We start from the raw sequence: 57,217 nt of genomic DNA, 5'->3' as shown, positions 1-57,217 counted from the left end.
GTCGGGAGTCCCCCACAGCGAGCGCATAGTGTGTGGTGCCGTTCCAGGAAGCCGTGAAGGCACGTGGGATCACCTGCTTCGAGCGTGGGTTCACGGCCGCGGCACCCGATTTGTTCAGTTCATCCCAGGGGGAGTCAGCGCATGCGATCCATGAGGCCGTCCGTCACCGTTCGCCGGGAGAGGGGTGGCCGCCGTAGAACCTCCCCCGTTCTGGCCGCCGTTGCCCTCGCATCGGCGCTGGCACTCACCGCCACCGCCTGCAACTCGGGCGACGACAAGGCCGGCGGCCAGGCCTCTGCCTCCGCCTCCGCGAGTGACACCGGCAGCGGCGACGGCAAGATCAAGATCCCGGACGACATCAAGAACAAGCTCAAAGAGCACGGTTTCGACATCGACAAGTGGAAGCACGGCGCCTGGAAGAACTGGAACAAGGACGACTGGCTGCGCGAGGCCGACGAGTTCATCAACCCGATCATCAAGGGGCTGTGGAACCCGGACCGGATGCGGAAGGCCAACGACCCGGACAAGGGCGTCGACGAGAACGACCTCTCCGGTGACCAGGGCGTGACCGACCCCACGCCGGCGCCCGTGGACGCGAAGGCCGTGGCGCCTACGTACCACGCCAACGCGGCGGCGTCCGGAAAGGTGTTCTTCGACTCCCCCGAGGGCACGATGGTCTGCTCGGCGACGGTCGTGGAGGACCCGGCCCACCCCGGCAAGTCGAACCTCGTGTGGACGGCGGGCCACTGCGTGCATGCCGGCAGGAAGGGCGGCTGGTACCGCAACATCGCGTTCGTGCCGTCGTACAACAACGCGGGCAGGTCGGCCGCCCAGCTGCAGAACGCCACCAGGGAGGAGGCGGCTCCGTACGGCGTCTGGTGGGGCGACTGGGCGCAGACCTCTCAGCAGTGGATCGAGAAGGGCGGCGAGACGGGCGGTGACGGTGCCTCTTACGACTACGCCGTCATCCATGTGACGCCGGAGAAGGGTGGCAACGGCAAGTCACTGGAGGAGACGGTCGGTTCGGCACTGCCTGTCGACTTCAACGCTCCGGCCGTGCCGAAGGTTTCCAGCATCACCGCGACCGGTTACCCGGCAGCCCCGCCGTTCGACGGCCAGAGGATGTTCCAGTGCACCGACAGGCCGGGACGGCTGTCGATCAACGCCTCGGACCCGACGATGTACCGCATCGGCTGCACCATGACGGGCGGTTCGTCCGGCGGCGGCTGGGTCGCGACGGGCTCGGACGGCAAGCCGGCGCTGGTGTCCAACACCTCGATCGGCCCGGTGACTTCGGGCTGGCTGGCCGGACCTCGGCTGGGTGCTGTGGCCAAGGGTGTCTACGACTCGGTGAGCAAGAAGTTCGCCGGTCAGTAGAGCTGCTCGTGCTGAAGGCCCGCCCCCTCGGTGAGGGGGCGGGCCTTTGGTGACGCTCGATTCGGCGGTGATCCGGCCTGCGGCTCAGACCGCCGGGGCCGGGACATACGGCGCGAGGTCCGCCGCCAGCTCCTCGTGCACCCGCACCTTGAGGAGCGTGCCCTCCGGGGTGTGCTCCTCGGAGATCACCTCGCCCTCGTCGTGCGCGCGGGCGACCAGCTTGCCGTGGGTGTACGGCACCAGCGCCTCGATCTCGACGGACGGCCTGGGCAGCTCGTTGTCGATGAGCGCGAGCAGTTCCTGGATGCCCTTCCCGGTGCGGGCCGACACGGCGATGGAGCGCTTCTCGATCCGCAGGAGCCGCTGAAGGGTCAGCGGGTCGGCCGCGTCCGCCTTGTTGATCACGACGATCTCGGGAACGTCGGTGGCGCCGACGTCCCTGATCACCTCGCGCACCGCGGCCAGCTGCTCCTCCGGCGCCGGGTGCGAGCCGTCGACCACGTGCAGGATCAGGTCGGACTCGCCGACCTCCTCCATGGTGGAGCGGAACGCCTCGACCAGGTGGTGCGGCAGGTGCCGGACAAAGCCGACCGTGTCGGCCAGCGTGTACAGGCGACCGCTCGGGGTCTCGGCCCGGCGGACGGTCGGGTCCAGGGTCGCGAACAGGGCGTTCTCGACCAGGACACCGGCTCCGGTCAGGCGGTTGAGCAGCGAGGACTTGCCGGCGTTGGTGTAGCCCGCGATGGCGACGGACGGCACCTTGTTGCGCTTGCGCTCCTGGCGCTTGATCTCGCGGCCGGTCTTCATCTCCGCGATCTCCCGGCGCATCTTCGCCATCTTCTCGCGGATCCGTCGCCGGTCCGTCTCGATCTTGGTCTCACCGGGACCACGGGTGGCGAGGCCGCCGCCCTTGCCGCCGCCCATCTGCCGGGACAGCGACTGACCCCAGCCGCGCAGCCTCGGCAGCATGTACTGCATCTGCGCGAGCGCGACCTGCGCCTTGCCCTCTCGGGACTTGGCGTGCTGGGCGAAGATGTCGAGGATCAGGGCCGTACGGTCGATGACCTTGACCTTGACGACGTCTTCGAGGTGGATGAGCTGGCCGGGGCTGAGCTCACCGTCGCAGATGACGGTGTCGGCTCCGGTTTCGAGGACGATGTCGCGCAGCTCGTAGGCCTTGCCGGAGCCGATGTAGGTGGCCGCGTCGGGCTTGTCGCGGCGCTGGATCACGCCGTCGAGCACGAGCGCGCCCGCTGTCTCCGCGAGGGCGGCGAGCTCCGCGAGGGAGTTCTCCGAGTCCTGCACGGTCCCCGTGGTCCAGACGCCGACGAGCACGACACGCTCCAGGCGGAGCTGGCGGTACTCGACCTCGGTGACGTCCTCGAGCTCGGTGGAGAGGCCCGCCACACGGCGCAGGGCCGCGCGCTCGGAGCGGTCGAACTGGTCGCCGTCCCGCTCTCCGTCGATCTCGTGGCTCCAGGCGACGTCCTCTTCCATCAGGGCATCGGCCCGAAGACGCTCGGGGTAGGTGTGCGCGAAGCGCTCAGTGTCCTGGGAAGGGGATGAAGAGGAGGTCATTGGATCCTTACGTCGATGGAGATTCCGTTACGGCGATCGCGTGAGCGGTCACTGTGGTCAACGTACGAGTACCCCGGGAGATTCCCCGCGACCCGTGCCGCCGACCCGAAGATGGTCGCACGGCACGGCCCGTCCGGTCATCGCCTTATTTCGCGGCCTTCACGGCCTGGGCGCCGGGTGCGGCGGGCTTCCAGTCCGGGTGGCCGGGCATCGGCGGGGTCTTCTTGCCGTACAGCCAGCCTTCGAAGAAGCCGCTCAGGTCGCGCCCGGAGATCCGGGAGGCGAGCCGTTCGAAGTCGGCGGTGGTGGCCGTGCCGTCGCGGTGGAGGCTCACCCAGGACCTTTCCAGACGCTCGAAGGCGGGCCGGCCGATCTCCTGGCGCAGGGCGTAGAGCACGAGCGCGGCACCGTCGTAGACGTTGGGCCGGAAGATGCTGATCTTCTGGCCGGGGTCGGGCGCCTTGGGGGCGGCTGGCGGGCCACCGGCGGCTCGCCAGCCGTCGGAGGCGGCGTACGCGGCCTTCATGCGCTTCTCCATGGGCTTGTGTCCCACCTCCTCCGCGTACAGCGCCTCGTACCACGTGGCGTGCCCTTCGTTGAGCCACAGGTCGGACCAGGTCCGCGGGCTGACGCTGTCGCCGAACCACTGGTGGGACAGCTCGTGCACCATGATCGACTCGACGTACCACTGGGGGTAGGTGTGGCCGGTGAACAGCTCGCTCTCGAAGAGAGAGAGCGTCTGGGTCTCGAGTTCGAAGCCGGTGGACGCCTGTGCCATGAGCAGGCCGTACGTCTCGAAGGGGTAGTGGCCGACCTTGCCCTCCATCCAGGCGATCTGGTCGGGGGTCTTGGCGAGCCACGGTTCGAGATCCTTGACGTCCTTGGTGGGCACGACGTCGCGCATGGGCAGGTGGTGCGGCCCGGTGCGGTGCAGCACGGTGGAGCGGCCGACGGACACCTGGGTGAGCTCGGTGGCCATGGGGTGCCGGGTGCGATACGTCCAGGTGGTCGACTTGGGGCCGCGCTCCACGCCGGTCGGCATGCCGTTGGCCACGGCTGTGTAGTCGTTGGGGGCGGTGATCCGGATGGTGAACAGCGCCTTGTCGGAGGGGTGGTCGTTGCAGGGGAACACCAGGTGCGCGGCGTCGGCCTGGTTGGCCATGGCGAGCCCGTCCTCGGTGCGCACCCAGCCGCCGTCCTGGTCCTTGGCGGCCACGGGGTCGCTGGTGTGCCGCACGGTGATCCGCGTCCAGGTGCCCCGGGGCAGCGGCCTGGCGGGCGTGATCACGAGATCGTCGCCCGCACTGGCGAAGCCGGCCGGCTCACCGTTGACCTGGACCGATTCGACCTTGCCGTGTGCGAAGTCGAGGTTCAGCCGGTCCAGGTCCGCGGTCGTCGACGCGTTGATCGTGGTGACGGCCTGGAGGGGCTTGCTGTTGGTGCCGGGATAGGTGAACGAGAGGTCGTAGGACTGCACGTCGTAGCCGGGGTTGCCGAGGTCCGGGTAGAGGCGGTCGCCGATGCCCAGGGGAGTCGGGGGCGAGCTCGCGGCCAGGAGGCAGACGGAGACGGCGGAGGCGAGCAGTGCGGTCGCCTTCAGGCGGCCGGCGGGGCGGCGGAACCGAGCCGCGGTGCCGGGACGCGGGCCGTCGGGTCGTGGGGCCTGGGAGCGCGGGGTGAGCAGCATGGATCACGGCTATCAGCGCACACGTGCCGGACGGCGACGACTCGCGTTCGGCCCACCCGAACGGGTAGGTCGGGTGCAGGTGTGCGGCTCAGGCGCCGTGGGGCGCGCGCCCCGGGCGCTCACCCGCCCGGCGTCTGCGCCCGGCTCACGTCGTAGACCCCCGGCACATTGCGCATCGCCCGCATCAGGGCGGGCAGGTGAGCCGCGTCCGGAAGTTGGAGGGTGTACGTGTGGCGGACGCGCTGCTGGGTGGGAGGTTCGACCGTCGCGGACACGATCTCGGCGCCTTCGAGGGCCATGGCCTCCGTCAGATCCGCCAGCAGATGGGGGCGGACGAACGATTCGGCGAGCAGCGTGACCCGGCACTCGGTGGTGTCCCCCCAGCGCACGTCGACCTCCGCACGCCCCCCACTCTTCATGCGCTCCACGGCGGCGCACTCGACACGGTGGACGGTGACCACACCGCCCCGCACGGCGAAGCCGGTGACCTCGTCGGGCGGTACGGGTGTGCAGCAGCCGGCGAGGCGTACGGTCGCGCCGGGCTGGTCGACCGTGATGTCGGCGGTGGTGGGACGTGAGTTCAGTCCCTCCGCCGCGGGCCGGAGGGCGACCGAGGGCTCCTCGTCGGTCTCCTGTGCCCTCTCCTGTGCTGCCTCCTGCGCCTCCTCGTGCGTCGGATGGGCCGCCAGCCAGCGCTGGATGGCGATACGGGCGGCAGGCGTGTGGGCGTGCTCCAGCCACTCCCTGGAGGGCTCGGAGGCCGGGTCCTGGCCCATGAGGAGCTGGACGGTGTCGCCGTCCCGCAGAACGGTGCTCAGCGTCGCCAGGCGCCCGTTGACGCGGGCGCCGATGCACGCGTGCGCGTCCTCGCCGTACTGGGCGTACGCGGCGTCCACGCAGGTGGCGCCCTCGGGCAGCCCGAGTGTGCCGCCGTCGGGCCGGAAGACGGTGATCTCACGGTCCTGGGCGAGGTCCTCGCGGAGGGTGGACCAGAACGTGTCCGGGTCGGGGGCGGCCTCCTGCCAGTCGAGGAGGCGGGAGAGCCAGCCCGGGCGGGTGGGGTCGACGCGCTCGCCGTCGGCCGGAGCGTTCTCCTCAGGAGGCGGGGCGTAGGGATTGCCGAGCGCGACGACGCCGGCCTCGGCGACCTTGTGCATCTGGTGGGTGCGGATGAGGACTTCGGCGACCTGGCCGTCCGCGCGGGCGACCGCGGTGTGCAGGGACTGGTACAGGTTGAACTTGGGGACGGCGATGAAGTCCTTGAACTCCGAGACCACGGGCGTCATACAGGTGTGCAGTTCGCCGAGGACGCCGTAACAGTCCGCGTCCTCGTTCACCAGCACCAGCAGCCGGCCGAAGTCGCAGCCGCGCAGCTGGCCGCGCTTGCGGGCGACGCGGTGCACGGAGACGAAGTGCCGTGGCCGGATGACGACTTCGGCCGGGATGTCGGCCTCGCGCAGCACACTTCGTACCTCGTCGGCGATCTCGGCGAGCGGGTCGTCGGCGCGGGAGGCGTTGTCGACGATCAACTCCCGTGTGTGCTCGTACTCTTCGGGATGGAGGATCGCGAAGACCAGGTCCTCCAGTTCGGTCTTCAGCGCCTGGACGCCGAGCCGCTCGGCGAGCGGGATGAGGACGTCGCGGGTGACCTTGGCGATGCGGGCCTGTTTCTCGGGGCGCATGACGCCGAGGGTGCGCATGTTGTGCAGCCGGTCGGCGAGTTTGATCGACATCACGCGGACGTCACTGCCGGTGGCGACGAGCATCTTGCGGAAGGTCTCGGGCTCGGCGGCGGCGCCGTAGTCGACCTTCTCCAGTTTCGTCACGCCGTCGACGAGATAGCGGACCTCCGAACCGAACTCCTCGCCGACCTGATCGAGGGTCACGTCCGTGTCCTCGACGGTGTCGTGGAGCAGAGAGGCCGTCAAGGTCGTGGTCTCCGCGCCGAGTTCGGCGAGGATCAGCGTCACCGCGAGCGGGTGCGTGATGTACGGCTCGCCGCTCTTGCGCATCTGGCCGCGGTGCGAGGACTCGGCCAGCACGTAGGCGCGGCGCAGGGGTTCGAGGTCGGCGCTCGGGTAGTGGGCGCGGTGGGCGTCGACGACATGGCTGATGGCGCTGGGCAGCCGGTCACGGGTGGCGGGGCCGAGCAGGGCGGCACGGCCGAGGCGGCGCAGGTCGATCCGCGCCCGCCAGCGCGCCGCCGGGCCCGTCATCGGACCTGGCGTCGCGGGATTCGTCGCCTCCGCACTCATGGGCACCTCCGGCTGCGTGGACCGGCGGACGGGGTGCCCCATGGCGGACACGGCTCAGGGGATGGCAACGGTCCCCCGTCCGGGCCGGTGCTTGATGCTACCGAGCCCATCACGTGCGGCTGACCGCCTCTCGCCGAGCGTGAAACGGATCACCCATTCGAGCGAAGGTCTGTAGGTTTACGGTTTCGCGCCACGCGACAGGGGACGGCCCGTGATTTCGAACGCGCGGTCGTCGCCCCGGGGCAACTCCCGTGCACCACCTGGCACACAGGCCTCGGATCCCAAGCCGCCATCCCGTTCAGCGAACGAATGTTTCCAGCCACTCGGAGTCGATCTCGCCCTCGGCGACGATCACTGCGGGGCCGGTCATCTCGATCTCGCCGTCGGGCTGTTCGGTGATGACCAGGGTCCCGCCGGGCACGTCGACGGTGTAGGTCACCGGGCTCCCGGTGACGGCAGGGTCGGCGCCGTCGCGGCGGGCGGCGGCCACGGCGACGGCGCACGCGCCCGTGCCGCACGAGCGGGTCTCGCCGGCGCCGCGCTCGTACACGCGCAGCGCGACGTGCCGGGGGCCGCGGTCGACCACGAACTCCACGTTCACGCCGTCCGGGTACGCGGAGGCCGGGCTGAAGGGCGGCGGCTCGTACAGGTTTCCGGCGTGCGCGAGGTCGTCGACGAACGCGACCGCATGGGGGTTGCCCATGTTCACGTTCCGCGCGGGCCAGCTGCGCTCACCCACGGTCACCGTGACGTCCCCTTCGGGGAGGCGCGCCCTGCCCATGCCGACCGTGATGTCGCCCGCGGCGGAGCCGCTGTCGGATGCGGTCTTTGCGATGTGCACGCTCTTCACGCCCCCGCGTGTGGCCACCGCGAGGTCGCCCTCGGCGACGTGCCCGGCGCGCTGGAGGTAGTGCGCGAACACCCGCACGCCGTTGCCGCACATCTCCGCGATCGAGCCGTCGCCGTTGCGGTAGTCCATGAACCACTCGGCCTCGGCCGCCATGTGCTGCGCCTCGGGGTGCGCGGCGGACCGCACCACGTGCAGCAGGCCGTCACCACCGATGCCCGCCCGGCGGTCGCACAGGGCGGCGACGGCGGCCGGGGGCAGGTCGATGGAGTTCTCGGGGTCCGGCACGATCACGAAGTCGTTCTCCGTGCCGTGGCCCTTGAGGAAGGCGATCCGCGTGCGCGTGCTCATTCCTCGATCGTAAGGGACCCCTCCGCTGGGAGTGACAGACGGATGGGGTGGTGAGTGCGTGCGGGCCGGCGGGCTGGTCTCGCCCACGCGGCGGAGCCGCACAGCGACACAGCCCCGCGCCCCTCACAGGGGACGCTTCAGCGGAGCCTTGCCACGCGCCAGACTGCCAGCACGACCACCGCGGCCACTACGACCACGTACGCCAGGACGACCCGCCAGTCGGGTCTGCGCCCGGAGCCCCTCGGTGGGAGCCCGGGGCCCGTGTAGCCCACCCGTCGGGCGGCCATCATGCCCCAGCCGGCCGCGCAGGAGCAGATCAGCAGTCCCAGCATGGCGATGACGGCGCCGCTGTCGCCGAAGTCGAAGGCGAGCGGGAAGGCGAACATCAGGGAGCCGACCGCGGCGAGGGCGACGATGGGGGCGAGCTGCCAGATGCGCAGTCGGCGCTGCGGGCGCAGTTCGACCTCGACCTCGGGGCCACCGGCGAACATCTCGTCCGGCTCGGGGCCGTCGGCCGTCACTCCGCCCTGCGTGTCGTCGGGCCCGTCGGGGCTCAGACGGTTCTCGTCCTGCTCCGATTCACCGCTCTCGACGGTGAGGGGCTCGGTGCCTTGTGCAGTGTCGCGAGGGCCGGCCTCCATCGCCACGCGCCCTCCCAACTAGGACTCCACTTGGTCGATCGAAGCTCGATGATGGCACGGCGCCGGATGCCGGAACGGCGGCCGGAGCGTCCCGATGCCATGACGTGATCAGGCTGTAACCGGTCGTTCGACCAACGCCAGTGCGCGCTGCGGAAGTTCTGTGAGATCCGCCGCAGCCCCGCTCAGCCAGTGCACACGGGGGTCGCGCCGGAACCAGGAATCCTGTCGGCGCGCGAAGCGCTTGGTGGCGCGCACGGTCTCGGCCCGCGCCTCCTCCTCGGTGCACTCCCCGGCCAGCGCCGCGAGCACCTGCTGATAGCCGAGAGCACGGGCTGCCGTACGGCCCTCGCGCAGGCCCTGCGCCTCCAGCGCACGCACCTCGTCCACGAGCCCGGCCTCCCACATCCGGTCGACCCTGCGTGCGATGCGCTCGTCGAGTTCGGGACGGGCCACGTCGACGCCGATCTGGACGGTGTCGTAGACCGAGTCATGACCGGGCAGATTGGCGGTGAAGGGCTGACCGGTGATCTCGATCACTTCGAGGGCCCGGACGATACGGCGGCCGTTACTGGGCAGGATCGCCTGCGCCGCCTCCGGGTCCGCGGCGGCGAGTCTGGCGTGCAGCGCGCCCGAGCCGCGCAGTGCGAGCTCCTCCTCCAGCCGGGCTCTGACCTCGGGGTCGGTGCCGGGGAACTCCAGGTTGTCGACGGCACCGCGGACGTACAGGCCGGAGCCGCCGACCAGGATCGGCCAGCGGCCTTCGGCGAGCAGGCCGTCGATCTTGTCGCGGGCGAGCTTCTGGTACTCGGCGACCGACGCCGTGACCGTCACGTCCCAGATGTCGAGGAGGTGGTGCGGAATGCCGCCGCGCTCCTCGGGCGTCAGTTTGGCGGTGCCGATGTCCATCCCACGGTAGAGCTGCATGGAGTCGGCGTTGACGACCTCGCCTCCGAGCTGCCGGGCGAGGAAAACGCCCAGATCGGACTTTCCGGCCGCGGTCGGTCCGACGACGGCGATGACTCGGGGGGCGGGGGGTGCGCTGCTCACCGCACCAGTCTCGCAAACCCCGAGGGCACTCCTCGAACGAGTTACGTGACGGCACGGGAGCCGGGTCGTTGCCCGTTGCGAGGCTCTCGCCGCCGGTTTCGGGGGGCGGCGACCCGGGCGGCGCAAACGGACGCACCGGACGACGCGGGATTTCGCCCGCACGAGTAACGTATGGAGTGGATATGGGCGTTTTCGCACGACTTCTGCGGAGGTCGAAGGCTACGGAGGAGGCGTCAACCGCCGAGGCTCAGGCCGACACACCGACGGCCGAGCCCACGACGGAGGAGGCGGCAGAGGCGAAGGGGCCGGCCGAGGCCGAGGAGCCGACCGAGGGCGAACCGGAGGCGACGGAGGCCGCCGAGTCCGCTTCCGGCGAGGCCGTCGAGATCCCCAAGCAGCAGTCCGCCGAGGAAGCGGCCGACAGGGACGCCGGCGAGGACGCCCGCACGTAACCGCCCCTGGCCCGAGTGAGCCGCGGGGGCGCGCCGAGCCCGGGAACGACAGAAGGTGGACGATGGGTCTCCTGAACAACCTCAGGGCCAAGCTCAACCCGGCCAAGGACAAGGTCTCCGGCCTCGCGCAGCAGCACGGGGACAAGATCACGCACGGTCTCGACAAGGCCGCGAAGGTCGTCGACGAGAAGACCAAGGGCAAGTACAGCGACAAGATCCATACCGGGACGGGCAAGGCCAAGGGCGCCATGGACCGACTCGCGCACAGGAACGGCGCGGGGGCAGGTGGTGGCACGACCGCACCGCCCTCCCCGCCGCCCACTTCCTGAACGGCACGGCACACCGACGGACGGCCGCGGAGCCCGAGGGCTCCCGGCCGTCCGCCGTTTGCTCCCGCGCCTCTACGACCAGGTCGCGACCATGTAGCCCACGCCGTACGGCGCGTCCTCGTACAGCAGCGCGCCCGCGAGGTCCGTGCCCTCGGCCGCGCCCGCAAGGACCTGCCAGGGGGCCCGGCCCGATGCCTTCAGCTCGGATGCCAGCTCGATGTCCAGGGCCTTGAGGGCCGCCACGTCCGCCGCTCCCAGCGCACGCGCGACCTCCGCGTCGAAGGGCCCCGCGCGCTCGTCGAGGTAACCGGGGGCCTTGAGCGTGCGGCAGGCACTGGCGTCGCCCATGACCAGCAGCGCCACCCGCTCGGCCCCGGCGGCGATGTCCCTCCCGGTTTGAATACACCGCTCGGCCGCCAGAGGTTCCCCCACAGCGAGTCCCTCGATCGGGGCAGCGGACCAGCCGGTGCGCTGCAGCAGCCATGCGGCCACCGCCAACGAGGGCGGAAGCAACCGCTCCGAGGCCGCTGAAGCCGGGACTTCGGCCTCGGCGTGCCCGGCCCTGCCGAGCCGTACGTCCACGTCGACGCCGAACCCGCGGAAGGAGCCATGCGTGCCTTCGGGATAGGTGACTTGGCCGCTCTGCTCTGTGGGGCCGACGACGACGAGCCGGTCGGGACGAGCGGCGGCGAGCACACCGACCGCGTCCGTGCACGCGGCACGCGCGACGTCCATCTCGGTGGCGGCACCCGCGGCAACCTCGGGCACGAGCAGTGGCGGACAGGGACAGACCGCGGCGGCGACAAGCATGATCGGCAGGGTAGCCCCGCCGCCCGGCGGCGGACACCGCGCCGAGCGGAGCGGTCAGTCGCAGCCGCAGCCGCTCCCCGTCGCCACCGGCAGCGGCTCCGGGACGCCGATCTTCGGCAGACCCAGCAGGACCCCCGTTGGCTTCGCCGCCTCTGCCGCGTTGCGCTTCTCCCAGGCGTCGCCCGCGCGGGTGCGGCGCACGTCGAGGACGGCTCCCTCGGCGAGCAGGTGGTGCGGGGCGGCGTACGTTATCTCGACCGTGACCACGTCGCCGGGCCGCACCTCCTGCTCGGGCTTGGTGAAGTGGACCAGGCGGTTGTCCGGGGCGCGGCCGGAGAGGCGGTGGGTGGCGCCGTCCTTGCGGCCCTCGCCCTCGGCGACCATCAGCTCCAGGGTGCGGCCGACCTGCTTCTTGTTCTCCTCCCAGGAGATCTCCTCCTGGAGGGCGACGAGACGCTCGTAACGCGCCTGGACGACCTCCTTCGGGATCTGGTTCTCCATGGTCGCGGCCGGGGTGCCGGGGCGCTTGGAGTACTGGAAGGTGAAGGCCTGCGCGAACCGCGCCTCACGGACCACGTGCAGGGTCTGCTCGAAGTCGTCCTCCGTCTCGCCGGGGAAGCCCACAATGATGTCGGTGGTGATCGCCGCGTGCGGGATGGCGGCCCGTACCTTCTCGATGATCCCGAGGTAGCGCTCCTGCCGGTACGAGCGGCGCATCGCCTTCAGGACCGTGTCCGAGCCGGACTGCAGCGGCATGTGCAGCTGCGGCATCACGTTCGGGGTCTCGGCCATCGCCGCGATCACGTCGTCGGTGAAGTCGCGCGGGTGCGGGGAGGTGAAGCGGACGCGCTCCAGGCCCTCGATCTGCCCGCAGGCCCGCAGCAGCTTGCTGAAGGCCTCGCGGTCGCCGATGTCGGAGCCGTACGCGTTGACGTTCTGCCCGAGCAGGGTGATCTCGGAGACGCCCTCGGCGACCAGAGCCTCGATCTCGGCGAGGATGTCGCCGGTACGCCGGTCCTTCTCCTTGCCGCGCAGGGCCGGGACGATGCAGAAGGTGCAGGTGTTGTTGCAGCCGACGGAGATCGACACCCACGCCGCGTACGCGCTCTCGCGGCGCGTCGGCAGCGTGGAGGGGAACGCCTCAAGGGACTCGGCGATCTCGACCTGGGCCTCTTCCTGGACGCGCGCGCGTTCCAGCAGCACCGGGAGCTTGCCGATGTTGTGCGTGCCGAAGACGACGTCCACCCAGGGCGCCTTCTTCACGATGGTGTCCTGGTCCTTCTGCGCGAGACAGCCGCCGACCGCGATCTGCATGCCGGGCCGCGAGGCCTTCTTCGGCGCGAGGCGGCCGAGGTTGCCGTACAGCCGGTTGTCGGCGTTCTCGCGGACGGCGCAGGTGTTGAAGACGACGACGTCGGCGTCGCCGTCGGAGCCCTCGGGCGCGCGCACGTACCCGGCCTCTTCGAGCAGCCCGGACAATCGCTCGGAATCGTGGACGTTCATCTGGCACCCGTAGGTGCGCACTTCGTAGGTCTTCACGCCCACTGCCTGGCTCCGGTCGATGCTGCTCATGTGACAAGGGTAGGCGGTGCCGGGAGTGCCTCCCGCCGTCCTGTGGACAACCGGGGGCTCAGGGCTCGATGAGGCCCGCGCGGATCGCGTGGCGGGTGAGTTCCAGGCGGTCGCGCACGCCCAGCTTGTGCAGGAGGTTCGCGCGGTGGCGCTCGACCGTCTGCGTGCTGATGAAGAGCAGTTCGCCGATCTCCTTCGAGGTGTGGCCCTCGGCGACCGGTTTGAGGATCTCCTCCTCGCGCTCGGTGACCGGCCGCGCGGGCAGGTCGTCGCCCCGGCTCAGGCGGTCCATGTAGGAGCGCACGAGGGCCCGCTCCGCTCCCGGGTACACGAACGGCTCGTCGCGCACCGCCGCCCGGCAGGCGCCGACCGGGTCGCGGTCGGCGGCGGACTTGAGGACGTAGCCGCCGGCTCCGGCCCTGAGGGCCTCGAAGAAGTACTCCTCGTTGTCGTACATGGTGAGCATGAGGATGCGCAGGCCGGGCAGGCGGCGGGAGAGTTCACGGGCCGCCTGGAGGCCCGTCATCCGGGGCATGGCGGTGTCCAGGACGGCCAGATCGACGTCACGCGCGCGTGCCGGCTCGGCCTCCTCCGCCCCGTCCCCGGCCTCGGCGACCACGGTCAGATCGGGCTCGCCGTCCAGGATGAGCCGCACGCCCTGGCGTACGAGCGCATGGTCGTCGGCACAGGACCTTCGGCCGTACTGCCGCGAGGCCTCATGTGCCGTCCGGCGCCCACCCCTGTCGGCGCAGTACCGCTGAGACGTCCGGGGCCTCGTAGTGGTCGCCCTTGAGGACCTTGCCGTCGGCGCGGCGGGTGACCAGGCCGTCGGGGCCCAGCTTGGTCATGTTGGAGCGGTGGATCTCCGCGATCACCGCGTCCAGGTCGATGCCGTGGACGAGGGCGGTGCCGTAGGCCACGTAGACGACGTCGGCCAGTTCGTGGGCGAGCTTGTCGAGCGGGCCCGTGACCGAGACCTCGGCGACCTCCGCGGCCTCCTCCGCGAGCAGTTCTCCGCGGTGGGCGGCCAGCGAGGGCGCGACCTCGGTGGGCGTACTGCGGACCTCGAGCCCGACGGCGAGGTGGAATTGGCGAACCAGGTCGGCGGGCGATGAACTCATACGGCGACTGTATCGACCGCCACTGACAACGCCCGGTCGTGATCCCGTTGTGACCCCGCCCCGGTCAGCAGCCCTGGTCAGCACCGCGTTCCGGCTGGCAGGATCCCTGCCATGTCCAAGATGTTCCCCCGGATCGGCAGACGCCGGGCCCTGCAGGGCGCGGCTGCCGGCTTCGTCGCCTTCGGGTTGCTGCTGTGGTGGCTGCTGCCCCTGGGCGAGGCCCCTCCGAGCGGAACGATCACGATCAGCACGGGTACGCCGGCCGGCGTGTACCAGCAGTACGGCAAGCTGCTGCGCACCGCGCTCGACAAGGACATGCCGGACCTGAAGGTGAAGCTGCTGACCAGCGACGGCTCCCAGGAGAACGTCAGACGCGTGGCGACCGGCAAGGCCGACTTCACCATCGCCGCGGCCGACGCGGTGGAGACGTACGAGCTCGCCCGCCACAACCCCGGCGCGGACCAGCTGCGCGGTGTCGCCCGCCTGTACGACGACTACGTACAGCTGGTCGTCCCGCGGGACTCGGCCATCGAGTCCGTCGAGGACCTCAAGGGCAAGCGGGTGGCCATCGGGCCGCCCAGCTCAGGTGTGCGGCTGATCGCCGACCGGGTGCTCAACGCGGCCGGCATCGACGCGGCGAAGGACATCACGCCGTTCGCCGACGGCATCGACACCGGGCCGGACCGGCTGAAGCACGGCAAGATCGATGCGTTCTTCTGGTCGGGCGGGCTGCCCACGGAGGGGCTGCAGAAGCTCGCCCACACCTTCACCTTCCGGTTCGTGCCGATCACGCCCCGCCTCGTCGCCGACCTGCACGGCCAGGACCGTGCCACCCGCTACTACCGCGCCACGAACATGCCGGAGTCCGCCTACCCCAGCATCCAGGGAGGGGTCGCCGTGCCCACGCTGGCCGTTTCCAACCTGCTGATGACGCGCAAGGACATGGACCCGCGGCTCACCGAGTGGATGACTCGCACCGTGATCAGGAGCCGCGACGGCATCGGCACGAGGGTCCACTCCGCTCAGCTCGTCGACCTGCGCACCGCGATCTACACCGACCCGCTGGCCCTGCACGAGGGCGCCCGGCGCTACTACCGCTCCGTCAAGCCGTAGTACCGCCGTCAGACCGCGGGGCTGTTCCTCGGCACGGACACCGTCACCGTCAGCCCGTGCGGCTGGTGATGGCCGTACGAGATCGAGCCGCCGCCCGCGGCGAGCAGCGTGCGCGAGATGGACAGGCCTAGACCGGAGCCCTTGATGTTCTGGTGGCGGCCGCTGCGCCAGAAGCGGTCGCCGACTCGGGCGAGTTCCTCGTCGGTCAGACCAGGACCGTTGTCGGTGACCACGACCGACGAGGTGTCACCGTCGGCCGCGACCGTGACCTCGACGCACTCGTCCTTGGGCGTGAACTTGACCGCGTTGTCGATCACCGCGTCCAGCGCGCTGGAGAGCGTGACCGGATCGGCCCAGGCGGTGGTCGGCGGGCAATTCCCCACCAGCCGTACCCCCTTGGCCTGGGCGGTCGGCGTCCAGGCCGCGACGCGCTCGGCGGTCAGCGCCCCGATGTCGGTGATCCGCAGGTCGGCCTCGGTGTGCTCGGCCAGGGCCAGGTCGAGCAGGTCGTCGAGGACCTCCGCGAGGCGCTTGCCCTCGGTGCGGACCGATGCGATCTCCTCATTGTCCTCCGGCAGTTCGAGAGCGAGCAGTTCGATACGCAGCAGCAGCGCCGCAAGGGGGTTGCGCAACTGGTGCGAGGCGTCGGCGACGAAGGCGCGCTGCTGCTCCAGCACGTCCTCGACATTGTCCGCCATCTCGTTGAACGAGCGGGCCAGGCGCCGGAGTTCCGGAGGACCGCCGGCAGCCGCCACCCGGGACTTCAGACGGCCGCTCGCGATCGCGTGCGTGGTGGCGTCCAGCACCCGTACCGGCCTGAGCACCCAGCCGGTCAGCCGCAAAGCGGCGCCGACGGCCAGCAGCATCGCAGCGATCTCGCCCGCACCAATGACCAGCCAGCCGTGCAGGATCCGCGAACGCAGCGCCCCGGTGGGCGAGTCGGTGACCACGACCGCCACGACATCGCCGTCCCGGATGACCGGTGAGGCGACGACCAGACGGTTGCGCTGCCAGGGCCACACCTGCTTGGGGTCGTGGCTGCGGCGGCTGAGCAGCGCCTCGGCAAAGGCATCGCGCACCTCGCCCTGGTCGGGGAGGTAGAAGTCCTGCGGCGCCTGGGCCATGGGGATGTCGGTGCGGCAGAACACCCCTGCCCGGATGCCGTAGACGCCGTAATAGCTCGCGAGTTCACTGCTCAGAGTCTTGAGCCGCTCGTCCATGGACGTGCGCGTGGGACTGCACGCGTCGGTGACGAACTGAGCGAGGGACGCGAAGCGCGCCGTGTCGTCGATCCGGTCGACGACGACCTTCTGCTGCTGGGCGGAGGCCACGCTCACGGCGAGCGGGACGCCGAGCGCGAGCAGCACGGCCGCCATCAGGACGATCAGCAGCGGAAGAAGACGAGTACGCACCCGTGCACGCTACGAGGACGGGGCGACAAGCCGGTAACCGACGCCGCGTACGGTCTCGATCAGGGCAGGCATGCGCAGCTTGGCGCGCAGGGACGCGACGTGCACCTCCAGGGTGCGTCCGGTCCCCTCCCAGCTGGTGCGCCACACCTCGCTGATGATCTGCTCCCGGCGGAAGACGACCCCGGGGCGCTGCGCGAGGAGGGCGAGGAGATCGAACTCCTTGCGGGTCAGTTGGACGACCGAACCGTCCACGCTGACCTGCCGGGTGGGCAGCTCGATGAGCATGGACCCGAGGCGCAGCTGGTGGTCGCCGCCCGCCCCGGCGTCCTCGTGGACGCTGCGCCGGCTGACGGCGTGGATACGGGCGAGCAGTTCCCCGGTGTCGTACGGCTTCACCACGTAGTCGTCGGCGCCGAGGTTGAGGCCGTGGATGCGGGAGCGGACGTCGGAGCGCGCGGTGACCATGATCACCGGAGTGCTGGTGCGCTTGCGGATCTTGCCGCAGACCTCGTAGCCGTCCTGGTCGGGCAGGCCCAGGTCGAGCAGGACGACGCCGAAGCCGTCGCCCTCCGGAACGAGCGCCTGGAGAGCTTCCTCGCCGCTACGCGCGTGCGTGACGTCGAAACCGTGCCGCGCCAGAACCGCAGAAAGAGCGGCGGCGACATGGTTGTCGTCCTCGACGAGGAGCAGTCTCATCCGGGCCTCCTTCGGTTCATCGGCCGTACGATCAGGATGGGTACAAAACGCCTGGCACGCGCGCGCGTGCACCAAGCGTGCACCAAGGCAGTCACGCTGATGGACGAGTACGCCGTCAAGTGGGTTCCGGTTGCGGACCGCTTTAGTTACCCGGCCGATACGCGGCCCGCGGGCAAGTACCGCGAAGTGCTACGACACGTGTCCGATTGCTATCGGATCGTGATGCTCAGATTCCCCTCAGATGTAATGACGCTGGTGGAACGGGGTTACTACTGTCCTCCGAAACCGAGGAGGACGGAGCCCGATAGCGATGACCGAAGTATCGGTGGCCAAGGAAGATGTGGCCGCGACCGGCGAACTGGTCGTCCTGAAGAGCGTCAACAAGCACTTCGGCGCGTTGCACGTACTCCAGGACATCGACCTGACGATCGCCCGCGGCGAGGTCGTCGTGGTCATCGGGCCCTCCGGGTCCGGTAAGTCCACCCTGTGCCGCACCATCAACCGCCTGGAGACAGTCGACTCGGGCTCGATCACGATCGACGGCAAGGCGCTGCCCCAGGAGGGCAAGGAGCTGGCCCGGCTGCGCGCCGACGTGGGGATGGTCTTCCAGTCCTTCAACCTCTTCGCGCACAAGACCGTGCTCGAGAACGTGATGCTGGGCCAGATCAAGGTCCGCAAGGCCGACAAGAAGAAGGCCGAGGAGAAGGCCCGGGCTCTGCTCGACCGGGTGGGCGTGGCCACTCAGGCGGACAAGTACCCCGCACAGCTCTCCGGCGGCCAGCAGCAGCGCGTCGCCATCGCGCGGGCGCTGGCCATGGACCCGAAGGTCATGCTCTTCGACGAGCCGACGTCGGCCCTCGACCCGGAGATGATCAACGAGGTCCTCGAGGTCATGCAGCAGCTCGCCCGCGACGGCATGACCATGATCGTCGTCACCCATGAGATGGGCTTCGCACGATCGGCTGCAAACCGTGTGGTCTTCATGGCGGACGGCCGGATCGTCGAGGAGGCTGCGCCCGACCAGTTCTTCAGCAATCCGCGCAGCGACCGCGCCAAGGACTTCCTGTCGAAGATCCTCCACCACTGACGGTCCGCCCCGCCTCGCCCTCGCCGGCTCTCCTCATCTCTGCCGGCGCTCCTCTCTTCACCAGCCAAAGGATGTTCACCATGAAGCTCCGCAAGGTCACCGCCGCTTCGGCCGCCGTGCTCGCCCTCGCCGTGGCGGCTACGGCTTGTGGTTCCAGCAACAACGACAGCGGTTCCTCCGGTGGCGGCAAGAAGATCAAGATCGGCATCAAGTACGACCAGCCCGGCCTGGGCCTGAAGGAGCCGAACGGTTCCTTCTCCGGCTTCGACGTGGACGTGGCAACGTACGTGGCGGGCAAGCTCGGCTACAAGCCCAGCCAGATCCAGTTCGTCGAGACCAAGAGTGCCGACCGTGAGAACGCACTGTCCCGCGGCGACGTGAAGTTCATCGTGGCCTCGTACTCGATCACCGACGAGCGCAAGCAGAAGGTCGACTTCGCCGGCCCCTACTTCCTGGCCCACCAGGACCTGCTGGTCAAGAAGGACTCGACGATCAGCAAGGGCACGGACCTCAACGGCAAGAAGCTGTGCTCCGTGACCGGCTCCACCTCGGCGCAGAACGTCCAGAAGAAGATCGCCCCCAAGGCCAACCTCAAGGAGAACAGCGGCTACTCGGAGTGCGTCGCCAGCCTCCAGAGCGGTGCGGTGGACGCGCTGACCACGGACGACTCGATCCTCGCGGGCTACGCCGCGCAGGCCCAGTACAAGGGCCAGTTCAAGCTCCTCGGGCTCAAGCTCAGCAACGAGAACTACGGCATCGGTGTGAAGAAGGGTGACACCGCGACCGTCAACAAGATCAACGACGCTCTGAAGAGCATGGTCAGCGACGGCACCTGGAAGAAGGACGTCGAGAAGAACTTCGGCCCGGCCAACTACAAGTACGAGCCCGCGCCGCAGATCGGCCAGATCGTCAAGTAAGGCAAGGGCTGCAGCCCAGGGTTCCTCGGGCGCGCCGCCGCCAACCGCGATCACGGCGGCGGCGCGCCAACGCCCCCTCGTACGCCACACACCCGGAAGCGCGGGAGATCGTGTTCGACTTTCTTCATGGTTATGACGTCCTGGGGGCGTTCTGGATGACGGTGAAACTCACCGCCCTCTCCGCCCTCGGCTCCCTGATCTGGGGCACCCTGCTGGCCGCGATGCGGGTCAGCCCGGTCCCGCTGATGCGCGGGTTCGGCACCGCCTACGTCAACATCGTCCGGAACATCCCCCTGACGGTCATCATCGTCTTCAACTCGCTCGGCCTCGCCGACATCTTCGGCGTGACGCTGGGCGCTTCCGACTTCAAGGTGCAGGGCTTCAGGCTGGCGGTCCTCGGTTTCGTCGCCTACACCTCGGCCTTCGTCTGCGAGGCGCTGCGCTCCGGCATCAACACTGTCCCGCTGGGACAGGCGGAGGCGGCCCGCGCCATCGGGCTGAGCTTTGGCCAGACCCTCCGCCTGATCGTGCTGCCACAGGCGTTCCGTGCGGTCATCGGTCCGCTGGCCAACGTGCTGATCGCTTTGACCAAGAACACCACCGTGGCGGCCGCGATCGGCGTGGCCGAGGCCGCCGCTCTCATGAAGACGATGATCGAGAACGAGGCCCAGACGCTGCTCATCGGCGCGGTCTTCGCCTTCGGCTTCGTGGTTCTGACCCTTCCCACCGGCCTCATCCTCGGCTGGCTGGGCAAGCGACTGGCGGTGAAGCGATGACCTCCGTCCTCTACGACGCCCCCGGCCCCCGGGCCAAGCGGCGCAACGTCCTTCTGTCGGTGGTCTTCGTCCTCCTGCTCGCCCTGCTGGTGTGGTGGGTCTGGCGGACGCTGGACGACAAGGGCCAGCTGAAGTGGGCACTGTGGCAGCCGTTCACCACGTCCGAGGCGTGGACGACGTATCTCCTGCCGGGCCTCGGCGACACCCTGAAGGCCGCCGCCCTCTCCATGGTCATCGCCCTCCCGCTGGGCGCCTTCTTCGGCATCGCGCGCATGTCGGACCACCGGTGGGTGCGGGTGCCCGCCGCAGTCGTGGTCGAGTTCTTCCGCTCGATCCCTGTGCTCCTGCTGATGCTGTTCGCGAATGAGTTCTTCGCACGCTCCACGAACGTGACCACCGAGGACCGGCCCCTGTACGCGGTCGTCACCGGCCTGGTGCTCTACAACGCCTCGGTCCTCGCCGAAATCGTCCGGGCCGGCATCCTGGCGCTCCCCAAGGGGCAGACGGAAGCCGCGTACGCGATCGGTCTGCGCAAGGGCCAGACGATGACCAGCATCCTGCTCCCGCAGGCGGTGACGGCCATGCTGCCCGCCATCGTCAGCCAGCTGGTGGTCATCGTGAAGGACACCGCGCTGGGCGGCGTGATGATCGGCTACTCGGAGCTGCTCAGCGCACGCAGCACGTTCGCGGCCAACTACGCCAACGTCATCCAGAGCTTCATCGGAGTGGCAGTCATCTTCATCGTGGTCAACTTCCTCCTCACCAGCTTCGCGAGCTGGCTGGAAGGCAGGCTCCGGCGCAGCAAGAAGAGCACGGGCGCGGTCCTCGGCGAGGACGCGGTGGAGGTCAATCCGGCCGCGGTGGGCGGCAGCTTCGGTACCGGTGCCTCCGACGGAGGCGGCATCTTCTGACGAGCAGTCACGTCGCCTGCGTGACAGAGGGAGGCAGTGGCATGATCGCCACTGCCTCCGTCGCTTGACGCAAACCCCGCCAATGGGTTGCATACGTTCTGTGATCGTGCACCCTGCTCCAACTTCCTGTTCACATACGTCCGTCAGGACGCCGCCACGAGCAGGGGGCGCCGCGCCGTGGACCCGGTGATCATCGTCGGCGCGGGACCCGTCGGGCTCACGCTCGCCCTGGCACTGGCCCGCCAGGAAGTGCCCTGCGTCGTGCTGGACGAGGGCCCGGGCAAGGAGGAGCCGCGCCCCGCGCGGACCGTCGTCCTGCGCGAGGACACCGCCACCCTGATGGAGCGGCTGAGCGGACAGCCGCTCGCGCAGGAGGGAGCCCATTGGGCCGGATGGCGGTCGATGCGGCGCAAGCAGGTGATGCGCGAGGTCACGTTCGGCGGCGACGAACCCGCCCCGCTGCACATCGCCCAGCACGTCCTGACCGGCGCCCTGCGCGCCGCCCTGGCCACCGAGCCGCTCGTCGAGGTCGCCGTGGACAGCCGCCTCGACACCGTCGAACAGGAGGCCTCCGGGGTCACCGCCCACACCCGCGGCCCCAGGGGCACCTGGTGGCGCGGCAGTTACCTGGTCGGCTGCGACGGCCCGCGCTCCACCGTGCGCAAGCTCCAGGACATCCGCTTCCCGGGCCGTACGGCGGTGGAGCGACACGCCGTGGCCGCGCTGCGCACGGAACTTCCGTGGGCGGACGAAGCGTTGCTCCACCGGATGCCGCCGTGGCGGACGTCCGGGCCCTCGGCCGGGGAGGTGACCGCCCGCCCCCTCCCGGACGGCGTGTGGCGCCTGGACTGGCTGCTGCCGCCGGGCAAGGACCTGGTCACACCCGAGCTGCTGCTGGCCCGCATCCGGGAGACCCTGGCCGGCTGGACCGGGGGCCCGACACCGCCGTACGAACTCCTCGACACCGGAGTCCACACGGTCCACCACCGGCTCGCCCGCCGCTGGCGGGTCCGCCGGGTCTTCCTCGCCGGGGACGCGGCGCACCTGCTCGGCGCGCTGGGCGCGCAGGGACTCGACGAGGGGCTCAGGGACGCCGACAACCTGGCCTGGAAGCTGGCGCTCGCCTGGCACCACGGGCCGCACGAGGCTCTGCTCGACAGCTACCAGGCGGAACGACGCGCGGTCGTCGCGGGTCGGCTGCGCGCAGCCGACCAGGCCCTGCCGCTGCTGCGCGGCGGCGGAGGGCTGCGCGCCTACGTGCCCGGCTCGGCCCGCGGCCACGACGCGCTGCTCACGGACGGTCACCTGGGGCGCGGAACATTCGGCGCGGTGGGGGCGTACGCCGCCTCCCCGCTCGCTCCCCGGAACCTCGAAGCCGAGGTCCCCGTGGCCACGGCGCCGGGCGAGCCGGTCACCGATGTGCGGGTCACCGCGGAGGACGGCACTTTCGTACAGCTGCGGGACCGGCTCGGGCGCGGAGTCCTGCTGGTGGTGCTGATCGCACCGGGCACGGCGGTGTGGGACCGCAAGCACTGGATGACCGCGGGGATCATGCCCCGACTGGCGGCCGCGGTGGCCGCGCTGCCGCACCCCGCCGAACTGCTGGTCGCGGAGAGCTACCCCGGCGCGGCGGCCCACACCGTATTGCTGGTACGCCCGGACGGCCACCTGGTCGCGGCCCTGGGCGGAGTACGGCCGGCCGAGCTGTACTCGGCGGCGGAGGCGACGCTGGGAGGACCGGCGAAGGCGGAGGCCACGGCCGGCTCACCCTCGAAGTGACCGTACTCACCGTCACCCTGTGGTCCACATTGTGACGGTGAGTTGACCGCTCTGGACCGTCAATGGTGTACTCCGGTACGTGACCGACACCTATGTGCGCCTGTGGCGGAGGGTCCATATGGACCTCGTCCGCTATGCGGGCTGCGTGTGTCGTCCGTCCTGCTGAATTCGCATTCCCTCTCCCCGCGCGCGCCTTCCAGTGCTGCTGCGCGCCCCCGCGAACGCTTCTTCAGGACGGTGCCACGTGTCTGTCTCCCCTTCTGCCCCTCCCTCTGCCGTCGCAGCCGCCCAGGTTCCGACACAGGCGGACCTCCTCGACTTCGTACGGCGTACGGCCGCCGACGCGGAGCTGATCGCCTCCCTCCCGCTCGACCCCGAGGGCCGCACCTGGGTGCGTCTGGAGGGGCCCGGCGGCAGCGAGGCCTGGCTGATCGGCTGGCCGCCCGGCACAGGCACCGGCTGGCACGACCACGCCGAGTCCGTCGGCGCCTTCGTGACGGCGTCCGGGGAGCTCAAGGAGAACTCGCTCGCCGCCCGGCTGCCCGCCGACGGCTGGAAGACCCTGGAACTCACCGACGGCGTGGACCGGGAGCGGCAGCTACCGGCCGGCAAGGGGCGCGCTTTCGGTCGCCACCATGTCCACGAGGTGCTCAACGAGTCCACCGACCAACACGCGGTCTCCGTCCACGCCTACTACCCGCCCCTGCCGCAGATCCGCCGCTACAGCCGCGTGGGCCAGGTCCTGCGCCTGGAGCAGGTCGAGCGCCCGGAGGACTGGCAGTGAGCGGCGACGGGCCGGTCGGCGGGCAAGCGGGCGGCGCGGGTGAACAGCCCGTCGGCATCGACGAGTTGCTGGAGCGGGTGCGCGGTGGCTACGAGCGGATCGAGCCGAAGGAGGCTTACGACGCTGCTCGCGCCGGCGACGCACTCCTGGTCGACATCCGATACGCCGCCCTGCGCGAGCGGGACGGTCTGATCCCGGGCGCCCTCGTCGTCGAGCGCAACGAGCTGGAGTGGCGCCTCGACCCGCAGGGCAGCCACCGCGTGCCCGAGGCCACGAGTCACGAGGTGCGGGTCGTGGTGATCTGCAACGAGGGTTATGCGTCGAGCCTCGCGGCAGCCTCTCTGCACGGTTTGGGGCTGGGACGGGCCACGGACCTGGTCGGCGGGTTCCAGGCGTGGAAGGCGGCGGGGCTGCCGGTGACGTCGTAGGCGGTCGGCGATGGCGCTGCTCCGACGCCGGTACTCCGAAGCCGTGCGGCATGGCTTCGATGCGGACGACGACAGCACCGGCAAGGAGTCACCGAACCGCCGGGTTCGACGGTCACGCCGTACTGAGCGCGGTCCGCATCCCTGCGGCCGCACCTCTTTGACTCCTGCCCCGTCAGAACCCCTCGTCCCCGAGGAACTCCGTGTCCTCCCCCTCCTCCTCCAGCGCCTGCCGGACCACCCGCAGCGCCATGCCCTCGGAGTAGCCCTTGCGGGCGAGCATGCCCGCGAGGCGGCGCAGGCGCTTGTCGCGGTCGAGGCCGCGTGTGGAGCGCAGCTTGCGGGCGACGAGTTCGCGCGCGGTCTTCTCTTCCTGCTCCGAGTCGAGCTGGGAGACGGCCGCGTCGATCAGCGTGGAGTCGACGCCCTTGGTCCGCAGCTCCTGGGCCAGTGCCCGCCGGGCGAGCCCCCGGCCGTGGTGCCGGGACTCCACCCAGGCGTCCGCGAACGCGCTGTCGTTGATCAGCCCGACTTCCTCGAACCGCGACAGCACCTCCTCGGCGGCCTCGTCCGGGATCTCCCGCTTGCGCAGGGCGTCGGCGAGTTGCTTGCGGGTGCGCGGGGTCCCGGTGAGCAGGCGCAGGCAGATCGCCCGTGCCCGCTCCACCGGGTCCCCTGAGGACTCTTCCTGCTCGGCCCTCGACGAGGAGGCGGAGCCCCCGTCCTCATCGGACGGCTCGCCGCGGCGCCGCTGTGGGCGCCCGCGGGAGCCGCCCGCCCCACGGGCCCGGCCGCCACGGCGCGAACCGCCACCGGACGAGCCGAAGTCGTCCGGTCCCCCGTGGTCCGGCCGCTCGCTGCCGCCCGGCTCGTCGCCGTACGACCCCCCGGTGCCGTACGCCGTCGTGCCGCGTGACCTCGCGCGGTCGTGTCCTCCCTGCGCGCCGTGCCCCGCATCGGCCCCGTACGCATCGCCGTCCGGCTCGGCAAGAGCCGCGTCGCCTCTCCCGTCCCGCCCTCGCGGAAGGTTCGGGTAGGCGTCGTACTCGGCCCAGTCCGTTCGCCGTGTCATACGTCAGCTCTTGGCAGCCGGAGCCTTGGTCTTGGCTGTCTTGGCCGCAGGAGCAGGCACCGCCTTCGCGGCCTCGTCGGCGGTGGCGGAGACGGCGGCGTCCGCGCCCGGCTCAGCGGTGGGCTCCTCCGGACGCACGCCGACGCCCAGCTTCTCCTTGATCTTCTTCTCGATCTCGTTGGCCAGGTCGGGGTTGTCCTTCAGGAAGTTGCGCGCGTTCTCCTTGCCCTGGCCGAGCTGGTCGCCCTCGTACGTGTACCAGGCGCCGGCCTTGCGGACGAAGCCGTGCTCCACGCCCATGTCGATCAGGCCGCCCTCGCGGCTGATGCCCTGGCCGTAGAGGATGTCGAACTCGGCCTGCTTGAAGGGCGGGGCGACCTTGTTCTTGACGACCTTGCAGCGGGTGCGGTTGCCGACCGCCTCGGTGCCGTCCTTCAGGGTCTCGATGCGGCGGATGTCGATGCGCACCGAGGCGTAGAACTTCAGCGCCCGGCCACCGGTCGTGGTCTCCGGGGAGCCGAACATCACGCCGATCTTCTCGCGGAGCTGGTTGATGAAGATCGCGGTGGTCTTGGACTGGTTGAGCGCGCTGGTGATCTTCCGCAGGGCCTGGCTCATCAGACGGGCCTGGAGACCGACGTGGCTGTCGCCCATCTCGCCCTCGATCTCCGCGCGTGGGACGAGCGCGGCGACGGAGTCGATGACGATGAGGTCGAGGGCGCCGGAGCGGACCAGCATGTCCACGATCTCCAGCGCCTGCTCGCCGTTGTCCGGCTGGGAGAGGATCAGGTTGTCGATGTCGACGCCGAGCTTCTTCGCGTACTCGGGGTCGAGGGCGTGCTCCGCGTCCACGAAGGCGACCTGGCCGCCGGCCTTCTGCGCGTTCGCCACCGCGTGCAGGGTCAGGGTCGTCTTGCCGGAGGACTCCGGGCCGTACACCTCCACGACACGGCCACGCGGCAGGCCGCCGACGCCGAGGGCGACGTCGAGTGCGGTCGACCCGGTGGGGATGACCTCGATGGGCTCGTTCGGCCGCTCGCCGAGGCGCATCACGGCGCCCTTGCCGAACTGCCGTTCAATCTGTGCGAGCGCGGCGTCGAGCGCCTTCTCGCGGTCGGTTCCTGCCATGGGTTCCACCCGGTTTGCTTGAGTCGATCGCTTCACGTCAAAGACGCTAACGCCTGCCACTGACAATGCGCCCCGACGCCCGTCCGGCCTGTGGATAACTCGGGTGCATCTCCGTCAAAACCACGGCGAATCACCCGCCGAGAGCCTCGCCGGAGCCTCCATAAGAATGGATGTTCGATTTTTGTGTCAAGCGCACCATGCGACACCTCCGACCCTACGTCCGCGGTCCGACAGCGGGCCGGACTGCGAGCCGTACGGCCGCTGTTCGTGCCTGCGTCCGGTCCGGCTACTCCGCGGGGCGTACGGCGGGTGTCTTCGGCGGGACGACGACCGGAGGCGGCGCTCTCGCGAGGCTGACGGCATGGAGACCACGAAGCTCACCCGGGAGGGCGGCGGGGTGGAACGTCCCCCTGTCGTCGCGGCCATGGCGGGGGACCGCCCGGCGGAGCGCCTCTGCCACACCGTCGGACTTCTTCTGATCGTCGCCGGACTCGTGCACCTGGTGGTGTTCGCCGTCGATGGCGGCCCCTGGGACGGCCCCGTCTCCTGGCGCAAGCCCGTCACCTTCGGGCTGTCCTTCGGGGCGACGCTGATCGCGGTGACCTGGGTGACGTCGTATCTGCACATCGGTTCGCGGCTGCGCGCTCTGCTGCTCGTCGTGTTCGCCGCCGACTGCGTCCTGGAGGTCGGCGGTATCACTCTTCAGGCCTGGCGCAGGGTGCCCTCGCACCTCGACATGGAGACACCGTTCGACACCGCGGTGTCAATGACGCTCGCGGTGGGCGGTGGTGTCCTCGTGGTACTGCTCACCGTTTTCGCCGTCGCGTCGTTCCGGCACCGGCCCGCAGGTCCCGCGGGGATGGCACTCGCGGTGCGTTCCGGCTTCGCGATCCTGCTCGTCGCGCTCGCTTCGGGTGCCGCGATGATCGCGCGCGGTGTGGTGCTCACCCGGACCGGTCACCAGGAGGCGGCCTACCACTCGACGGCGCCGCTCAAGCCGCTGCACGGGGTCAGCCTGCATGCGGTGCTCGTCCTGCCGGTGCTGGCGCGGCTGCTGTCCGCCACGTCCTGGAGCGAGCCGGTCCGGCGGCGGATCGTGGCGGCGGCGACCGGTTGCTACGGGGCTGCCGTCATCGGCGCCGGGATGTGGGCCGTCCTCACGTATTGAGCCGTGTGTGCCCGCCCATCGGGCCGTGCCTCAGGAGGACCCCTCTCCGGCTTCCACCGCTTCGTCCTGTGCCACCCCCGGCCGCCGTATCCACAACTGCCTCGCGCGCGTGAGCAGACCCGGCCCCGATCCCCCTCTCCGGTGGCCGTGGACACGAGGGTCGTCGGTGACGGCGTACCGCTTCACGTACGCCCCCAGGAACGCCTGCAGCGTGGCGACCGCGGGGATGGCGATCAGCGCGCCGACGGCGCCGAGGAGCGCGGTGCCGGCGATGACCGAACCGAAGGCGACGGCGGGGTGGATGTCGACGGTCTTCGCGGTCAGCTTGGGCTGCAGCATGTAGTTCTCGAACTGCTGGTAGACCACGACGAAGATCAGCACCCACAGCGCGTACCAGGGATCGACGGTGAAGGCGATCAGCATGGGCAGGGCGCCCGCGAGGTAGGTGCCGATGGTCGGGATGAACTGGGAGACCAGGCCCACCCAGACGCCGAGCACGGGCGCGTAGGGCACACCCAGGATCTGCAGCAGGATGTAGTGCGCTATGCCGGAGATGAGCGCCATCAGGCCGCGCGAGTAGATGTAGCCGCCGGTCTTGTCGACGGCGATCTCCCATGCACGCAGCACCTCGGCCTGACGCGCGGGCGGCAGGACGGAGCAGATCGCGCGGCGCAGCCGCGGGCCGTCCGCGGCGAAGTAGAACGAGAACAGCGCGATCGTCAGCAGCTGGAAGAGACCGCCGAGGACCTGGGCGGACACGTCCAGCACACCGGTGGCGCTGTTCTGCACGTAGTTGCGCAGCCAGTTGGAGCGGAGCAGGCCCTCCTGGACGTCGACGCGTCTGAGCTCGGTGTGGAAGTGCGTGTTGACCCAGTTGATGACGGAGTCGAGGTAGTTCGGGAACTCCTCGACGATCTTGATGATCTGGCCCGCGAGCATGGAGCCGAGCAGGGTGACGAAGCCCGCCGCCATGATCATTACGGCGAGGAAGACGAAGCCCGTGGCCAGCCCCCTGCGTATGCCGCGCGAGGCCATCCAGCTCACCGCGGGCTCGATGGCCAGAGCCAGGAAGAACGCGATGAGGATGTTGATCAGCAGGCCGGTGAGCTGATGGAAGGCCCAAGTGCCCAGCTGGAAGGCCGCATAGAGGGCGAGGACGAGCACCACGGCGCGCGGCAGCCAGCGCGGCATGCGGACGTTCGGCCCGGCGGCGTCGGCGGGGGGCCTGCCGGGCGGCGTCGTGCCGAGCGGGGATGCGTGCTGGGCCGTCTGCCCGGCCTCGTCAGTGGGTGCCACGGATCAAGTCTCGCCCACTGGTCTGACAATCAACTACAGTCCTGCGATCTTCGTGACCGATCAGTGCTTCTCCCTCGGCACGTCCATGACGGTGCAGACCACGCGCCACACGTCCTTGGCATCCCAGCCGGCGTCCAGCGCCCCGTGCACCGTGCGACCGCCGAGCTCCGTCATCACATGGTCGCGTGCGAAGGTGTCGGCGTATCCCGGACCGAAGTGATCCGCCATCCGCTGCCAGAAGACCGTCAACCGCATGACTCCAGTATCCCGCCCCTGAGGGTGGGCCTGAGCCGGGACCCCTTGCCGAGACCGCTTTCCGCCCTACGGTCTGACGCATGTCCGAAACAGGAGCTTCCCCACTCCCTGCCTCGCCCCCGGCTCGCTCCCCGCTCTTCCGCGCGGAGCAGTTCGTCTGGCTCACCGCGCGCGTGCTGGAACAGCACCTCTTCGCGTACCACTTCCTGAACGGGGGCGCCGACCCGGTGGAGACCGCGCTGGACGCGTACCGCAACGAGGACGGCGGGTACGGGCACGCGCTGGAGCCCGATCTGCGCGGCCCGGTCAGCCAGCCGCTGCACACTGTGCACGCGCTGCGTGTTCTGGATGCCATCGGGCGCTGTGGCGGTCAGCGGGTGGAGCGCGTGTGCCGCTATCTGACAGCCGTGTCCACGGCGGACGGTGCCCTGCCGTCGATCAGTCCCAGCCAGCGCGGCTATCCGGCGGCCCCTTTCATGCCGATCGTGGACGACCCGCCCAGCGAGCTCCTCACCACGGGCCCGGTGGTGGGCCTGCTGCACCGCAACGAGGTGTGGCACGCCTGGCTGTTCAGGGCCACGGACTTCTGCTGGCATGCGGTCGAGTCGCTGGAGAAGTCCCACCCTCACGAGATCGAGGCCGCCGTGGCCTTCCTGGACTCCGCTCCCGATCGCCCGCGCGCGGAGGCGGCTGCCGACCGCCTCGGCCGCCTGGTGCGCGAACACCGGCTCGCGGCTCTGGAGCCCGACCGCCTCGACGCATACCCGGTCGCCCTCGGCTACGCGCCTGGTGAGCACCACTTCCCGCACGACTACGCGAAGACGCCGAGCTCTCTGGCGCGCGCGTGGTTCACGGATGCGGAGATGACGCGCTCCCTCGACTTCCTCGCGGACGCGCAGCACGAGGACGGGGGCTGGCCCGTCCGCCGGCACCGGTGGGCACCGGGCACCGCCCTGGAGGCTCGCCCCATGGCGACGATCGAGGCGCTGCACACCCTCAGGGCGCACGGGCGTCCCATCGGCTGACCCGGACGCCGTCACCCGCCCATGGCGCGCACTCCGGCGGTCACGACGACGGCCGCCGCCACGACGAGCAGGAACGGCGCGCGCAGGATCAGCGCCACGGCGGCTGCGGCGAGCCCTGCCACCCGCGCGTCGAGGACCAGGGCGTGCCCGTCGGCGAAGGTCTGCTGGGCCGTGAGGGCGGCGAGCAGGGCCACCGGCAACAGTGCGGCCAGACGCCTGACGAGCGGCTTCTCGAGCACCCCCGCGGGTACGAGCAGTCCGGCGAGCTTGACGGCGTAACAGCCGAGGGCGGTCGCGCCGATCGCGATCCAGGTGTTCAACGGTCTTCCTCTGGTACGTCGTTCTCGTGTGCTTCCTTGGGTGTCGCGCCCCGGCGGCGGCCCTCCAGGCAGAGAACAGTGGGCGCTGCCAGCGCGGCCACCAGGACGGGCACTCCGGCGGGCAGCACCGGCAGCAGACCGAGCCCCAGAAGGACGGCGAGGCCGGCCACCGCCCGCTCGGTGGTGGTCTTGAGCATCGGCGCGAGCAGAGCGAGGAAGACGGCCGGCCCGGCGGCGTCCAGACCCCATGCGTCGGTGTCCCCGATGGCGTCGGCACCAAGTGCGCCGAGGAAAGTGGTGAGGTTCCACAGCAGGTACAGACTGAGCCCGGTGACGGCGAACCCGATGCGTGTGCCCCGCCGCGTGGGCTGTGCCAGCGCGACCGCGGTGGTCTCGTCGATGACCCAGTGGGCGGCGAACGGGCGCACCGCGCGCGGGAGAGCAAGCAACTGGGACAGACGGAGCCCGTAGAAGGCGTTGCGCACCCCCAGGAAGAAGGCGCCCGCCGCTGCCGTGAGCGGGTTGCCGCCGGCCGCGAGCGCCCCCACGAGGGCGAACTGGGATGCACCGGTGAACACCAGGAGGCTGAGGGCGCAGGTCTGCAGCAGCGTGAGCCCGCTGCCGGCCGAGGTCACCCCGAAGGCGAAGCCGGACAGTCCTACGGCGACGCCGACTCCGAGCGCATCCCGAACGACGGCGGAGTCCGCCTTCCCTCCGCCTTCCGGACGTATACCTGCGAGAGCTGTCTCTTCTGCCACGCGCCCGACGGTAGAAGCAGTCACGCTCGCGCGTCTTGTACGTTCTTGCGCTCACGCCGGTACGCCCCAGGGGGCACACCGACGATCCGTGTGAAGTGCCGGTTCAGGTGCGGCTGATCGGTGAACCCGACGGCGACGGCAGCTTCCGCGGGCGTCGTACCGGCGTCCAGCAGCCGCCGCGCCCGCCGTACCCGCGCGTCCGTGAGCCAGGTATGCGGCGGCATCCCGTAGGCGTCCCGGAAGGCCCGCAACAGAGCGAACGGACCGGTGCCGAGATCGGCCGCAAGTCTCTCCAGGCTCGGAGGCTCGGCCAGCCGCTCCTCCAGCACGGCACGCGCGCGTGCCGCGATCCGGGCACCCGCCGTCCGCACCTCCCGCTGCGGCAACGGCCCGCCGTTGAGCCGCAGCAGCCTCGTCACCGCGACCCGCAGCAGCGTGTCGGCGGCCAGGGCATTGCCTTCCTCCGCGGCACGCAGCACCTGATGCACGAGTCCCACGGTGTACGGATCGTCGAGCACCGGACTGACGAACCCGGGCGTCCCCCGAATGAACGCGGTCTCGGCCGCGATCTCGGCCACCACCTCCGGCGACGGATACACGGCCCCGTACCGCCACCCCTCGGGCACACCGGCCCGCCCCGTGTGCGGGGTGTCCGGATTGACCAGCGCGAGCGCCCCCGCCCCCGCGTACTGATCGGCCCCACGATGGTGAAAGACCTCGACCCCGTCGGCGATGCCGGCGATGACGAAGTTCTCGTGCGTATGCCGCACGAACTCCTTGCGGATGTACCGGGCCCGCAGCAGATCGACCCCGGGCAACTCGGCGTACTGCCAGTGCCGAGCCAATTCCTTCCCCGACCCCGCCATACCCCCATTCTCCGCCGACCCGACAAAAACAGCCCCCACGCCCGCACTCCCACCCAACCCCCACCCCACGCACCCGCAGCCGCCGACGCACGGGAGCGGGTCGCGGCGGTGGGGCGCAGCCCGCCGCTTACGTGGCACCACCACCGGCCCGCTCAGGCACCAGGCGGACGAACAGCGGGCGGCGGGCCGGCCGCACCGCCGCGACCCCGACCCACCACGGACAGAATCGCGCCCGGCCCCAGCCCAGCGCACGCGAACCCGCAGGCCAGAGCCATTGTCAGTGGCCGGGTGCAGGATGGACGCATGGTCAGCTCCGCACACCGAGCCCTGGACGGCTTCTCCCCCGCGACCCGCGGCTGGTTCACGGGGGCCTTCTCCGCGCCCACCGCGGCCCAGGCGGGCGCGTGGCAGGCCATCAGAGAGGGCTCGGACGTGCTGGTGGTCGCCCCCACCGGCTCCGGCAAGACCCTGGCCGCGTTCCTCGCCGCCCTGGACCAGCTGGCCTCGACACCGCCGCCCGCAGACCCCAGGAAACGCTGCCGCGTCCTGTACGTGTCGCCGCTCAAGGCCCTCGCGGTCGACGTCGAACGCAACCTCCGCAGCCCTCTGACCGGTATCCGCCAGGAATCCGTGCGCCGGGGCCTGCCCGAGCCCGAGGTGAAGGTGGGCATCCGCTCGGGCGACACCCCGGCCGCCGAGCGGCGCGCCCTGTCCACCCGCCCCCCGGACATCCTGATCACCACTCCGGAGTCCCTGTTCCTGATGCTGACGTCGGCCACGCGCGACGCGCTGACCGGCATCGAGACGGTGATCCTCGACGAGGTGCACGCGGTGGCGGGCACCAAGCGCGGCGCGCATCTCGCGCTCTCCCTGGAGCGACTGGACGAGATCCTGCCGAAGCCGGCCCGCCGCATCGGCCTCTCGGCCACGGTCCGCCCGGTCGACGAGGTCGCGCGGTACCTCTCGCCGCGCCGCAAGGTGGAGATCGTCCAGCCGAAGTCGGGCAAGGAGTTCGACCTCTCGGTCGTCGTCCCGGTCGAGGACCTGGGAGAGCTGGGCGGCTCCCCGGTCGCCGACGGGTCGGAGGGCACGGAGCGCCCGTCGATCTGGCCGCATGTCGAGGAGCGGATCGCCGACCTCGTCCAGGCCCACCGCTCCACGATCGTGTTCGCCAACTCCCGTCGCCTCGCGGAGCGCCTGTGCAACAGGCTCAATGAGATCGCGTACGAGCGGGCCACGGGCGAGCCCCTGGACGAGCACCACGCCCCGGCCGAGCTCATGGGCGGCTCCGGAGCGGCGCAGGGTGCACCGCCCGTCATCGCGCGTGCCCATCACGGCTCGGTCTCCAAGGAGCAGCGCGCCCTGGTAGAGGAGGACCTCAAGGCGGGCCGCCTGCCCGCCGTGGTCGCCACCTCCAGCCTCGAACTCGGCATCGACATGGGCGCGGTGGACCTCGTCGTCCAAGTGGAGTCCCCGCCGTCCGTCGCCTCCGGCCTGCAGCGGGTGGGCCGCGCGGGACACCAGGTGGGCGCGGTCTCCACCGGCGTGGTCTTCCCCAAGTACCGCGGCGACCTCGTCCAGGCGGCGGTGGTCACCGAGCGCATGCGCACCGGCTCCATCGAATCCCTCAAGGTCCCCGCCAACCCCCTGGACGTCCTGGCACAGCAGCTGGTGGCGATGACCGCCCTGGACACCTGGCAGGTCGACGACCTGCTCGCCACGGTTCGCCGGGCCGCACCCTTCGCCTCGCTCCCGGAGTCGGCGTTCACGGCGGTCCTCGACATGCTCGCGGGCCGCTATCCGTCCGACGCGTTCGCCGAGCTGCGCCCGCGCGTGGTGTGGGACCGCGTCACCGGCACGGTCACCGGCCGCCCCGGCGCTCAGCGCCTCGCCGTCACCTCCGGCGGCACCATCCCCGACCGCGGGCTGTTCGGGGTCTTCCTCGCCGGAGCCGACCCCAAGAAGGGCGGCGGCCGGGTCGGCGAGCTCGACGAGGAGATGGTCTACGAGTCACGCGTGGGCGATGTCTTCACGCTCGGCACCAGCTCCTGGCGCATCGAGGACATCACCCGTGACCGCGTCCTGGTCTCCCCCGCTCCGGGCGTACCGGGCCGGCTCCCCTTCTGGAAGGGCGACCAGCTCGGCCGCCCGCTCGAACTGGGCCGCGCGGTCGGTCAGTTCCTGCGCGAGGTCGGCTCGCTGCCCAAGGAGGACGCCCGGCTGCGTCTCCTCGCGGCAGGCCTGGACGCCTGGGCCGCGGACAACGTGCTGTCCTACCTGGACGAGCAACGCGAGGCCTGCGGCCATGTCCCGGACGACCGCACCATCGTCGTGGAGCGCTTCCGCGACGAGCTCGGCGACTGGCGGGTCGTCGTCCACTCCCCGTTCGGCGCCCAGGTGCACGCGCCGTGGGCACTCGCCCTCGGCGCCAAGCTCTCCGAGCGGTACGGCATGGACGCCCAGGTCATGCACGCCGACGACGGCATCGTGCTGCGCCTCCCGGACGCCGACCTCATGGGCCTGGACCTGCTCGACCAGGAGCCGATGAAGGCGGGCACGGAGTACGACGCAGACCAGGCACCCGTCGGCGCCGCGGACGTCGTCTTCGACAAGGGCGAGGTCGACCAGGTGGTCACCGACCAGGTGGGCAGCTCCGCCCTGTTCGCGTCCCGTTTCCGCGAGTGCGCGGCCCGCGCGCTGCTGCTGCCGCGCCGCAACCCGGGCAAGCGCACCCCGTTGTGGCAGCAGCGCCAGCGCGCCTCCCAACTGCTCCAGGTGGCCAGCGAGTTCGGCTCGTTCCCGATCGTCCTGGAAGCAGTCCGCGAGTGCCTCCAGGACGTCTTCGACGTCCCCGGCCTCGTCGAGCTGATGGGCGACCTGGAGTCCCGCAAGGTACGCCTGGTCGAGGTCACCACCTCCGAGCCCTCCCCCTTCGCCCGCTCCCTCCTCTTCGGATACGTCGCCCAGTTCCTCTACGAGGGGGACTCGCCGCTCGCCGAGCGTCGCGCCGCCGCGCTCTCCCTGGACTCGCGGCTGCTGGCCGAGCTGCTGGGCCAGGCGGAGCTGCGCGAGCTGCTCGACGCCGAGGTGCTGACCGAGCTGGAGCGGGAGCTCCAGTGGCTCACCGAGGACCGGCGCGTCAAGGACGCCGAGGGTGTCGCCGACCTGCTGCGCCTGCTCGGCCCGTTGACCGACGCGGAGCTGGCCGAGCGCGGCGCCGAGCCGCAGTGGGCGCAGGAGCTGGCCCGCGCCCGCCGCGCGATCAAGGTCCGCATCGCGGGCGCGGACCACTGGGCGGCGATCGAGGACGCGGGCCGCCTGCGCGACGCCCTCGGCACTGCCCTGCCGGTCGGCGTCCCGGAGGCTTTCACGGAGCCGGTGAAGGACCCTCTCGGCGACCTCCTCGCCCGCTACGCCCGCACTCACGGCCCCTTCACATCGGCCACCGCGGCGGCCCGCTTCGGCCTGGGCGCGGCCGTCACGGAAGGCGCCCTGCAGCGCCTCGCGGCGAACGGCCGTGTCGTGCAGGGCGAGTTCCATCCGGCGGGCATCGGCCAGGAGTGGTGCGACGCGGCAGTGCTGCGCCGACTGCGCCGCCGTTCCCTGGCCGCGCTGCGGCACGAGCTGGAACCGGTGGCACCGGCCGCGCTCGCCCAGTTCCTGCCGCAGTGGCAGCACATCGGCAAGGGGCACGGCCTGCGCGGTGTCGACGGACTGGTGCGTGCCGTAGAGCAGCTGCAGGGCGCGTCCGTGCCTGCCTCGGCCCTGGAGAAGCTGGTGCTGCCGTCGCGCGTCGTCAACTACACGCCCGCGATGCTCGACGAGCTCACCGCCGCCGGAGAGGTCGTCTGGGCCGGCGCAGGCGCACTTCCCGGCAAGGACGGCTGGGTCTCCCTCTATCTGGCGGACGCTGCTCCCCTGCTCCAGCCCCCGCCACATCCGCTGGAACTGACCGCGCTCCACCAGTCCGTGCTGGACGCCCTCTCCGGGGGCTACGGCCTGTTCTTCCGCCAGATCGCCGACCAGGTCCGAGCGACCACCCACCCCGACGTCACCGATCCCCAACTCGCCGACACCGTCTGGGACCTGGCCTGGTCCGGACGCCTCACGAACGACACACTGGCCCCCATGCGCTCCCTGCTGGGCTCGGGCCGCACCGCGGGCTCCACGGCCCACCGCGCCAAGCGCAGCGTCCCCCGGGGGCGTTACGGCTCCCTGACGGCCGCGGCCCGCCCCGCCTCCCGCAGCGGCCCACCGACCGTCGCCGGCCGCTGGTCCCTGCTCCCGGCACGTGAGGCCGACCCGACGGTGCGCGCGCACGCCGTCGCCCGCACCCTCCTCGACCGGCACGGCGTGGTCACCCGGGGCGCCGTCTCCGCGGAAGGCATCGAGGGCGGCTTCTCGGCGACGTACCGCATCCTGTCCGCCTTCGAGGAGAGCGGCCAGGCACGGCGCGGCTATGTGGTCGAGGGGCTCGGCGCGGCCCAGTTCGCGATGGACGGCGCGGTGGACCGCCTGCGCGCGGTGTCCAACGCCCGCGACCGCGGTGAAGCCCTGCCGCAGCCGTCGGCCGAGGCCACGCCGAGCGGCTACTCCGCCGGTCCCTTCGGCTCGTCCCACGCCTTCACCGCGCCCGGCGACCCGAGCGCCGGAACGCCCCACGGCCACACATCCCACAGCTCCGACGATCCCGACACCTTCGACTGGACGGCCGGCTTCGACTCGGGGGGCGGCGCCGCCCGGAGCGGGGGCCGGCCCGAGTTCGACATCACCGGCTTCGAGGACGACTTCGGTCTCCCGCCCGCCCGCGCCTCACGGGACGAATACGTCTCGCCCCGCGACTTCGCGTCCCCAGGCGCAGGCGGCCCCCGAAGCGGTCCCGGAGCGCCAGCCGTCTCGTACGGCTCCGCTTTCCCCGATCGGCGCCCCCGTCCCACTCCCGACTCCCGAGCCGTCGTCCTCGCCGCAGCCGATCCGGCGAACGCGTACGGCGCGGCGCTGCCCTGGCCGGAGCCCCCGACCGGCGCGGGGCACAAGCCGGGGCGAAAGGCGGGTTCGCTGGTGGTCCTCGTCGACGGTGAGCTGACGCTCTACATGGAGCGCGGCGGCAAGACGCTGCTGGCCTGGCCCGCCGACCCGGAAGGCACGGCCACCGAGGATCCCCGTCTGCAGGCAGCGGCGCAGGCTCTGGCCGCAGCCGCCCGGGCGGGCTCCCTCGGCACGGTCACGGTGGAGCGGGTCAACGGCGCCTCGGCCCTGACGTCCCCCATCGGCACTCTCCTGGAAGGAGCAGGCTTCATCGCGACCCCGCGGGGCCTGCGGCTGCGGGCATGACCGCGAGGCCCCCGCTCTCCGGGCCCGCGAGCGCCCGCCCGTGACACCCTTGACCCATGCCCGAAGGAGACACGGTCTGGCAGACGGCGAGGCGCCTGCACGACGCCCTCGCCGGCAAGGTGCTGACCCGTAGCGACTTCCGGGTGCCCAAGTACGCCACGACCGACCTCACGGGCCGCATCGTCCTGGACGTCACCCCGCGCGGCAAACACCTCCTGACGCGTATCGAGGGCGGCCTGACGCTCCACTCCCATCTGAGGATGGACGGCTCCTGGAAGGTGTACGCGAACGGCATGCGCTGGACCGGCGGCGGCCCGTCCCACCAGATCCGCGTGATCCTGGGCAACGCCGACCGCACAGCAGTCGGCTACCGCCTCCCCGTCCTCGACCTCCTGCGCACCGCCGACGAACAGCGCGCCGTCGGGCATCTCGGCCCCGACCTCCTCGGCCCGGACTGGGACCCGCAGCAGGCGCTGGCCAATCTGCTGGCCGACCCCGCCCGCCCCCTCGGCGAAGCCCTTCTGGACCAGCGCAACCTCGCCGGCATCGGCAATGTCTACAAGAGCGAGCTCTGCTTCCTGCTCGGCGCCACCCCCTGGCTCCCCATCGGCGCGCTGCCCGCCGACCGCGCGGCGAAGCTGCCCGCGCTCGCCAAGAAGCTCCTGGAGGCCAACCGCGACCGGCCGGTCCGCACCACGACGGGCCGCCGCGGCCAGGACCTGTTCGTGTACGGCCGTGCACCCCGCCCCTGTCTGCGCTGTCACACCTCCGTCCGCGTGGCCGACCAGGGCGACGGCTCCCGCGAACGCCCCACCTACTGGTGCCCGAACTGCCAGACGGGACCTGCACCGAGTACCGCACCGCCCCGCGGAACTCCACGCCGTACGACTAATTGACGACCCGTCAGAAACCCTCGTACCGTCCCTTCATGCCCGTCAAGGCGTACGAACTCACCGGACGCACCGCATTCGTCACCGGAGCGGCCGGCGGCATCGGCCGCGCCTCGGCCGTGCTGCTCGCCGAGGCCGGCGCCACGGTCCACTGCGCCGACCGCGACGCGCAGGGCCTGCACGAGACGGCGACCCTGATCAAGGACGGCGGCGGCACCGCCCGCGTCCACCACCTCGACGTCACCGACCGGGGGCAGCTCAGACAGGCCGTCGAGGCCTGCGAGCGCCTGGACGTGATGGCCGCGATCGCCGGGATCATGCACAGCAGCCCGGTCCTGGAGACCCGGGACGAGGACCTCGACCGGGTGCTGAGCGTGAACTTCAAGGGCGTGCTGTACGCCTGCCAGGAGGCCGCCCGTCTGATGCTGGACCGGCAGACCGGCGGCAGCATCATCACCATGGCCTCCAGCGCCGTCGACACCGGCCGTCCCGGCCTGCTCTGCTACGGCGCGGCCAAAGCTGCCGTCGTCCAGCTGACGAAGACCCTGGCGAACGAGGTCGGCCGGCACGGCATCCGGGTCAACGCGGTCGCCCCCGGCTGGATCCGCACCCCCATGACCGACCGCCATGAAGCCGGGGCACAGGCGCAGACCGAGGCGCTGATGGCCCGGATGTCACCGCTGGGCCGGGTCGGCGAACCGGATGACGTCGCTCACACCGTGCTGTATCTGGCGTCCGACGCCTCGTCGTTCACGACGGGCCAGATCCTGCGTCCGAACGGCGGGGTGGCGATGCCGTGGTGACGCGGGCCGTCCGCCAGGCCACCCGCCACCGCCCTGCTCCCACGGCGCCCGTCGCCCCCGTCTTCGGCACACAGTGCACCGGCAGCAGACCCAGCCCCCAGCCCCCGGCGGCGACCGCCCCCTCCAGCACGCCGGCCCCGGGCGCAAACGCAAGCCGCAGCACCGCCCACCACCACAGCACCCCGAGCCCGAGAAACGCCCCCCAGCGGACTGTCGGCCGTGCCATGGACGCCACCTCCGGCCCCGAAGCTAGACCGCCGCCTTCACCCCCGGAAAGGGCGCACCGACGGCACATGGGCGCAACGCATCGCAGGCATCCACCATGACCGCCCCGGACCACACCGGCAAACGGACCGTACAGCCGTTCGACCCTCCGACAACACGAAAACCCCGACCGCACCTCCCCAGTTCTCCCTGGAGAAGCCCCGGCCGGGGCCTTGCACGTGCACGTCGGCTCAAGCCACGCGCGTGAACGTCACGCGGCGACCACGTCCACCGCCTCGGCGGGCGCCTTGATGGTCACCCGTTCCGGTGGCACACCGGTCACCGACACGGAACCCAGCATCGGACGAACCGGTGCGGGCACAGGCTCGGTGGCCGCAGCAGACTGGGCCAGCTCGGCGAGGGCGAGCTCGTCGCTCACTTCTCGCATGAGCTCGGACATCCGTACGTCCAGCGCGTCGCAGATGGCGGAGAGCAGTTCGGAGGAAGCCTCCTTCTGCCCCCGCTCCACCTCGGAGAGATAGCCGAGTGAGACTCGGGCGGACGAGGAGACTTCGCGCAGAGTACGGCCCTGGCGCTGGCGCTGCCGACGCAGCACGTCACCCAGCAGGCGACGGAGCAGAATCATCGGTGGCTCCCTCCTCGGACCGCGTAGCCGCATCCTTCACGCCCCACCGTACCGCCTCGCGCTGCGGCCGTGCGGGGAGCGATGTCGTGTTCACTCAGGGCTGCAAACATCAAAACCCCCCGTTCTGTTCCGTATCCTGTGCCAGCTCATTCCCGGACTGTTCGTTCGCAAGCTCCTTCAGGAGCAGTGCGAGTACGCTCCGTACACTCTCCATACGAATTTCCGCGCGGTCGCCGTTCAACCGCAGGGCCTCGACTTTTCCGCCACCGGCGGAACCGGAATCCGCTCCGAAGGGGCCGTCCACGGCCACGAAAACCGTCCCGACGGGCTTCCCGTCCTGCGGTTCCGGGCCCGCGACACCGGTCGTCGCGATGCCCCAGTCGGCGCCCAGCGCCTTGCGTACGCCGGCCGCCATCTGGGCCGCGACCTGCGGGTCCACCGCTCCGCGCTGTGCCAGCAGGGTGTCGTCGACGCCCAGGATCTCGTGCTTCAACTCGGTGGCGTAGGCGGTCACCGAACCGCGGAACGCCTTGGACGCTCCTGGGGCAGCTGTGATTTCCGCCGCAACCAGCCCGCCCGTGAGCGACTCGGCGACCGCGAGGGTCTCGCCCCTCACCGTCAGTAGTCGTACGACGTCGGCGGCCGGAGAATTCACGCTTCCGTCTCCTCCAACGCGGCCTTGCGCTCGGCGATTCCCTGCCTGCGCAGCACAATGGCCTGTCTTACATAGTCGAGTCCGGTCACCACGGTCAGCACGACCGCCGCCGCCATCACCCAGAACCGCAGGGTGGCCAGCCAGCCCGTGAGCGCCAGGACATACATCCCCACGGCCACGCCCTGGATGAGCGTCTTCAGCTTGCCGCCCCGGCTCGCCGGGATGACGCCGTACCGGATGACGATGAAACGCAGCAGCGTGATCCCCAGTTCCCGGCCCAGGATGACGATCGTCACCCACCACGGCAGGTCGCCCAGCGAGGAGAGACAGATCAGCGCCGCCCCCATGATCGCCTTGTCGGCGATGGGATCGGCGATCTTACCGAAGTCGGTGACGAGGTCGTACGTGCGCGCCAGATGACCGTCGAAGAGGTCGGTGATCATGGCGATGGCGAAGGCGGCCCAGGCGAAAGAGCGCCACGCCGGGTCGTATCCGCCGTTGGCCAGCATCAGGGCGACGAAGCCGGGCACGAGGAGCAGCCGGAGCATGGTCAGCAGGTTGGCGACGTTCCAGACGCTGGCCTGGTTGACTGCCGCGGCGGCCAGCTTTCCGCCCCTCGGGGACTTCGCCCCGGTCTGCCGGTCGGAGGCGGCGGGGCCGGCCGGCGAGGAATCCGCCGGGGAGGAGCCGTTGGCCGCCGATGCCGGTACTCCGGTCATCTGCCCGCCTCCTCACTACACCCGAGCGAGCCCGTCAGCGGCTCGGCCACCAGGTCGACACCTTCCGTACCGACCACCTTCGCCTCGACCATACGGCCGACGCTCAGACCTTCGCCGCTCGTGAGCAGCACCTGGCCGTCCGTCTCCGGCGCCTGGTGCGCCCCGCGGCCGTACACGCCGTCCTCGTCCACGGACTCCACGAGCACGTGCACGGTCTCACCCACGCGCTCCTCGGCCCGCTGCGAGACCAGTTCCTCGGCCAGCCGGGAGACACGGGCCAGCCGCTCCGCGACGACGTCCTCGGGCAGCTTGTTCTCGTACGTCGCCGCCTCCGTGCCCTCCTCGTCGGAGTAGCCGAAGACGCCGATGGCATCCAGCCGCGCGCCGTTCAGGAACCGCTCCAGCTCGGCCAGGTCGTCCGCGCTCTCGCCCGGGAAGCCCACGATGAAGTTGGAGCGCACGCCCGCCTGGGGGGCCTTGCTCCGGATGGTGTCGAGCAGCTCCAGGAAGCGGTCGGTGTCGCCGAAGCGGCGCATCGCCCGCAGCACGCCGGGGGCGGAGTGCTGGAAGGACAGGTCGAAGTACGGGGCGACCTTCGGCGTCGAGGTCAGGACGTCGATCAGCCCGGGACGCATCTCGGCCGGCTGGAGATAGCTCACACGCACGCGCTCCAGGCCGTCGACCTCGGCGAGCTCCGGCAGAAGTGACTCCAGCAGGCGGATGTCGCCGAGGTCCTTGCCGTACGAGGTGTTGTTCTCGGAGACCAGCATGATCTCCTTGACGCCCTGCTCGGCCAGCCACCGGGTCTCGTTCAGCACGTCGCTCGGGCGGCGGGAGATGAACGAGCCTCGGAAGGACGGGATGGCGCAGAAGGAGCAACGGCGGTCGCAGCCGGAGGCGAGCTTCACCGAGGCGACCGGTGCGCCGTCCAGCCGGCGGCGCAGGGGCGCACGGGGGCCGGAGGCGGGCGCCAGTCCGTCCGGGAGATCCGCCGGGCCGTGCCCGGGCAGCGCGACCTCGGCTGCGGACTCCTGGCGCTCCGCGGGGCTGATCGGCAGCAGCTTGCGCCGGTCCCGCGGGGTGTGGGAGGCGTGGATGCCGCCGTTCAGGATGGTCTGCAGTCGGTCGGAGATGTCCGCGTAGTCGTCGAAGCCGAGTACGCCGTCGGCCTCGGGGAGGGCCTCGGCGAGCTCCTTGCCGTACCGCTCGGCCATGCAGCCCACCGCCACGACGGCCTGGGTTCTGCTGTGGCCCTTGAGGTCGTTGGCTTCCAGGAGGGCGTCGACGGAGTCCTTCTTGGCGGCCTCGACGAAGCCACAGGTGTTGACGACGGCGACGTCCGCTTCCGCGGCGTCCTCCACGAGGTCCCAGCCGTCCGCCTCCAAGCGGCCTGCGAGCTCCTCCGAGTCCACCTCGTTACGGGCGCAGCCAAGGGTGACGAGTGCGACGGTACGGCGTTCAGGCATGCGCTCAAGACTACTTCGTCTCACTGACAGCCCACGTCGACGGGGTTGGCCGATCTTGGCCAACCCCGTATGTGCCCTGCCCCGCCGTCGGCCGACCGTCAGCCGGCCTGTGGGTCACCCTTCGTGTACGTGAGGCGCTCCACCGCGCCGGACTGGAAGTTGTCGTCGATCTTCTTGCCGTTGACGTAGAGCTGGATCGCGCCCGCGTCGCCGAGGACGAGGTTGATCTTCTCGCTGTCCTGGAAGGTCTTGGAGTCGCCCTGCTTGAGGAGCCCGTCGAAGAGCAGCCGGCCGTTGTGGTCCTTGGCCGAGATCCAGCTGCGGCCGTTGGCGGCGCTGACCTGGACGGTCACCTTGTCCTGGGGCGCGGCCGCGATGGCGCTGTCCGAGGGGTTGGACTTCGGGATGTCGGACTTGCTGCTCTTGGGCGTGGGCGAGGCCGACTTGCTCGTCGAGGGCGTGGATCCCTCGGCGACCTGGGTCTTCGCGCCGCTGTCGTCGCCGCCCTTGAACGCGGTGAAGCCGACGAAGCCGACCACGGCGACGATCGCGGCGACCATGGCAGCGGTCCAGTTCGGTCCGCGCCGCTCGGGGCGGATGCGTTCCGCTTCGAAGAGGGGGGCCGCGGGGGTCGGCGCGGGGCGGCCGCCGTGCTGGGCGTCGTACTGCGCGAGCAGCGGGGCCGGATCGAGGTGGACAGCCTTGGCCAGGGTCCGGATGTGGCCCCGGGCGTAGACGTCGCCGCCGCAGGGGGCGAAGTCGTCGGCCTCGATGGCGTGCACGATGGCGATGCGGACCCGGGTGGCGTTGGTGACGTCGTCGACGGTCAACCCGGCCGCGATTCGCGCCTGCCGGAGGGCATGGCCGATGGAGCGGTGGGCTTCCGCGCGATCGTCTTCGAACGGACGCTCGTCTTCAGGGGAGTTGCCGATGGACACGGGGGCGCCTTTCGAGCGTTTAAGCCACCTGTGCTGGAGGTTCAGTCTATGGGGGGTGCGAAAGGGTGGGGCAACCGGGCGGTCGGACTTTGTAGCCCATCGGAATGGCCGGACACGCCGATGGTGGGGTGCGCGATTGTCGCTTCCCTCAACTTGACGTACGTGGACGGGAAACGGTTGCTCAATGATCCCTTACGGGTGAGTCACGATCGGACATCGGTGGCCCTCCCGCGCGAGCCTCTTTCTCAAGCCTCCCCGCGGATCACCGCGAGCACGCCGTCCAGCTCGTCAGCCTTCACAAGAACGTCACGAGCTTTCGACCCTTCGCTCGGTCCGACGATGCCCCTGGACTCCATGAGGTCCATGAGCCGCCCGGCCTTGGCGAAGCCGACACGCAGTTTGCGCTGGAGCATGGACGTCGACCCGAACTGCGTGGAGACCACCAGCTCGGCGGCCTGGCACAGCAGGTCGAGGTCGTCGCCGATCTCCTCGTCGATCTCCTTCTTCTGCTTGGTGCCCACGGTGACGTCGTCCCGGAAGACGGGCGCCATCTGGTCCTTGCAGTGCTGGACGATCGCCGCGACCTCCTCCTCGGTCACGAAGGCGCCCTGCATACGGGTCGGCTTGCTCGCACCCATCGGCAGGAACAGCCCGTCGCCCTTGCCGATCAGCTTCTCGGCACCGGGCTGGTCGAGGATGACGCGGCTGTCGGCGAGCGAGGAGGTGGCGAACGCGAGCCGCGAGGGCACGTTCGCCTTGATCAGGCCGGTGACGACGTCGACCGAGGGCCGCTGCGTGGCGAGCACCAGGTGGATGCCCGCCGCGCGCGCGAGCTGTGTGATGCGCACGATCGCGTCCTCGACGTCCCGCGGCGCGACCATCATCAGGTCGGCGAGCTCGTCGACGATCACCAGCAGATACGGATACGGCTGCAGCTCCCGCTCGCTGCCCTCGGGCAGCTTGACCTTGCCGTTGCGGACGGCCTCGTTGAAGTCGTCGATGTGCCGGAATCCGTACGCGGCCAGGTCGTCGTACCTGAGGTCCATCTCCCGTACGACCCACTGGAGCGCCTCGGCGGCCCGCTTCGGGTTGGTGATGATCGGCGTGATCAGGTGCGGGATGCCCTCGTAAGCGGTGAGCTCGACCCGCTTGGGGTCGACGAGGACCATACGGACGTCCTCGGGAGTCGCGCGGACCATGATCGACGTGATCAGGCAGTTGATGCACGACGATTTACCGGAACCGGTGGCTCCGGCCACGAGGACGTGCGGCATCTTCGCAAGGTTGGCCATCACATAGCCGCCCTCGACGTCCTTGCCGAGCGCGACCAGCATCGGATGGTCGTCCTCGGCCGCCGCCGCCAGGCGCAGCACGTCTCCGAGGTTGACCATCTCGCGGTCGGTGTTCGGGATTTCGATGCCGACCGCGGACTTCCCGGGGATCGGGCTGATGATCCGCACGTCCGGACTGGCGACGGCGTACGCGATGTTCTTGGTCAGCGCGGTGATCCGCTCGACCTTCACCGCGGGGCCGAGCTCGACCTCGTAGCGCGTGACCGTCGGCCCGCGGGTGAAACCGGTGACGGCGGCGTCCACCTTGAACTCGGTGAAGACGTTGGTGAGCGACGCGACCACGGCGTCGTTGGCGGCGCTGCGCGCCTTGCCGGGGCCGCCGCGCGTGAGGAGGTCGAGGGAGGGCAGCGAGTAGGTGATGTCACCGGAGAGCTGAAGCTGCTCGGCGCGCGCGGGCAGGTCGCTCGGCGCCTCCGGGGCGGGCTTGGTGAGGTCGGCGACCTCGACCTTCAGCTTCTCCTGCTTGGGGCGCGCGGCCGGCACGGCCTTCGCTGCCGGCGCGGGCGTCGGTGTGCTCTCCTCGCGGTCCCCGACGCTCACCCCCTGGGTGAGGTCGGCGACGATCGGCGAGGGCGGCATACCGTGCAGGACGGCGCCGTCGAGCGCGGCGGCCGCGGCCGCCGCGACGTCCACGGCGTCCATGGGGCGCTGCATGTCGGGCTGTGGGACCGCCGACCTGCGCGGGCGGCCACGGCGCCGCGAGAGGGCCTCCTGCTCCGCTCCGTCGGGGTCGTACGACTCGGGGGCCGGACCACGCCTGCGCGTGCGTGCGGGCAGCGCCTCGCGCCACTGGTCGTCGTAACGCTGATCGTCATCGGTGAACTCGTCCTCCTCCGGATCGTGGAGGACGCCGAGCTTCACTCCGAGCAGCCGCAGCCGCTGCGGAATGGCGTTGACGGGAGTCGCCGTGACGACGAGCAGACCGAAGATCGTCAGCAGCACGAGCAGAGGTACGGCGAGGACGTCGCCCATCGTGTACGTCAGCGGGGTCGCCGCCGCCCAGCCGATGAGGCCGCCGGCGTCCCTTATCGCCTGCATGCCGTCGCTGCGGGCGGGCGCCCCACAGGCGATGTGGACCTGGCCGAGCACACCGATGGCGAGCGCGGACAGGCCGATCACGATGCGGCCGTTGGCCTCGGGCTGCTCGGGGTGGCGGATGAAGCGCACGGCGATGACCGCGAGCAGTATCGGCACGAGCAGGTCGAGGCGGCCGAAGGAGCCGGTCACCAGGATCTCGACCAGGTCGCCGACGGGCCCGCGCAGATCGGCCCAGGTGCCCGCGGCCACGATGAGCGCGATGGCGAGCAGCAGCAGGGCGACACCGTCCTTGCGGTGGGCCGGGTCGAGGTTCTTGGCGCCGTTCCCTATGCCGCGGAAGACGGCGCCGACGGCGTGCGCGACGCCGAGCCAGAGGGCGCGGACGAGCTTGTAGACACCCCCGGTCGGATTCGGCGCAGGCTTCGGCGGCGGCGCCGACTTCTTCGCCGCGGCTTTCCTGGCCGGGGCCTTCTTCGCCGGGGCCTTTTTCACAGCGGCCTTCTTCGCCGGAGCCGCCGCCTTCTTCGCAGGCTGCTTCTTGGCAGCGGAGGGACGTGAGGCCATAGAGGTGAGGTTACCGGTGGAGGCGACAGCGGACACGTGTGCCCACTGCTTCACCCGTTCGTGTCGCCCTGAGGCGGGCGCGGAACTGACGCGTCCTCATGGACAACTGGTCCGCGCCCGGAAGTCAGTTCTGCGAGGACACCGAGGACGCGCTTCCGGCGCCCGGCTCCAAGGCGTCCAGCGCCCGCCGCAACCCTGTGAGTTTGCGTTCGAGATGGGCCGCGGTGGCCACGGCCGCCGCATCCGCCGAATCGTCGTCGAGCTGCTTCGACAGCGCCTCGGCCTGCTCCTCGACCGCCGCGAGCCGCGCCGACAGCTCGGCGAGCAGGCTGGCGGGCTCCTTGGCCTCGCCCGCCGCGGTCTTGCCGCCGCCGCCCTCCAACTGGAGCCGCAGCAGCGCCGCCTGCTCCCGCAGCTGGCAGTTCTTCATGTACAGCTCGACGAAGACCGAGACCTTCGCGCGCAGCACCCACGGGTCGAACGGCTTGGAGATGTAGTCCACCGCGCCGGCCGCATACCCACGGAAGGTGTGGTGCGGGCCGTGGTTGATCGCGGTGAGGAAGATGATCGGGATGTCCCGGGTCCGCTCGCGCCGCTTGATGTGCGCGGCTGTTTCGAAACCGTCCATTCCCGGCATCTGGACGTCCAGCAGAATGACCGCGAAGTCGTCCGTGAGCAGTGCTTTGAGCGCTTCCTCCCCGGACGATGCCCGCACCAGCGTCTGATCGAGCGCGGAGAGGATGGCCTCCAGCGCAAGCAGATTCTCCGGCCGGTCATCGACCAGGAGGATCTTGGCCTTCTGCACCATGGCCCGCCCTCCTCGCCCCGGATGTGCACCGGGCGCCGCCCCTGGGGACGACTCCCTTTCGCCGCCCGTCCTTGTGCCGGTCATCGTAGCCGCACCCCGCCCGTCGCCACACCCTGTCACCGTGATGTCACTGTGCACGTAGCAGAAACGTAGCGGGAGACCAGAAGGTTCCCCGAATCCCGTACTTCTACACGGCTTCGGGCACACTGAGTCAGCAACTCCGCGTGAACATCGATGGTTCCCGTCACTCCCCCCGCATCCACTGCTCCATCACCGACAGCAGGTGATCGGGATCGACCGGCTTCGTCACGTAGTCGGAGGCACCCGATTCGATCGCCTTCTCCCGGTCGCCCTTCATCGCCTTCGCGGTCAGCGCGATGATCGGCAGGCCCGCGAACTGCGGCATCCTGCGGATCGCCGTGGTCGTCGCGTAGCCGTCCATCTCGGGCATCATGATGTCCATCAGGACGACTGCGACGTCGTCGTGCTGTTCCAGGACCTCGATGCCCTCACGGCCGTTCTCGGCGTACAGCACGGACAGCCCGTGCTGCTCGAGCACGCTGGTCAACGCGAAGACGTTACGGATGTCGTCGTCGACGATCAGCACCTTCTGGCCGCCGAACCGGATCCCGCGCTGCACCTGCGGCGCCTCGTCCTGCTCGGCTGCCGACCACTGCTCGTGGGTCGCCAGCCGCTGGTCGGCGTCGAGGCCGTGCCTGCGGCGGCGCCTGAAGAGCGCGGCGGCGCCGTTCTGCGTCTCCCGGTACGACTTCACCTCGGCCGGCGTCTCGATCTCCGCCTCGGACAGATGAGCGAGGTCCGAGGCGGCCACCAGGTCGCCGGCGTTCAAGGCGGGCAGGGCCTGCTGGTAGCCCTGCGGCGGCAGTTCGCTGGGGTGCAGCGGCAAATACAGCGTGAACGTCGAGCCGCGTCCCGGCTCGCTCTGCGCATGGATCTCACCGCCGAGCAGCTGCGCGATCTCCCGCGAGATCGACAGGCCCAAACCGGTACCGCCGTACTTGCGGCTCGTCGTGCCGTCCGCCTGCTTGAACGCCTCGAAGATCACGCGCATCTTGCTGGCGGCGATACCGATACCGGTGTCGGTCACCGAGAACGCGATCAGATCCGCGTCCGGATCGGTCATCGACCCGGCCTCCAGCAGCTGCTCCCGGATCGCCGCCGGCACCTCCCGGCCGGCCGGCCGGATGACCAGCTCCACGGCTCCGGAGTCGGTGAACTTCACCGCGTTGGACAGCAGGTTCCGCAGCACCTGCAGCAGCCGCTGTTCATCGGTGTGCAGTGTGGCAGGCAGCTCCGGCGACACCCGTACGGACAGGTCGAGGCCCTTCTCCGCGGTCAGCGGCCGGAAGGTGGCCTCCACGTAGTCGACGAGCTGCACGAGCGCGATACGCGTCGGGGAGACGTCCATCTTGCCCGCCTCGACCTTGGACAGGTCGAGGATGTCGTTGATCAGCTGAAGCAGGTCCGATCCGGCGCCGTGGATGGTCTCGGCGAACTCGACCTGCTTCGGGGTGAGGTTGGAGTCCGCGTTGTCGGCGAGCAACTTGGCCAGGATCAGCAGCGAGTTGAGCGGTGTGCGCAGCTCGTGCGACATGTTGGCGAGGAACTCGCTCTTGTAGCGCATCGACACGGCGAGTTGCTCGGCGCGCTCCTCGAGGACCTGCCGCGCCTCCTCGATCTCCGTGTTCTTGACCTCGATGTCGCGGTTCTGCTGGGCCAGCAGTTCGGCCTTCTCCTCCAGCTCGGCGTTGGACGCCTGGAGGGCCTTCTGCCGGTTCTCCAACTCGGCCGAGCGCTCACGGAGTTGCTCGGTCAGCTCCTGCGACTGCTTCAGCAGCTGCTCCGTCTTGGTGTTGACGGAGATCGTGTTGACGCTGGTCGCGATCATCTCGGCGATCTGGTTGAGGAAGTCCTTCTGGATCTGCGTGAAGGGATTGAAGGAGGCCAGCTCGATGACACCGAGCACCTTGCCCTCGAACAGCACCGGAAGGACGATCACTTGCGCGGGCGGCGCCTCGCCGAGGCCGGAGGAGATCTTCAGGTAGCCGCTGGGCGCGTTCTCCACGAGGATCGTGCGCTTCTCCTCGGCTGCCGTCCCGATCAGCGCCTCGCCCGGCCGGAACGACGTCGGCATGGAGCCCATCGAGTAGCCGTACGACCCCAGCATGCGCAGCTCGTACGCGTCCTCGCTCTCGGCGCTCAGGTCCTTGCCGTCCATGAGCGGCATCGCCACGAAGAATGCGCCGTGCTGGGCCGAGACCACAGGAGTCAGCTCGCTCATGATCAGGGAGGCCACGTCCTGCAGATCGCGGCGGCCCTGCATCAGCGCGGAGATACGGGCGAGGTTGCCCTTCAGCCAGTCCTGCTCCTTGTTGGCGATGGTGGTGTCACGCAGGTTGGCGATCATCTTGTTGATGTAGTCCTGGAGCTCCTGGATCTCGCCGGACGCGTCGACGTCGATCTTCAGGTTCAGGTCGCCGCGGGTCACCGCGGTCGCCACGCGCGCGATGGCGCGCACCTGCCGAGTAAGGTTTCCTGCCATTTCGTTCACGGACTCGGTGAGGTCGCGCCAGGTGCCGTCGACGTCACGCACGCGTGCCTGACCGCCGAGCTGTCCTTCCGTGCCCACCTCGCGGGCGACTCGGGTGACCTCCTCGGCGAAGGACGACAGCTGGTCGACCATCGTGTTGATCGTCGTCTTGAGCTCGAGGATCTCGCCGCGGGCGTCAATGTCGATCTTCTTGGTCAGGTCGCCCTTCGCGATGGCCGTGGTGACCATGGCGATGTTGCGCACCTGTCCGGTCAGGTTGGACGCCATGCCGTTCACCGAGTCGGTGAGGTCCTTCCAGGTGCCCGCAACTCCCGGCACATGCGCCTGACCGCCCAGGATGCCGTCCGTGCCCACCTCGCGGGCCACCTTCGTGACCTGATCGGCGAACGAACTGAGCGTCTTCACCATCGTGTTGAAGGTGTCAGCGAGCTGCTGCACCTCGCCGCGCGCCTCGATCGTCACCGTCCGTGTCAGGTCGCCGTTGGCGACGGCGGCCGCGACCTGGGAGATGTTCCGCACCTGCATGGTCAGGTTCTTGGCCATCAGGTTCACATTGCCGCTGAGGTCCTTCCAGATGCCCGTGACACCCGGTACGTGCGCCTGGCCGCCCAGGATGCCCTCGGTGCCCACCTCACGGGCCACCCGGGTCACCTGCTCGGCGAAACTGGACAGCTGGTCGACCATCGTGTTGACCGTCGTGACGAGCTCGAGAATCTCGCCCTTCGCGTCAACGGTGATCTTCTTGGACAGGTCGCCCTTGGCGACCGCGGTCGTGACCTCGGCGATGTTGCGCACCTGGATGGTCAGGTTGTTCGCCATGAAGTTCACGGACTGGGTGAGGTCCTTCCAGGTGCCGGAGACCCCCTGCACCTCGGCCTGACCGCCGAGCTGCCCCTCCGTACCCACCTCGCGGGCGACCCTGGTGACCTCCTCCGCGAACGACGACAGCTGGTCCACCATCGTGTTCAGGGTGTTCTTCAGCTCCAGGATCTCCCCGCGCGCGTCCACGGTGATCTTCTGGGACAGGTCACCTCGGGCGACCGCGGTGGCGACCTGGGCGATGTTGCGCACCTGGGCCGTCAGGTTTCCTGCCATTCCGTTCACGGAGTCGGTCAGGTCCCGCCACACGCCGGCCACGCCGGGCACCTGCGCCTGACCGCCGAGGCGGCCCTCCGTGCCCACCTCGCGGGCCACCCGGGTCACCTGGTCGGCGAATCCGGAGAGCTGGTCGACCATCGTGTTGATGGTGTTCTTCAGCTCCAGGATCTCCCCGCGCGCGTCCACGTCGATCTTCTGGGACAGGTCGCCCTGGGCGACCGCGGTCGTCACCTGGGCGATGTTGCGCACCTGGGCCGTCAGGTTGCCGGCCATGCCGTTGACGGAGTCGGTGAGCTCCTTCCACGTACCGGCCACACCCGGTACGACCGCCTGGCCGCCCAGCCGGCCCTCGGTCCCCACGTCACGGGCCATCCGCGTCACCTGGTCGGCGAAGGACGACAGCTGGTCCACCATCGTGTTCACGGTGTTCTTCAGCTGGAGCATCTCGCCGGAGACGTCCACGGTGACCTTCTGCGACAGATCGCCGTTGGCGACCGCCGTCGTCACCTGGGCGATGTTGCGCACCTGCCCGGTGAGGTTGCGGAACGCGGTGTTGACCGAGTCGGTCAGGTCCTTCCAGGTGCCGGCCGCGCCCGGCACCTGCGCCTGCCCGCCCAGCTCACCCTCGACACCGACCTCGCGCGCCACGCGCGTGACCTCGGAACCGAACGACGACAGCTGATCCACCATGCCGTTGACGGTGTTCTTCAGCTCGAGCATCTCGCCGGCCACGTCGACGGTGACCTTCTGGGAGAGGTCACCGTTGGCCACCGCCGTGGTGACAGCCGCGATGTCCCTCACCTGAATGGTCAGATTCCGGAACACCGTGTTGACGGAGTCCGTCAGGTCCTTCCACGTACCCGCCGCGCCCGGCACGTTCGCCTGGCCGCCGAGCTGTCCCGCGGCGCCGACCTCGTTGGCCACGCGCGTGACCTCGTCCGCGAAGATCCGCAGCGTCTCCGTCATCTGGTTGATCGTGTCCGCGAGCTGCGCGACCTCGCCGCGCGCCGACACGGTGACCTTCTGCGACAGGTCACCGTTGGCGACCGCCGTGGTGACCTGGGCGATTCCGCGCACCTGGGCCGTCAGGTTGCCGGCCATGAGGTTCACCGAATCGGTGAGGTCCTTCCACACGCCGGCCACGCCCGGCACCTGCGCCTGCCCGCCGAGCTCGCCCTCGGTGCCCACCTCGCGGGCGACTCGCGTCACCTCGGAGGAGAAGGACGACAGCTGGTCCACCATCGTGTTGACGGTGTTCTTCAGCTCCAGCATCTCGCCGGCGACATGAACGGTGACCTTCCGCGACAGATCGCCCTTGGCCACCGCGGTCGTCACCAGGGCGATGTCCCGCACCTGTGCCGTCAGCCGGTACGCCATGGTGTTGACGGAGTCCGTGAGGTCCTTCCACGAACCCGACATGCCACGCACGCGCGCCTGCCCGCCCAGCTTGCCTTCGGTGCCCACCTCGCTGGCCACGCGCGTGACCTCGTCGGTGAAGGTCGACAGCTGGTCGACAAGGTTGTTTACAGTCCGCCCGACCTTGAGGAACTCCCCGCGCAGCGGATGCCCGGTCCCGTCCGGCGCCTGCGTCCGCAGCTCCATACGGGGCGAGAGATCACCCTCCGCGACCGCGGACAGCACCCGGCCGACCTCGGAGACGGGCCGTACGAGGTCGTCCACGAGCGCGTTGGACGCCTCGATGGCAGCCACCCAGGAGCCTTCATACGCACCCGTCTCCAGCCGTTCGGTGAGCTTGCCCTCACGGCCCACCATGCGCCGTACCCGCGACAGCTCACCCGTCAGATGGAGATTCCGGTCGGCCACCTCGTTGAAGACCGCCGCGATCTCCGACATCACGCCGTCTCCGGACACCGTGAGCCGCTTGCGGAAGTTCCCGTCGCGCATCGCCACGAGAGCCGCCAGCAGCCTGTTCAGAGAAGCCGTGTCCACTGCGGTCGTCCCGCCGCGCGGTTTGCGCTGGTTGTTCAGGGACTGTCCGCCTTTCGCGCGCGTCTTCGTGCCCCGCGTCGCTGCGCCAGACTCCACTGTGTCCCTCCCGCAGGGGTCGACCGTTACTGCTGTGCTCCGGTACCACCGCTGGCCGTACCAGTTACTGCTGCCTGTCTCTGCCCGATGTACCAGGCCGCACCACGGGCTGCTGCCCACTGCACGCGGAAGCCACTCGGCCTGTCCGGACCTTCACAAGAAGCTTGCCCAGTGTTTCACCCTGCCTGAACCCGGCCATAACAGTTCGGCAGCTTCGCACATCGTCCGCACACCCTCTGGGCGGAAACACTGCAGACCGGCATCCGCATGGCCGTCGAAGGTAAGTAACCTTGCATGCGGCTGTCCAGCCGCGCCGGTCCGTCCGGCCTGGGCGGTGGCACGAGAACGAGCGGGCATCGGAGGGGCGGCCGCACACATGACCACCGGACTGATCCCGGGGGGACAGCCCCCGGACCCCCGGCCGACGGGCGGTCTGCCGCATCAGCGGCACGAGCCGGTCGGCCAGGCAGCCCTGCCCGTCGACAACCGGCCGAGGAGTTCTGTGATCACCGCGCGCGCGGCCGCCAGCTTCGAGCCCGTCGGACGATCGGTAGCGACCGCCCGCTCCTTCGTCCGCGACACCCTCCAGGGCTGGGGCTTCGCCGACATCGTCGACGACGCCGTGGTCCTCACCAGCGAGCTGGTCACCAACGCCGTCGTCCACGCGGGCACCTCCGCGGACGTCCTGTGTCTGCGCAGTGACGAAGGCGTACGGATCGAGGTGGCCGACCGGTACCCGGAGCGAGAGATCCCCCTCCAGGGTCACCCCGTCAACATGGGCAGCCCGGACCGCGAGGGCGGCCGCGGGCTCCAGCTGTGCGCCGCACTCGCGGGCCGCTGGGGTGTCGAGTACACGCCCACCCACAAACAGGTCTGGTTCCAGCTCGACCTCCCCGAACGCGCCGTGGGCACCCGCGCCGCCGGCCCGTCCCTCCCCGCCGACCTCCTCCCCCTCGCCGACGGGCGGGTCCGTGTCGCGGTCGTCCAGATCGACCGCAGCGGTTCCATCACTTCGTGGAACGAGGACGCAGAGGAACTCTTCGGTTACCCCGCCGAACAGGTGATCGGAAAGCCCCTTACCGATCTCGCCGCGTGGCCGCACACCCCCGGCACCAGCACCGGCATCGCCGAGGCCCTCCAGCTCTCCCGCTGGGAGGGCAGCTACGGCATAAGGGGCGCCAACGGTCGCGTCACCCCCGTGTACGCCTCCCACCTCCGCGTCCGCGACACGGACGGCGACCCGTCCACCGTCTGCCTCCTCGTCCGGGACCACGAGCGGGCCGTCCTGCAGACACCGCTGCGCATGCCGGCCTCCGACACGGCACCCGCCGCCGACGGCCAGAACACCGACCCCTTCGAGGTCTTCATCGGCTCGCCGGCCCCGGACGACCTCGACGGCCTCCTCCAGCGCACGGTGGAACGTGCCCGCGACATGCTCGACGCCGACTCCGCCTTCCTGCTGCTCGCGACCGACGACGAGACCGAGCTGGAGGTCCGCGCCTCCACCGGCCTGCCCTCCGCCCGACAGCGCTTCGCGCGCGTGCCCGTAGAGGCGGGCCCCGGCCGATACGGCTCCGCCCGCATGCCGGCCGTCCACGACGACCTCACGGCCGTACCCGGCGCCGTCCCGCTCCTGAGCGGCACCGGCATGCGCTCGGTCGTCACGGTCCCCCTGAAGGTCGAGGGCCGCCTCACCGGCTCCCTCGGCGTGGCGGCCGAGAGCCCCGGCAGATACTCGAACGAAGAGGCCCTGCGCCTCCAATTCGCCGCCGACCGCATCGCGTTGGCCGTCGAATCGGCCCGCCTCGGCGAACTGGAACGCCTGCGCCGAGGCTCACTCAGCTTCCTGGTCGAGGCCTCCGACCTCTTGGCGGGCACCCTGGACCGCGACCAGACCCTGGCCCTGATGGCCCAGATGACGGTCCCCACCCTCGCCACCTGGTGTGCCGTCTACACGATCGCCGACCAGGCCTCCGAGCCGTATCTGTCGTACGTCCTGCACGAGGACGAGGAACTCATCGACGGCATCAAGTCGCTGCTGTCCAAGGTCCCGCCGCCCGATCCGGTACCGACCCCGGGCGCCCGCGTCTGGTCCGCCCCCGGTGAGGTCGCCCACCGGGCGGCCCTGCGCAGCTCCATGCGGAGCCTGGGCCTGAGCGGCGGCCCGACCCACCAGATCGCCTCGGGCATCGGCCCCACGCTCGCCACCGCCTCCGCGGTCGGCGGCGAAACCGTCGTACTCCCCCTGGTGGCGCGCAACCGAGTCATCGGCATGCTGACCCTCGGCAAACCCACCGACGAACACTTCCGCCAGGAAATCCTCGAACTGGCCGAGGACCTGAGCCGACGAGCCGCCCTGGCCCTCGACAACGCCCGCCTGTACTCCGAGCGCACGGCCATCAGCCAGTCCCTCCAGCGCAGCCTGCTGCCCCCGGAACTCCCGGAGATCGACGGCGTGGAGGTCGAGGTCATCTACCGCGCAGCCGGCGAGGGCAACGAGGTCGGCGGCGACTTCTACGACCTCTTCCCGATCAGCGACGGCGCCTACGGCTTCGCCATCGGCGACGTCTGCGGTACGGGCCCCAACGCGGCGGCGGTCACGGGCCTCGCCCGGCACGCGCTCCGCCTCCTGGCCCGCGAGGGCCTCAGCGGCCCTGCGGTCCTGGAGCGACTGAACTCGGCCATTCTCGACGAGGGCGCCCGCAGCCGCTTCCTGACCCTCCTCTACGGCGAGCTACGGCCGCAGGAGGACGGCAGCGCCGAGCTGAAGGTGGTCTGCGCCGGCCACCCCCTCCCGCTCCGTCTGCGCCAGGACGGCACGGTCGAACCGGCCGCCGAACCCCAGCCGCTCCTGGGCGTCATGGAGGACCTGGAGCTCTACGAGCAGACGGTCACCCTCGACCCGGGCGACGTCCTCCTGTGCGTCACGGACGGCGTCACCGAACGCCGTGAAGGCACCCGCATGCTCGGCGACGACGGCCTCACCGACGTCCTGACCACCTGCACGGGCCTGACGGCCGGTGCGGTTGCCGCCCGCATCATGCGCGCCGTGGAACGCTTCGCATCCGACGCCCCGTCCGACGACATGGCGATCCTGGCAATGCGGGTCCCGGGCCTGCACAAGGACTGAGGGACCAGGGACCCGCGAGCACCGAAAAAGGCCCCGCCCAATTGGGCGGGGCCTTTCGTCTGGAGCCCCCAAACGGAATCGAACCGTTGACCTTCTCCTTACCATGGAGACGCTCTGCCGACTGAGCTATAGGGGCCTGTCACCTTGAGGAGTTTTCCCCGCGGCAACGGAATAGATCATACCCCGAACAGACACGTGCTCCCAACCATGTCGTGCAGTGCCGACCGCCGCTCAGAAAGCAGGCTGAAGCAATCCGCCCAGTGCATTGCACGCGCCCACGATCCGCTGCATGTCCCGCTTGGTCAACGCGGCGTCCACAGGCAGTGCGAGGGTCTCGTCGGCGGCCCGCTCGGTCTCCGGCAAGGACACGCACCGGCGGAATTCCGGCAGTCGGTGCACAGGCGTCTTCACCGGCACCCGGCACTCAACTCCCCTGGCACGCACGGCCCGAGCGAAGGCATCCCGATCCGGCCGCCCGTTCCCCGGCACCCGCACCACGTACTGCTGATAGGTGTGCCCGTCACCACCGTCGGGCGTCCGCACACCCCTCAACTTGGCGTCGAGATAGGCGGCCCGCTCCCTGCGCTGGGCGACTTCGTCGTACGGCACCTCCGACTCCCCGTGCTCCAGCACCAGAAGCCCGTGCCGCTGCCCCACACCGTGCAGTCGCGCGATGTCGGCCGGCCGACCGAAGCGGTGTACGACAACGACCGCCGCCGTCCGCGGAGTTACGGCTGCTTCGACAGCGGCCGGGTCGAGGCAGTACGTCAGCGGATCTATGTCGGCGAACACCGGCAGCGCGCCGGCGAGGGCGACGGCCCCGGCGACCTCGGAGTTCCCGAAGGCCGGCACGACAACCTCGTCACCGACTCCGACGCCGGCGGCCCTGAGCATTGCAGCAGTACCCATGCTTCGGATGGTTGTTGCGGAACGTGAACTTCAAGTGACGGAGAACAAAAAAGGGTTGGACCCCGAACCGAAGTTCAGGATCCAACCCTTTGAATAATTGTTCGGCGGCGTCCTACTCTCCCACAGGGTCCCCCCTGCAGTACCATCGGCGCTGTAAGGCTTAGCTTCCGGGTTCGGAATGTAACCGGGC

General features: G+C 70.3%; 45 protein-coding genes, 1 tRNA gene, 1 rRNA gene and 2 pseudogenes. 18 read left to right on the top strand and 31 right to left on the bottom strand.

The features are described from left to right. Window positions 1-141 precede the first annotated feature (141 nt). Entirely contained in the window at window positions 142-1,377 is a 1,236-nt protein-coding gene (locus ACFY1E_RS40450; protein WP_389085616.1) for a trypsin-like serine peptidase, read from the top strand. A gap of 84 nt (window positions 1,378-1,461) precedes the next feature. Here the strand turns inward: ACFY1E_RS40450 and hflX are convergent, their stop codons facing one another. From hflX to miaA, 6 genes are all read right to left on the bottom strand, one after another. Next, window positions 1,462-2,955, bottom strand: coding sequence for a GTPase HflX (gene hflX, locus ACFY1E_RS40445; protein ID WP_389085614.1), 1,494 nt, complete (start codon window positions 2,953-2,955; stop codon window positions 1,462-1,464). Between the two features lie 145 nt (window positions 2,956-3,100). Beyond that, a complete protein-coding gene (locus ACFY1E_RS40440) occupies window positions 3,101-4,642 on the bottom strand; it encodes a M1 family metallopeptidase (protein ID WP_389085611.1) in 1,542 nt (513 codons plus the stop codon). A 119-nt stretch (window positions 4,643-4,761) separates the two neighbouring features. Further along, window positions 4,762-6,897, bottom strand: a complete 2,136-nt coding sequence (locus tag ACFY1E_RS40435) for a RelA/SpoT family protein (protein WP_389085609.1) — start codon at window positions 6,895-6,897, stop codon at window positions 4,762-4,764. A 298-nt stretch (window positions 6,898-7,195) separates the two neighbouring features. Beyond that, a complete protein-coding gene (dapF, locus tag ACFY1E_RS40430; RefSeq protein WP_389085606.1) occupies window positions 7,196-8,095 on the bottom strand; it encodes a diaminopimelate epimerase in 900 nt (299 codons plus the stop codon). A gap of 137 nt (window positions 8,096-8,232) precedes the next feature. Next, window positions 8,233-8,736, bottom strand: a complete 504-nt coding sequence (locus ACFY1E_RS40425; RefSeq protein WP_365839302.1) for a hypothetical protein — start codon at window positions 8,734-8,736, stop codon at window positions 8,233-8,235. 108 nt (window positions 8,737-8,844) lie between these two features. Then, window positions 8,845-9,783, bottom strand: coding sequence for a tRNA (adenosine(37)-N6)-dimethylallyltransferase MiaA (miaA, locus tag ACFY1E_RS40420; protein WP_389085604.1), 939 nt, complete (start codon window positions 9,781-9,783; stop codon window positions 8,845-8,847). A gap of 182 nt (window positions 9,784-9,965) precedes the next feature. On the opposite strand from miaA, the gene ACFY1E_RS40415 reads away from it, so the two are divergent. Continuing rightward, a complete protein-coding gene (locus ACFY1E_RS40415; protein WP_389085601.1) occupies window positions 9,966-10,235 on the top strand; it encodes a hypothetical protein in 270 nt (89 codons plus the stop codon). Window positions 10,236-10,297: 62 nt separating this feature from the next. After that, window positions 10,298-10,564 (top strand): antitoxin, encoded by a 267-nt coding sequence (locus ACFY1E_RS40410; protein ID WP_389085599.1) that lies wholly within the window; start codon window positions 10,298-10,300, stop codon window positions 10,562-10,564. Window positions 10,565-10,636: 72 nt separating this feature from the next. On the opposite strand, the gene ACFY1E_RS40405 is transcribed toward ACFY1E_RS40410, so the two are convergent. From ACFY1E_RS40405 to ACFY1E_RS40390, 4 genes and pseudogenes are all read right to left on the bottom strand, one after another. After that, on the bottom strand, window positions 10,637-11,374 hold the full coding sequence (locus ACFY1E_RS40405) for a class III extradiol dioxygenase subunit B-like domain-containing protein (protein WP_389085596.1): 738 nt from the start codon (window positions 11,372-11,374) through the stop codon (window positions 10,637-10,639). Window positions 11,375-11,428: 54 nt separating this feature from the next. Next, entirely contained in the window at window positions 11,429-12,946 is a 1,518-nt protein-coding gene (miaB, locus tag ACFY1E_RS40400; RefSeq protein ID WP_389085594.1) for a tRNA (N6-isopentenyl adenosine(37)-C2)-methylthiotransferase MiaB, read from the bottom strand. Between the two features lie 58 nt (window positions 12,947-13,004). Further along, window positions 13,005-13,631, bottom strand: a pseudogene (locus tag ACFY1E_RS40395) (response regulator); the annotation flags it as partial. A 31-nt stretch (window positions 13,632-13,662) separates the two neighbouring features. Further along, on the bottom strand, window positions 13,663-14,067 hold the full coding sequence (locus tag ACFY1E_RS40390; protein WP_389085592.1) for a MazG nucleotide pyrophosphohydrolase domain-containing protein: 405 nt from the start codon (window positions 14,065-14,067) through the stop codon (window positions 13,663-13,665). A 111-nt stretch (window positions 14,068-14,178) separates the two neighbouring features. On the opposite strand from ACFY1E_RS40390, the gene ACFY1E_RS40385 reads away from it, so the two are divergent. Further along, the gene (locus ACFY1E_RS40385) at window positions 14,179-15,180 is read left to right on the top strand and encodes a TAXI family TRAP transporter solute-binding subunit (RefSeq protein WP_389085589.1); all 1,002 of its coding nucleotides are present in this window, start codon (window positions 14,179-14,181) and stop codon (window positions 15,178-15,180) included. Window positions 15,181-15,188: 8 nt separating this feature from the next. On the opposite strand, the gene ACFY1E_RS40380 is transcribed toward ACFY1E_RS40385, so the two are convergent. Continuing rightward, the gene (locus ACFY1E_RS40380) at window positions 15,189-16,592 is read right to left on the bottom strand and encodes a sensor histidine kinase (protein ID WP_389085587.1); all 1,404 of its coding nucleotides are present in this window, start codon (window positions 16,590-16,592) and stop codon (window positions 15,189-15,191) included. A gap of 9 nt (window positions 16,593-16,601) precedes the next feature. Continuing rightward, window positions 16,602-17,288, bottom strand: coding sequence for a response regulator transcription factor (locus ACFY1E_RS40375; RefSeq protein ID WP_389085585.1), 687 nt, complete (start codon window positions 17,286-17,288; stop codon window positions 16,602-16,604). A 310-nt stretch (window positions 17,289-17,598) separates the two neighbouring features. Here ACFY1E_RS40375 and ACFY1E_RS40370 point away from each other — a divergent pair, with 310 nt between their 5' ends. From ACFY1E_RS40370 to ACFY1E_RS40335, 8 genes are all read left to right on the top strand, one after another. After that, window positions 17,599-18,375, top strand: coding sequence for an amino acid ABC transporter ATP-binding protein (locus tag ACFY1E_RS40370; RefSeq protein WP_030947272.1), 777 nt, complete (start codon window positions 17,599-17,601; stop codon window positions 18,373-18,375). 80 nt (window positions 18,376-18,455) lie between these two features. Continuing rightward, the gene (locus tag ACFY1E_RS40365; RefSeq protein WP_389085582.1) at window positions 18,456-19,292 is read left to right on the top strand and encodes a glutamate ABC transporter substrate-binding protein; all 837 of its coding nucleotides are present in this window, start codon (window positions 18,456-18,458) and stop codon (window positions 19,290-19,292) included. Between the two features lie 110 nt (window positions 19,293-19,402). Then, window positions 19,403-20,068, top strand: coding sequence for an amino acid ABC transporter permease (locus ACFY1E_RS40360; protein ID WP_389085580.1), 666 nt, complete (start codon window positions 19,403-19,405; stop codon window positions 20,066-20,068). Next, on the top strand, window positions 20,065-20,979 hold the full coding sequence (locus tag ACFY1E_RS40355) for an amino acid ABC transporter permease (protein ID WP_389085578.1): 915 nt from the start codon (window positions 20,065-20,067) through the stop codon (window positions 20,977-20,979). The genes ACFY1E_RS40360 and ACFY1E_RS40355 overlap by 4 nt, the downstream gene beginning before the upstream one ends. A gap of 177 nt (window positions 20,980-21,156) precedes the next feature. Next, on the top strand, window positions 21,157-22,758 hold the full coding sequence (locus tag ACFY1E_RS40350; protein ID WP_389085576.1) for an FAD-dependent monooxygenase: 1,602 nt from the start codon (window positions 21,157-21,159) through the stop codon (window positions 22,756-22,758). Window positions 22,759-22,876: 118 nt separating this feature from the next. Beyond that, on the top strand, window positions 22,877-22,924 hold the full coding sequence (locus tag ACFY1E_RS40345) for a hypothetical protein (protein WP_309506048.1): 48 nt from the start codon (window positions 22,877-22,879) through the stop codon (window positions 22,922-22,924). Window positions 22,925-23,002: 78 nt separating this feature from the next. Further along, window positions 23,003-23,542, top strand: a complete 540-nt coding sequence (locus ACFY1E_RS40340) for a cysteine dioxygenase (RefSeq protein ID WP_389085574.1) — start codon at window positions 23,003-23,005, stop codon at window positions 23,540-23,542. Then, the gene (locus tag ACFY1E_RS40335; protein ID WP_389085572.1) at window positions 23,539-23,970 is read left to right on the top strand and encodes a rhodanese-like domain-containing protein; all 432 of its coding nucleotides are present in this window, start codon (window positions 23,539-23,541) and stop codon (window positions 23,968-23,970) included. The genes ACFY1E_RS40340 and ACFY1E_RS40335 overlap by 4 nt, the downstream gene beginning before the upstream one ends. 172 nt (window positions 23,971-24,142) lie before the next feature. Here the strand turns inward: ACFY1E_RS40335 and recX are convergent, their stop codons facing one another. Together recX and recA are read right to left on the bottom strand one after the other, a co-directional pair. Next, window positions 24,143-25,039 carry a recombination regulator RecX gene (recX, locus tag ACFY1E_RS40330; protein ID WP_389085570.1) on the bottom strand — a complete coding sequence of 299 codons (897 nt, stop codon included), beginning with the start codon at window positions 25,037-25,039 and terminating at the stop codon, window positions 24,143-24,145. A 3-nt stretch (window positions 25,040-25,042) separates the two neighbouring features. Further along, window positions 25,043-26,167: a recombinase RecA gene (recA, locus tag ACFY1E_RS40325; RefSeq protein WP_389085567.1), complete on the bottom strand. Its 1,125-nt coding sequence runs from the start codon at window positions 26,165-26,167 to the stop codon at window positions 25,043-25,045. A 424-nt stretch (window positions 26,168-26,591) separates the two neighbouring features. Between recA and ACFY1E_RS40320 the strand changes: the two genes are divergently transcribed. Further along, window positions 26,592-27,335, top strand: coding sequence for a hypothetical protein (locus ACFY1E_RS40320; protein WP_389085835.1), 744 nt, complete (start codon window positions 26,592-26,594; stop codon window positions 27,333-27,335). A gap of 30 nt (window positions 27,336-27,365) precedes the next feature. Here the strand turns inward: ACFY1E_RS40320 and ACFY1E_RS40315 are convergent, their stop codons facing one another. After that, complete coding sequence (locus ACFY1E_RS40315; RefSeq protein ID WP_389085565.1) at window positions 27,366-28,631, bottom strand: AI-2E family transporter; 1,266 nt, start codon at window positions 28,629-28,631, stop codon at window positions 27,366-27,368. A gap of 60 nt (window positions 28,632-28,691) precedes the next feature. Beyond that, complete coding sequence (locus ACFY1E_RS40310; RefSeq protein WP_123967876.1) at window positions 28,692-28,886, bottom strand: DUF3046 domain-containing protein; 195 nt, start codon at window positions 28,884-28,886, stop codon at window positions 28,692-28,694. 80 nt (window positions 28,887-28,966) lie between these two features. Between ACFY1E_RS40310 and ACFY1E_RS40305 the strand changes: the two genes are divergently transcribed. Continuing rightward, complete coding sequence (locus tag ACFY1E_RS40305; RefSeq protein WP_389085563.1) at window positions 28,967-29,911, top strand: hypothetical protein; 945 nt, start codon at window positions 28,967-28,969, stop codon at window positions 29,909-29,911. Between the two features lie 11 nt (window positions 29,912-29,922). On the opposite strand, the gene ACFY1E_RS40300 is transcribed toward ACFY1E_RS40305, so the two are convergent. The 3 genes and pseudogenes from ACFY1E_RS40300 to ACFY1E_RS40290 all read right to left on the bottom strand — a co-directional run bounded on the left by ACFY1E_RS40300 (window position 29,923) and on the right by ACFY1E_RS40290 (window position 31,855). Further along, window positions 29,923-30,231: an AzlD domain-containing protein gene (locus ACFY1E_RS40300; RefSeq protein WP_389085561.1), complete on the bottom strand. Its 309-nt coding sequence runs from the start codon at window positions 30,229-30,231 to the stop codon at window positions 29,923-29,925. Then, window positions 30,228-30,989, bottom strand: coding sequence for an AzlC family ABC transporter permease (locus ACFY1E_RS40295; RefSeq protein WP_389085558.1), 762 nt, complete (start codon window positions 30,987-30,989; stop codon window positions 30,228-30,230). The genes ACFY1E_RS40300 and ACFY1E_RS40295 overlap by 4 nt, the downstream gene beginning before the upstream one ends. Next, window positions 30,890-31,855 (bottom strand): annotated as a pseudogene (locus tag ACFY1E_RS40290) (AraC family transcriptional regulator). Before ACFY1E_RS40290 ends, ACFY1E_RS40295 begins: the two are co-directional and overlap by 100 nt. A 303-nt stretch (window positions 31,856-32,158) precedes the next feature. Between ACFY1E_RS40290 and ACFY1E_RS40285 the strand changes: the two are divergent. The 3 genes from ACFY1E_RS40285 to ACFY1E_RS40275 are packed head-to-tail and all read left to right on the top strand — an operon-like array spanning window position 32,159 to window position 38,882. After that, entirely contained in the window at window positions 32,159-37,189 is a 5,031-nt protein-coding gene (locus tag ACFY1E_RS40285) for an ATP-dependent helicase (protein ID WP_389085556.1), read from the top strand. Window positions 37,190-37,245: 56 nt separating this feature from the next. Next, on the top strand, window positions 37,246-38,085 hold the full coding sequence (locus tag ACFY1E_RS40280; RefSeq protein ID WP_389085553.1) for an Fpg/Nei family DNA glycosylase: 840 nt from the start codon (window positions 37,246-37,248) through the stop codon (window positions 38,083-38,085). A 32-nt stretch (window positions 38,086-38,117) separates the two neighbouring features. Further along, window positions 38,118-38,882, top strand: coding sequence for an SDR family NAD(P)-dependent oxidoreductase (locus ACFY1E_RS40275; RefSeq protein ID WP_389085551.1), 765 nt, complete (start codon window positions 38,118-38,120; stop codon window positions 38,880-38,882). On the opposite strand, the gene ACFY1E_RS40270 is transcribed toward ACFY1E_RS40275, so the two are convergent. The 9 genes from ACFY1E_RS40270 to ACFY1E_RS40230 form a co-directional block, all read right to left on the bottom strand. Continuing rightward, entirely contained in the window at window positions 38,830-39,108 is a 279-nt protein-coding gene (locus ACFY1E_RS40270; protein WP_389085549.1) for a hypothetical protein, read from the bottom strand. The two genes, ACFY1E_RS40275 and ACFY1E_RS40270, sit on opposite strands and share 53 nt — an antisense overlap. A 249-nt stretch (window positions 39,109-39,357) precedes the next feature. Further along, window positions 39,358-39,732 carry a helix-turn-helix domain-containing protein gene (locus tag ACFY1E_RS40265; RefSeq protein WP_030947329.1) on the bottom strand — a complete coding sequence of 125 codons (375 nt, stop codon included), beginning with the start codon at window positions 39,730-39,732 and terminating at the stop codon, window positions 39,358-39,360. 109 nt (window positions 39,733-39,841) lie between these two features. Then, window positions 39,842-40,387, bottom strand: coding sequence for a CinA family protein (locus tag ACFY1E_RS40260; protein WP_389085547.1), 546 nt, complete (start codon window positions 40,385-40,387; stop codon window positions 39,842-39,844). Then, window positions 40,384-41,106 carry a CDP-diacylglycerol--glycerol-3-phosphate 3-phosphatidyltransferase gene (gene pgsA / locus ACFY1E_RS40255; RefSeq protein WP_389085544.1) on the bottom strand — a complete coding sequence of 241 codons (723 nt, stop codon included), beginning with the start codon at window positions 41,104-41,106 and terminating at the stop codon, window positions 40,384-40,386. The genes ACFY1E_RS40260 and pgsA overlap by 4 nt, the downstream gene beginning before the upstream one ends. Then, the gene (gene rimO / locus ACFY1E_RS40250) at window positions 41,103-42,572 is read right to left on the bottom strand and encodes a 30S ribosomal protein S12 methylthiotransferase RimO (protein WP_389085542.1); all 1,470 of its coding nucleotides are present in this window, start codon (window positions 42,570-42,572) and stop codon (window positions 41,103-41,105) included. Before rimO ends, pgsA begins: the two co-directional genes overlap by 4 nt. Window positions 42,573-42,670: 98 nt before the next feature. Then, window positions 42,671-43,510: a RodZ domain-containing protein gene (locus ACFY1E_RS40245; protein ID WP_344401673.1), complete on the bottom strand. Its 840-nt coding sequence runs from the start codon at window positions 43,508-43,510 to the stop codon at window positions 42,671-42,673. A gap of 245 nt (window positions 43,511-43,755) precedes the next feature. Next, window positions 43,756-46,464 (bottom strand): DNA translocase FtsK, encoded by a 2,709-nt coding sequence (locus ACFY1E_RS40240; protein ID WP_389085540.1) that lies wholly within the window; start codon window positions 46,462-46,464, stop codon window positions 43,756-43,758. Between the two features lie 124 nt (window positions 46,465-46,588). Then, window positions 46,589-47,272, bottom strand: coding sequence for a two-component system response regulator (locus ACFY1E_RS40235; RefSeq protein ID WP_389085537.1), 684 nt, complete (start codon window positions 47,270-47,272; stop codon window positions 46,589-46,591). A 244-nt stretch (window positions 47,273-47,516) separates the two neighbouring features. Continuing rightward, on the bottom strand, window positions 47,517-52,988 hold the full coding sequence (locus tag ACFY1E_RS40230; protein ID WP_389085535.1) for a HAMP domain-containing protein: 5,472 nt from the start codon (window positions 52,986-52,988) through the stop codon (window positions 47,517-47,519). Between the two features lie 376 nt (window positions 52,989-53,364). On the opposite strand from ACFY1E_RS40230, the gene ACFY1E_RS40225 reads away from it, so the two are divergent. After that, window positions 53,365-56,118, top strand: coding sequence for a SpoIIE family protein phosphatase (locus tag ACFY1E_RS40225; RefSeq protein WP_389085532.1), 2,754 nt, complete (start codon window positions 53,365-53,367; stop codon window positions 56,116-56,118). Between the two features lie 60 nt (window positions 56,119-56,178). Here the strand turns inward: ACFY1E_RS40225 and ACFY1E_RS40220 are convergent. The 3 genes from ACFY1E_RS40220 to rrf form a co-directional block, all read right to left on the bottom strand. Then, window positions 56,179-56,254: transfer RNA gene (locus tag ACFY1E_RS40220), tRNA-Thr, on the bottom strand. Window positions 56,255-56,349: 95 nt separating this feature from the next. After that, window positions 56,350-57,012 carry a DegT/DnrJ/EryC1/StrS family aminotransferase gene (locus ACFY1E_RS40215; RefSeq protein ID WP_389085832.1) on the bottom strand — a complete coding sequence of 221 codons (663 nt, stop codon included), beginning with the start codon at window positions 57,010-57,012 and terminating at the stop codon, window positions 56,350-56,352. A gap of 114 nt (window positions 57,013-57,126) precedes the next feature. Further along, window positions 57,127-57,217, bottom strand: a 5S ribosomal RNA gene (gene rrf / locus ACFY1E_RS40210); the annotation flags it as partial.

It is taken from the genome of Streptomyces sp. NPDC001604 (genome assembly GCF_042893475.1).
Lineage (GTDB): Bacteria > Actinomycetota > Actinomycetes > Streptomycetales > Streptomycetaceae > Streptomyces.
The sequence above is the reverse complement of the archived record's forward strand: the minus strand, read 5'-3'. Positions and strand labels throughout refer to the sequence as shown.

What these genes read in the sequence shown, in the direction of transcription:
- recX (WP_389085570.1), bottom strand. Translation starts at nt 25,039, where the DNA reads ATGACACGGCGAACGGACTGGGCCGAGTACGACGCCTACCCGAACCTT.
- ACFY1E_RS40425 (WP_365839302.1), bottom strand. Translation starts at nt 8,736, where the DNA reads ATGGAGGCCGGCCCTCGCGACACTGCACAAGGCACCGAGCCCCTCACC.
- ACFY1E_RS40225 (WP_389085532.1), top strand. Translation starts at nt 53,365, where the DNA reads ATGACCACCGGACTGATCCCGGGGGGACAGCCCCCGGACCCCCGGCCG.
- ACFY1E_RS40280 (WP_389085553.1), top strand. Translation starts at nt 37,246, where the DNA reads ATGCCCGAAGGAGACACGGTCTGGCAGACGGCGAGGCGCCTGCACGAC.
- ACFY1E_RS40390 (WP_389085592.1), bottom strand. Translation starts at nt 14,067, where the DNA reads ATGAGTTCATCGCCCGCCGACCTGGTTCGCCAATTCCACCTCGCCGTC.
- ACFY1E_RS40270 (WP_389085549.1), bottom strand. Translation starts at nt 39,108, where the DNA reads ATGGCACGGCCGACAGTCCGCTGGGGGGCGTTTCTCGGGCTCGGGGTG.
- ACFY1E_RS40365 (WP_389085582.1), top strand. Translation starts at nt 18,456, where the DNA reads ATGAAGCTCCGCAAGGTCACCGCCGCTTCGGCCGCCGTGCTCGCCCTC.
- ACFY1E_RS40240 (WP_389085540.1), bottom strand. Translation starts at nt 46,464, where the DNA reads ATGGCCTCACGTCCCTCCGCTGCCAAGAAGCAGCCTGCGAAGAAGGCG.
- ACFY1E_RS40235 (WP_389085537.1), bottom strand. Translation starts at nt 47,272, where the DNA reads ATGGTGCAGAAGGCCAAGATCCTCCTGGTCGATGACCGGCCGGAGAAT.
- rimO (WP_389085542.1), bottom strand. Translation starts at nt 42,572, where the DNA reads ATGCCTGAACGCCGTACCGTCGCACTCGTCACCCTTGGCTGCGCCCGT.
- ACFY1E_RS40285 (WP_389085556.1), top strand. Translation starts at nt 32,159, where the DNA reads ATGGTCAGCTCCGCACACCGAGCCCTGGACGGCTTCTCCCCCGCGACC.
- ACFY1E_RS40355 (WP_389085578.1), top strand. Translation starts at nt 20,065, where the DNA reads ATGACCTCCGTCCTCTACGACGCCCCCGGCCCCCGGGCCAAGCGGCGC.
- dapF (WP_389085606.1), bottom strand. Translation starts at nt 8,095, where the DNA reads ATGAGCACGCGCACGCGGATCGCCTTCCTCAAGGGCCACGGCACGGAG.
- hflX (WP_389085614.1), bottom strand. Translation starts at nt 2,955, where the DNA reads ATGACCTCCTCTTCATCCCCTTCCCAGGACACTGAGCGCTTCGCGCAC.
- miaB (WP_389085594.1), bottom strand. Translation starts at nt 12,946, where the DNA reads ATGAGCAGCATCGACCGGAGCCAGGCAGTGGGCGTGAAGACCTACGAA.
- ACFY1E_RS40435 (WP_389085609.1), bottom strand. Translation starts at nt 6,897, where the DNA reads ATGAGTGCGGAGGCGACGAATCCCGCGACGCCAGGTCCGATGACGGGC.
- ACFY1E_RS40385 (WP_389085589.1), top strand. Translation starts at nt 14,179, where the DNA reads ATGTCCAAGATGTTCCCCCGGATCGGCAGACGCCGGGCCCTGCAGGGC.
- ACFY1E_RS40305 (WP_389085563.1), top strand. Translation starts at nt 28,967, where the DNA reads ATGTCCGAAACAGGAGCTTCCCCACTCCCTGCCTCGCCCCCGGCTCGC.
- ACFY1E_RS40370 (WP_030947272.1), top strand. Translation starts at nt 17,599, where the DNA reads ATGACCGAAGTATCGGTGGCCAAGGAAGATGTGGCCGCGACCGGCGAA.
- recA (WP_389085567.1), bottom strand. Translation starts at nt 26,167, where the DNA reads ATGGCAGGAACCGACCGCGAGAAGGCGCTCGACGCCGCGCTCGCACAG.
- ACFY1E_RS40415 (WP_389085601.1), top strand. Translation starts at nt 9,966, where the DNA reads ATGGGCGTTTTCGCACGACTTCTGCGGAGGTCGAAGGCTACGGAGGAG.
- ACFY1E_RS40265 (WP_030947329.1), bottom strand. Translation starts at nt 39,732, where the DNA reads ATGATTCTGCTCCGTCGCCTGCTGGGTGACGTGCTGCGTCGGCAGCGC.
- ACFY1E_RS40375 (WP_389085585.1), bottom strand. Translation starts at nt 17,288, where the DNA reads ATGAGACTGCTCCTCGTCGAGGACGACAACCATGTCGCCGCCGCTCTT.
- ACFY1E_RS40215 (WP_389085832.1), bottom strand. Translation starts at nt 57,012, where the DNA reads ATGCTCAGGGCCGCCGGCGTCGGAGTCGGTGACGAGGTTGTCGTGCCG.
- ACFY1E_RS40440 (WP_389085611.1), bottom strand. Translation starts at nt 4,642, where the DNA reads ATGCTGCTCACCCCGCGCTCCCAGGCCCCACGACCCGACGGCCCGCGT.
- ACFY1E_RS40450 (WP_389085616.1), top strand. Translation starts at nt 142, where the DNA reads ATGCGATCCATGAGGCCGTCCGTCACCGTTCGCCGGGAGAGGGGTGGC.
- ACFY1E_RS40310 (WP_123967876.1), bottom strand. Translation starts at nt 28,886, where the DNA reads ATGCGGTTGACGGTCTTCTGGCAGCGGATGGCGGATCACTTCGGTCCG.
- ACFY1E_RS40405 (WP_389085596.1), bottom strand. Translation starts at nt 11,374, where the DNA reads ATGCTTGTCGCCGCCGCGGTCTGTCCCTGTCCGCCACTGCTCGTGCCC.
- ACFY1E_RS40410 (WP_389085599.1), top strand. Translation starts at nt 10,298, where the DNA reads ATGGGTCTCCTGAACAACCTCAGGGCCAAGCTCAACCCGGCCAAGGAC.
- pgsA (WP_389085544.1), bottom strand. Translation starts at nt 41,106, where the DNA reads ATGACCGGAGTACCGGCATCGGCGGCCAACGGCTCCTCCCCGGCGGAT.
- ACFY1E_RS40320 (WP_389085835.1), top strand. Translation starts at nt 26,592, where the DNA reads ATGGCGGGGGACCGCCCGGCGGAGCGCCTCTGCCACACCGTCGGACTT.
- ACFY1E_RS40275 (WP_389085551.1), top strand. Translation starts at nt 38,118, where the DNA reads ATGCCCGTCAAGGCGTACGAACTCACCGGACGCACCGCATTCGTCACC.